Annotated in this window: 53 protein-coding genes (1 of these 53 cut by a window edge); 28 read left to right on the plus strand and 25 right to left on the minus strand. The window is 63.9% G+C overall.

The window, feature by feature from the left end; all coding sequences use genetic code 11:
- Positions 1 to 171 carry the 5' portion of a tyrosine-protein phosphatase gene (locus tag KI243_RS00275; RefSeq protein WP_177109195.1) on the minus strand. Its footprint begins 474 nt before the window's first position, so only the first 171 of its 645 coding nucleotides appear in the window; the start codon lies at positions 169 to 171; the stop codon falls past the left edge of the window.
- Positions 172 to 344: 173 nt separating this feature from the next.
- On the opposite strand from KI243_RS00275, the gene KI243_RS00280 reads away from it, so the two are divergent.
- The 3 genes from KI243_RS00280 (at position 345) to KI243_RS00290 (ending at position 4032) form a co-directional block, all read left to right on the plus strand.
- A complete protein-coding gene (locus KI243_RS00280) occupies positions 345 to 1403 on the plus strand; it encodes a PA0069 family radical SAM protein (RefSeq protein ID WP_177087402.1) in 1059 nt (352 codons plus the stop codon).
- A 263-nt stretch (positions 1404 to 1666) separates the two neighbouring features.
- Positions 1667 to 2398, plus strand: a complete 732-nt coding sequence (locus tag KI243_RS00285; protein ID WP_017129227.1) for a carbonic anhydrase — start codon at positions 1667 to 1669, stop codon at positions 2396 to 2398.
- Between the two features lie 95 nt (positions 2399 to 2493).
- Positions 2494 to 4032, plus strand: coding sequence for a SulP family inorganic anion transporter (locus tag KI243_RS00290; protein WP_017129226.1), 1539 nt, complete (start codon positions 2494 to 2496; stop codon positions 4030 to 4032).
- Between the two features lie 15 nt (positions 4033 to 4047).
- Here the strand turns inward: KI243_RS00290 and KI243_RS00295 are convergent, their stop codons facing one another.
- Complete coding sequence (locus KI243_RS00295) at positions 4048 to 4698, minus strand: hypothetical protein (RefSeq protein ID WP_017129225.1); 651 nt, start codon at positions 4696 to 4698, stop codon at positions 4048 to 4050.
- A 359-nt stretch (positions 4699 to 5057) separates the two neighbouring features.
- On the opposite strand from KI243_RS00295, the gene coxB reads away from it, so the two are divergent.
- From coxB to KI243_RS00315, 4 genes are all read left to right on the plus strand, one after another.
- Positions 5058 to 6185, plus strand: a complete 1128-nt coding sequence (gene coxB, locus KI243_RS00300; protein WP_042936996.1) for a cytochrome c oxidase subunit II — start codon at positions 5058 to 5060, stop codon at positions 6183 to 6185.
- A gap of 79 nt (positions 6186 to 6264) precedes the next feature.
- Complete coding sequence (gene ctaD, locus KI243_RS00305; RefSeq protein WP_017129223.1) at positions 6265 to 7854, plus strand: cytochrome c oxidase subunit I; 1590 nt, start codon at positions 6265 to 6267, stop codon at positions 7852 to 7854.
- 16 nt (positions 7855 to 7870) lie between these two features.
- Entirely contained in the window at positions 7871 to 8419 is a 549-nt protein-coding gene (locus KI243_RS00310) for a cytochrome c oxidase assembly protein (RefSeq protein ID WP_017129222.1), read from the plus strand.
- 34 nt (positions 8420 to 8453) lie between these two features.
- The gene (locus tag KI243_RS00315) at positions 8454 to 9350 is read left to right on the plus strand and encodes a cytochrome c oxidase subunit 3 (protein WP_017129221.1); all 897 of its coding nucleotides are present in this window, start codon (positions 8454 to 8456) and stop codon (positions 9348 to 9350) included.
- A gap of 11 nt (positions 9351 to 9361) precedes the next feature.
- On the opposite strand, the gene KI243_RS00320 is transcribed toward KI243_RS00315, so the two are convergent.
- On the minus strand, positions 9362 to 9565 hold the full coding sequence (locus tag KI243_RS00320) for a twin transmembrane helix small protein (RefSeq protein ID WP_017129220.1): 204 nt from the start codon (positions 9563 to 9565) through the stop codon (positions 9362 to 9364).
- A 71-nt stretch (positions 9566 to 9636) separates the two neighbouring features.
- Between KI243_RS00320 and KI243_RS00325 the strand changes: the two genes are divergently transcribed.
- The 5 genes from KI243_RS00325 to KI243_RS00345 are packed head-to-tail and all read left to right on the plus strand — an operon-like array spanning position 9637 to position 13551.
- Positions 9637 to 10383: an SURF1 family protein gene (locus KI243_RS00325; RefSeq protein ID WP_042936995.1), complete on the plus strand. Its 747-nt coding sequence runs from the start codon at positions 9637 to 9639 to the stop codon at positions 10381 to 10383.
- Positions 10349 to 10942, plus strand: a complete 594-nt coding sequence (locus tag KI243_RS00330) for a hypothetical protein (RefSeq protein WP_042936994.1) — start codon at positions 10349 to 10351, stop codon at positions 10940 to 10942. Before KI243_RS00325 ends, KI243_RS00330 begins: the two co-directional genes overlap by 35 nt.
- A 10-nt stretch (positions 10943 to 10952) precedes the next feature.
- Entirely contained in the window at positions 10953 to 12032 is a 1080-nt protein-coding gene (locus KI243_RS00335) for a COX15/CtaA family protein (protein ID WP_017129217.1), read from the plus strand.
- Positions 12020 to 12919 (plus strand): heme o synthase, encoded by a 900-nt coding sequence (gene cyoE / locus KI243_RS00340; RefSeq protein WP_177062051.1) that lies wholly within the window; start codon positions 12020 to 12022, stop codon positions 12917 to 12919. The genes KI243_RS00335 and cyoE overlap by 13 nt, the downstream gene beginning before the upstream one ends.
- Entirely contained in the window at positions 12916 to 13551 is a 636-nt protein-coding gene (locus KI243_RS00345; RefSeq protein WP_177118826.1) for an SCO family protein, read from the plus strand. The genes cyoE and KI243_RS00345 overlap by 4 nt, the downstream gene beginning before the upstream one ends.
- A 123-nt stretch (positions 13552 to 13674) precedes the next feature.
- Here the strand turns inward: KI243_RS00345 and KI243_RS00350 are convergent, their stop codons facing one another.
- The gene (locus tag KI243_RS00350; RefSeq protein ID WP_017129214.1) at positions 13675 to 14100 is read right to left on the minus strand and encodes a VOC family protein; all 426 of its coding nucleotides are present in this window, start codon (positions 14098 to 14100) and stop codon (positions 13675 to 13677) included.
- Between the two features lie 108 nt (positions 14101 to 14208).
- Between KI243_RS00350 and KI243_RS00355 the strand changes: the two genes are divergently transcribed.
- Positions 14209 to 15096, plus strand: a complete 888-nt coding sequence (locus tag KI243_RS00355; protein ID WP_177087410.1) for a LysR family transcriptional regulator — start codon at positions 14209 to 14211, stop codon at positions 15094 to 15096.
- A 112-nt stretch (positions 15097 to 15208) separates the two neighbouring features.
- On the opposite strand, the gene KI243_RS00360 is transcribed toward KI243_RS00355, so the two are convergent.
- The 3 genes from KI243_RS00360 to KI243_RS00370 all read right to left on the minus strand — a co-directional run bounded on the left by KI243_RS00360 (position 15209) and on the right by KI243_RS00370 (position 17747).
- Positions 15209 to 15982, minus strand: coding sequence for a MetQ/NlpA family ABC transporter substrate-binding protein (locus KI243_RS00360; RefSeq protein WP_177087412.1), 774 nt, complete (start codon positions 15980 to 15982; stop codon positions 15209 to 15211).
- Between the two features lie 83 nt (positions 15983 to 16065).
- Entirely contained in the window at positions 16066 to 16740 is a 675-nt protein-coding gene (locus KI243_RS00365) for a methionine ABC transporter permease (RefSeq protein WP_017129211.1), read from the minus strand.
- A complete protein-coding gene (locus KI243_RS00370) occupies positions 16740 to 17747 on the minus strand; it encodes a methionine ABC transporter ATP-binding protein (RefSeq protein WP_017129210.1) in 1008 nt (335 codons plus the stop codon). The genes KI243_RS00365 and KI243_RS00370 overlap by 1 nt, the downstream gene beginning before the upstream one ends.
- 239 nt (positions 17748 to 17986) lie before the next feature.
- Between KI243_RS00370 and katE the strand changes: the two genes are divergently transcribed.
- Entirely contained in the window at positions 17987 to 20140 is a 2154-nt protein-coding gene (katE, locus tag KI243_RS00375; RefSeq protein ID WP_103032996.1) for a catalase HPII, read from the plus strand.
- A 292-nt stretch (positions 20141 to 20432) separates the two neighbouring features.
- Here katE and KI243_RS00380 read toward each other — a convergent pair whose 3' ends face one another.
- The 4 genes from KI243_RS00380 to zur are packed head-to-tail and all read right to left on the minus strand — an operon-like array spanning position 20433 to position 23238.
- Positions 20433 to 21149 (minus strand): PA5502 family lipoprotein, encoded by a 717-nt coding sequence (locus KI243_RS00380; protein ID WP_017129209.1) that lies wholly within the window; start codon positions 21147 to 21149, stop codon positions 20433 to 20435.
- A 37-nt stretch (positions 21150 to 21186) separates the two neighbouring features.
- Positions 21187 to 21975, minus strand: a complete 789-nt coding sequence (znuB, locus tag KI243_RS00385) for a zinc ABC transporter permease subunit ZnuB (protein ID WP_212810323.1) — start codon at positions 21973 to 21975, stop codon at positions 21187 to 21189.
- On the minus strand, positions 21968 to 22756 hold the full coding sequence (gene znuC, locus KI243_RS00390; RefSeq protein WP_017129207.1) for a zinc ABC transporter ATP-binding protein ZnuC: 789 nt from the start codon (positions 22754 to 22756) through the stop codon (positions 21968 to 21970). Before znuC ends, znuB begins: the two co-directional genes overlap by 8 nt.
- On the minus strand, positions 22756 to 23238 hold the full coding sequence (zur, locus tag KI243_RS00395; protein WP_042936988.1) for a zinc uptake transcriptional repressor Zur: 483 nt from the start codon (positions 23236 to 23238) through the stop codon (positions 22756 to 22758). The genes znuC and zur overlap by 1 nt, the downstream gene beginning before the upstream one ends.
- A gap of 59 nt (positions 23239 to 23297) precedes the next feature.
- On the opposite strand from zur, the gene KI243_RS00400 reads away from it, so the two are divergent.
- On the plus strand, positions 23298 to 24227 hold the full coding sequence (locus tag KI243_RS00400) for a zinc ABC transporter substrate-binding protein (RefSeq protein WP_177062076.1): 930 nt from the start codon (positions 23298 to 23300) through the stop codon (positions 24225 to 24227).
- Between the two features lie 205 nt (positions 24228 to 24432).
- Here the strand turns inward: KI243_RS00400 and KI243_RS00405 are convergent, their stop codons facing one another.
- Together KI243_RS00405 and KI243_RS00410 are read right to left on the minus strand one after the other, a co-directional pair.
- Entirely contained in the window at positions 24433 to 25383 is a 951-nt protein-coding gene (locus KI243_RS00405; RefSeq protein ID WP_177087419.1) for a homoserine kinase, read from the minus strand.
- 58 nt (positions 25384 to 25441) lie between these two features.
- Entirely contained in the window at positions 25442 to 25732 is a 291-nt protein-coding gene (locus KI243_RS00410; protein WP_212810324.1) for a DUF2782 domain-containing protein, read from the minus strand.
- Positions 25733 to 25806: 74 nt separating this feature from the next.
- Here KI243_RS00410 and polA point away from each other — a divergent pair, with 74 nt between their 5' ends.
- Entirely contained in the window at positions 25807 to 28617 is a 2811-nt protein-coding gene (gene polA, locus KI243_RS00415) for a DNA polymerase I (protein ID WP_212810325.1), read from the plus strand.
- A 497-nt stretch (positions 28618 to 29114) separates the two neighbouring features.
- Here polA and yihA read toward each other — a convergent pair whose 3' ends face one another.
- Positions 29115 to 29759 carry a ribosome biogenesis GTP-binding protein YihA/YsxC gene (yihA, locus tag KI243_RS00420; protein ID WP_177087423.1) on the minus strand — a complete coding sequence of 215 codons (645 nt, stop codon included), beginning with the start codon at positions 29757 to 29759 and terminating at the stop codon, positions 29115 to 29117.
- A 188-nt stretch (positions 29760 to 29947) separates the two neighbouring features.
- Between yihA and KI243_RS00425 the strand changes: the two genes are divergently transcribed.
- From KI243_RS00425 to KI243_RS00455, 7 genes are all read left to right on the plus strand, one after another.
- Positions 29948 to 30238 carry a cytochrome c5 family protein gene (locus tag KI243_RS00425; protein WP_042936980.1) on the plus strand — a complete coding sequence of 97 codons (291 nt, stop codon included), beginning with the start codon at positions 29948 to 29950 and terminating at the stop codon, positions 30236 to 30238.
- 45 nt (positions 30239 to 30283) lie between these two features.
- Positions 30284 to 30889 carry a c-type cytochrome gene (locus tag KI243_RS00430; protein WP_017129199.1) on the plus strand — a complete coding sequence of 202 codons (606 nt, stop codon included), beginning with the start codon at positions 30284 to 30286 and terminating at the stop codon, positions 30887 to 30889.
- Positions 30890 to 31092: 203 nt separating this feature from the next.
- Positions 31093 to 31743 (plus strand): thiol:disulfide interchange protein DsbA/DsbL, encoded by a 651-nt coding sequence (locus tag KI243_RS00435; protein WP_017129198.1) that lies wholly within the window; start codon positions 31093 to 31095, stop codon positions 31741 to 31743.
- 11 nt (positions 31744 to 31754) lie between these two features.
- Complete coding sequence (locus tag KI243_RS00440; protein ID WP_017129197.1) at positions 31755 to 32612, plus strand: endonuclease/exonuclease/phosphatase family protein; 858 nt, start codon at positions 31755 to 31757, stop codon at positions 32610 to 32612.
- 19 nt (positions 32613 to 32631) lie between these two features.
- On the plus strand, positions 32632 to 34773 hold the full coding sequence (locus KI243_RS00445) for a GGDEF domain-containing protein (RefSeq protein WP_177118821.1): 2142 nt from the start codon (positions 32632 to 32634) through the stop codon (positions 34771 to 34773).
- Positions 34774 to 34873: 100 nt separating this feature from the next.
- A complete protein-coding gene (locus KI243_RS00450) occupies positions 34874 to 35653 on the plus strand; it encodes an N-acetylmuramoyl-L-alanine amidase (protein ID WP_177107303.1) in 780 nt (259 codons plus the stop codon).
- 76 nt (positions 35654 to 35729) lie between these two features.
- Positions 35730 to 37346 carry an EAL domain-containing protein gene (locus KI243_RS00455; RefSeq protein ID WP_177087471.1) on the plus strand — a complete coding sequence of 539 codons (1617 nt, stop codon included), beginning with the start codon at positions 35730 to 35732 and terminating at the stop codon, positions 37344 to 37346.
- Between the two features lie 3 nt (positions 37347 to 37349).
- Here KI243_RS00455 and KI243_RS00460 read toward each other — a convergent pair whose 3' ends face one another.
- The gene (locus KI243_RS00460; RefSeq protein ID WP_042936974.1) at positions 37350 to 39128 is read right to left on the minus strand and encodes a KinB sensor domain-containing domain; all 1779 of its coding nucleotides are present in this window, start codon (positions 39126 to 39128) and stop codon (positions 37350 to 37352) included.
- A gap of 10 nt (positions 39129 to 39138) precedes the next feature.
- Entirely contained in the window at positions 39139 to 40485 is a 1347-nt protein-coding gene (algB, locus tag KI243_RS00465) for a sigma-54-dependent response regulator transcription factor AlgB (RefSeq protein ID WP_017129193.1), read from the minus strand.
- Between the two features lie 441 nt (positions 40486 to 40926).
- On the opposite strand from algB, the gene KI243_RS00470 reads away from it, so the two are divergent.
- The 5 genes from KI243_RS00470 (at position 40927) to KI243_RS00490 (ending at position 45386) form a co-directional block, all read left to right on the plus strand.
- Entirely contained in the window at positions 40927 to 41211 is a 285-nt protein-coding gene (locus tag KI243_RS00470) for a hypothetical protein (protein WP_017129192.1), read from the plus strand.
- Positions 41212 to 41312: 101 nt separating this feature from the next.
- Positions 41313 to 41477 (plus strand): DUF1328 domain-containing protein, encoded by a 165-nt coding sequence (locus KI243_RS00475; protein ID WP_007989444.1) that lies wholly within the window; start codon positions 41313 to 41315, stop codon positions 41475 to 41477.
- Positions 41478 to 41479: 2 nt separating this feature from the next.
- On the plus strand, positions 41480 to 41947 hold the full coding sequence (locus tag KI243_RS00480; RefSeq protein ID WP_177118820.1) for an inhibitor of vertebrate lysozyme family protein: 468 nt from the start codon (positions 41480 to 41482) through the stop codon (positions 41945 to 41947).
- A gap of 671 nt (positions 41948 to 42618) precedes the next feature.
- Positions 42619 to 43950 (plus strand): glutamate/aspartate:proton symporter GltP, encoded by a 1332-nt coding sequence (gltP, locus tag KI243_RS00485; protein WP_177062104.1) that lies wholly within the window; start codon positions 42619 to 42621, stop codon positions 43948 to 43950.
- Positions 43951 to 44156: 206 nt separating this feature from the next.
- Complete coding sequence (locus KI243_RS00490; RefSeq protein WP_017129188.1) at positions 44157 to 45386, plus strand: spore maturation protein; 1230 nt, start codon at positions 44157 to 44159, stop codon at positions 45384 to 45386.
- 275 nt (positions 45387 to 45661) lie between these two features.
- Here the strand turns inward: KI243_RS00490 and KI243_RS00495 are convergent, their stop codons facing one another.
- From KI243_RS00495 to KI243_RS00535, 9 genes are all read right to left on the minus strand, one after another.
- Positions 45662 to 46294: an ABC-type transport auxiliary lipoprotein family protein gene (locus KI243_RS00495; RefSeq protein ID WP_177087431.1), complete on the minus strand. Its 633-nt coding sequence runs from the start codon at positions 46292 to 46294 to the stop codon at positions 45662 to 45664.
- On the minus strand, positions 46291 to 47229 hold the full coding sequence (locus KI243_RS00500) for an MlaD family protein (RefSeq protein WP_177087433.1): 939 nt from the start codon (positions 47227 to 47229) through the stop codon (positions 46291 to 46293). The genes KI243_RS00495 and KI243_RS00500 overlap by 4 nt, the downstream gene beginning before the upstream one ends.
- Before the next feature lies 1 nt (position 47230).
- Complete coding sequence (locus tag KI243_RS00505) at positions 47231 to 48016, minus strand: ABC transporter ATP-binding protein (RefSeq protein WP_177087473.1); 786 nt, start codon at positions 48014 to 48016, stop codon at positions 47231 to 47233.
- A 32-nt stretch (positions 48017 to 48048) separates the two neighbouring features.
- Complete coding sequence (locus KI243_RS00510; protein ID WP_017129184.1) at positions 48049 to 49194, minus strand: ABC transporter permease; 1146 nt, start codon at positions 49192 to 49194, stop codon at positions 48049 to 48051.
- A gap of 63 nt (positions 49195 to 49257) precedes the next feature.
- Positions 49258 to 50298 (minus strand): DUF5924 family protein, encoded by a 1041-nt coding sequence (locus tag KI243_RS00515; RefSeq protein WP_017129183.1) that lies wholly within the window; start codon positions 50296 to 50298, stop codon positions 49258 to 49260.
- Positions 50299 to 50506: 208 nt separating this feature from the next.
- On the minus strand, positions 50507 to 51898 hold the full coding sequence (locus KI243_RS00520; RefSeq protein ID WP_103033002.1) for a pitrilysin family protein: 1392 nt from the start codon (positions 51896 to 51898) through the stop codon (positions 50507 to 50509).
- A 55-nt stretch (positions 51899 to 51953) separates the two neighbouring features.
- Positions 51954 to 53612, minus strand: a complete 1659-nt coding sequence (locus tag KI243_RS00525) for a Na/Pi cotransporter family protein (RefSeq protein WP_017129182.1) — start codon at positions 53610 to 53612, stop codon at positions 51954 to 51956.
- A 218-nt stretch (positions 53613 to 53830) separates the two neighbouring features.
- Complete coding sequence (locus tag KI243_RS00530; protein ID WP_017129181.1) at positions 53831 to 54601, minus strand: TerC family protein; 771 nt, start codon at positions 54599 to 54601, stop codon at positions 53831 to 53833.
- Between the two features lie 90 nt (positions 54602 to 54691).
- A complete protein-coding gene (locus KI243_RS00535) occupies positions 54692 to 55999 on the minus strand; it encodes a CitMHS family transporter (RefSeq protein WP_017129180.1) in 1308 nt (435 codons plus the stop codon).
- Between the last annotated feature and the right edge of the window lie 311 nt (positions 56000 to 56310).

A 56310-nucleotide genomic window follows, 5' to 3' on the forward strand; every position in this document is an offset into this window, starting at 1 on the left:
GGCGCTGCGGTAGAGCGTCGGGCTCATTTCGTTGAGGTTGTACTTGTCGCCGACGGGCTGGGCCCATTGAGCCGGACGTTCGGCGGGCGCGCTGTCGGCCTGGGCCAGGGGCAGCAGGAGCAGGGTGGTCAGGGCCAGGCCAAGGGCGGAGAGGGTACGGAGCAGCGACATGGGAAAGTGACCGAGAGAGGGACAATGGGCACAGCATGTCCTGGCGTCGGTCAAGAGCCTGTGAGGCGGGCGTCAAAGATTTGTGATCGGGACGGGGGCGCCTGCCCGACGGTGCTAGGCAGAATCGCCCGACTCCATTACTGTATATAGATACAGTAATGGAGCATTCTCCAATGTCCACCCCTCTCCCGCCCCGTGGCCGTGGCACGGCGACCAACCCGCACAACCGCTTCGCGCCGAACCGCTCGGTGGCCGAGGACGACGGCTGGTACCAGGAAGTCCCGCTGACCCAGGGCACCGAGGTGCGCATCGAGACAGCGAAGACCATTATCACCCGCAACACCTCCCCCGACCTGCCCTTCGACCGTTCCATCAATCCCTATCGCGGCTGCGAGCATGGCTGCATCTACTGCTATGCGCGGCCCAGCCATGCCTACTGGGACATGTCGCCGGGCCTGGATTTCGAGACGCGGCTGATCGCCAAGAGCAATGCGCCGCAGGTGCTGGAGCAGCAGTTGTCGAAGCCGGGTTATCGCTGCGCGCCGATCAACCTGGGCTCCAACACCGACCCCTACCAGCCTATCGAGCGCGAGCATCGGTTGACCCGGAGTACCCTCGAAGTCCTGCTGCGCTACCGGCACCCGGTGACGATCGTGACCAAGGGCTCGCTGATCCTGCGGGACCTCGACCTGCTGGTGGAACTGTCCCGGCAGCGGCTGGTGGCGGTGATGATCAGCCTCACGACCCTGGACGACGAGCTCAAGCGCATCCTCGAACCCCGGGCGGCGGCGCCCAAGGCGCGTTTGCGCGCCATCCGGGTGATGCGCGAGGCGGGAATCCCGGTCGGGGTGTTGTGCTCGCCGATGATTCCGATGATCAACGACAGCGAGATCGAAAGCCTGCTCACCGAGGCCCACGCCGCTGGTGCCCAGAGCGCGGCCTACATGATGCTGCGCCTGCCCCTGGAGGTGGCGCCGCTGTTCGAGGAATGGCTGGCGGCCCATTATCCGCAGCGTGCCGCCCACGTCCTGAGCCTGATTCGCCAGAGCCGTGGCGGGGAATTGTATGACAGCCGTTTCGGTGCGCGGATGCGCGGTGAAGGTCCGTTCGCCGACCTGCTGGCCCAGCGCTTCGCCAAGGCCCTCAAGCGCCTCGGGTTGAACCGCCGGGAAGGATTCAACCTCGATTGCAGTCTTTTCTGCCCGCCGGGAGCGCAGATGTCACTGCTCTGACGTAAGCTGCTGGAGCAGGAGTAGCGTGGCTTTCCGATTGTCTTTATCGGTTGTAGGGGAAATCCTTCGAGCGATGTGGAACACCCGTCCTAGAGCCTCTGATTCAGTTTGAGTTAAGTTTTTGAGGGTATGGTGATTTCGCCTGTTTCCTACAAATGACAGGCAGTGTTCAAGGAATCGGGCGTGCTGACCCGAAGAACGCTGGCTCTGAGCAAGCCAAATCAGGAAAATCCCCTTCAATCCGTCAGAAAAGAGGATGAATCATGAGTGACAAGGATAAACAGCCATTGGCTGCGTCGGCTTCAGCGCTCCCCGAGACCGAAAGCGCCGATGCAGCACTGCAGCATATCGTCGATGGCTTTCTGCATTTTCATCATGAAGTCTTTCCGCAGCAGCAAGAACTCTTCAAGAAGCTCGCCACGGCGCAGCAACCGCGGGCGATGTTCATTACCTGTGCCGACTCGCGCATCGTTCCCGAACTGATCACCCAGAGCTCCCCCGGCGACCTGTTCGTCACCCGCAATGTCGGCAACGTGGTGCCGCCCTACGGGCAGATGAACGGTGGCGTCTCGACCGCTATCGAATACGCCGTGCTGGCCCTTGGCGTGCAGCACATCATCGTCTGCGGGCATTCGGACTGCGGGGCGATGCGCGCGGTGCTGACCCCCGAAAGCCTGGAAAAGATGCCGACGGTCAAAGCCTGGTTGCGTCACGCCGAAGTGGCGAAGACCATGGTCCAGGAAAACTGCGATTGCGCCAATGAAGGCGAAAGCATGCAGGTGCTGACCGAGGAAAACGTGATCGCCCAGTTGCAGCATTTGCGCACCCATCCGTCGGTGGCCTCGCGCATGGCCAACGGGCACCTGTTCATCCACGGCTGGATCTACAACATCGAAACCAGCGAAATCAAAGCCTATGACGCGGATCGGGGCTGTTTCCTGCCTCTGGACGGCACTCGTCCAATCCCGAGCGCGACGCCCAAGGCCCGCTTCTGAAGCCTGAAGCTTTTCTCAATCGATAGGGTTCTGCCACGACTGCCATAGAGCGGTCTGGCTTTGCCATGCCTGAAGAAATCCTCAGGAGATTCATCATGCGTGCAGCACAACTGAAAGCTGTTTTACCCCGGGAGCTGCTGGCTTCCGTGGTCGTATTCCTGGTGGCCCTGCCGTTATGCATGGGCATCGCCATTGCTTCCGGCATGCCGCCGGCCAAGGGCTTGATCACCGGGATTGTCGGTGGCCTGGTGGTCGGCTGGCTGGCAGGGTCGCCGTTGCAGGTCAGCGGTCCGGCCGCCGGGCTGGCGGTGCTGGTGTTCGAACTGGTGCGCCAGCACGGTATCGCCATGCTGGGACCGATCCTGCTGCTGGCGGGCTTGTTGCAACTGATCGCCGGGCGCCTGCGCCTGGGCTGCTGGTTCCGGGTCACCGCCCCGGCGGTGGTGTACGGCATGCTCGCCGGGATCGGCGTGCTGATCGTGCTCTCGCAGATCCATGTGATGTTCGACGGCGCTCCCCTGCCCTCGGGCCTGGACAATCTGCTGGGCTTTCCCGAAGCCCTGGGCAAGGCCTTGCCGATGGTCGGCGGCGGCCTTGGCTGGCAGGCCGGTCTGCTGGGCTTGCTGACGATCCTGGTGATGTGGCTGTGGGAGAAGTTCAAGCCCCATGCCCTGCGCTTCGTGCCGGGCGCCCTGCTCGGCGTGGGCCTGGCGACACTGGTGAGCCTGGTGCTGGCCTTGCCGGTCAAGCGGGTGGAGGTGCCGGATAACCTGGCGCAGGCCATCGACTGGTTGCGCCCGGCGGACCTGCTCAACCTGGCGGATCCGGCGCTGTTGATAGCGGCCTTTGCCGTGGCCTTTATCGCCAGTGCCGAAACCCTGCTCTCGGCGGCGGCGGTAGACCGCATGCACGATGGCCAGCGCTCCGATTTCGACCGTGAACTGTCGGCCCAGGGGATTGGCAACATGCTCTGCGGCCTGCTCGGCGCGTTGCCCATGACCGGCGTGATCGTGCGCAGTTCGGCCAACGTCCAGGCCGGCGCGCGGACTCGTCTATCGACGATATTCCACGGCCTCTGGCTGCTGGCCTTCGTGCTGTTGCTGTCCAGCGTGCTGCAAAGCATTCCGGTGGCGAGCCTGGCGGGCGTGCTGGTCTACACCGGGCTGAAACTGGTGGACCTCAAGGTCTATCGGGGCTTGTCGCGCTACGGGCGGATGCCGATGCTGACCTACGCGGTCACGGCGCTGGCGATCATTTTCACCGACCTGTTGACCGGTGTGCTGATTGGCTTCGGCCTGACCCTGGCGAAACTGGCGTGGAAGGCCTCGCGACTGAAAGTCAGCCTGGTGGATTTGCCGGGCGAGGGGGAAAAGGAGCTGCGACTGACGGGGGCGGCGACCTTTCTCAAGGTCCCGGCGTTGACCCAGGTGCTGGCGACGGTGCCGCCAGGCAGCACGGTGCATGTGCCGCTGAACAACCTGACGTATATCGACCATTCCTGCCTGGAGCTGCTTGAGGAATGGGGACGTGCCAACGCGGCCAAGGGTTCGCGGCTGGTGATCGAATCCCGAGGGTTGAAACGGCGTCTGGAGGGTCGCCTGCGCACTACGACCGGTATCGGGTCGACGGCTTAGTGCGCAGCGGCAAGGTCAGGCGGCTGGCTGTTCCAGTTCCAGCTCTACGCCCAGTTGGCGGGACAGGCACGGCCAGCGCTTCCACGCGGCCTCGGTGTCCGGGTCGTTGAGGCGGTCGCGGTAGGCTTCCACCGATTCAAGGGCAAAGCTTTCTTCGTCGAGCATTTCATCGACGGCATGGTGCACCGCTTCATCCAGTTGGTTGGCGAAGTCCTCGCCGATCAGCTGGTGGGCGATCAGGTTGGCCACTGTGGTGTTCAACGGGATCAGCGACTGACCAAAATGCACGATGTACAGATCGTTGACCTCTTCCACCAGGCGATGTGCCAGGTACGCCTCGTCCAGCAGGCTGTCGAGACCGACATGGCCATCGAGGATCGTCGGCGGTTGCAGGAAAAACTGCTCGGCGATTTTCAGCACCGGCTTGATCTGCGACTCGATACCCGCTTCGCGGGCAACTTCATTGGCGGCATCCAGCAGGTCAGGGACCAGATCGATATAAGCGGTGACAAACCGTGTCATGACTCCCTGGGCATCGACTTCCGGTAGTTGAATGGCGGGATGAAGGTGCGGCAACTGTACTTCCAGTTGGCGCGTCAATTGACCGGTAGCGGCCTCGTGTTGATGTGCACGTTGTATCTGCTCGCGCAATGCGGCGGTGTTCATGAAGGCTCCAGGATGGAAAACAAAGGGAAAAGGGAGAACATAAGGTAGCTGGGTTATAAAAGTTGCTAAGACGTATTTGTCATAATTATTTCATGGTTATATGTCTGCGTTATATCGGTTTGCCATCATTTCTCGCTATCCCACGCCGTCCGTGGCCTCTGGCCCAATCACCGGTTCATTTTCCTTATCGCGTTGCGTGGTCCCGGTCGCTGTCTATACTCGGTTTTGTATGGAGTTAGCTGATGACGCCCGGCTGCATGTTCCGGCAAGACCGAATGGTCCGCTTGCGTAGTCCGACCATTCCCCTTTGCCCCAGGTGAAAGCCGGCGGGATAACAAGAACGATAAGGGGAACCCGCAATGATGCGACATCCACGGGTCTGGATGGGCCTCCTGTTGTGGTCGTTATTCAGCCAGGCACAAGCCGCCTGGACCACGAATATGACCCAAGGGGCAACCGAGGTAAGCCACGCGGTCTTCGATCTGCACATGACCATCTTCTGGATCTGTGTGGTCATTGGCGTCATCGTCTTTGGTGCCATGTTCTGGTCGATGATCCTTCACCGCCGTTCCACCGGGCAGGTCGCCGCCAAATTTCACGAAAGCACCACGGTGGAAATCCTCTGGACCATCGTGCCTTTCCTGATCCTGGTGGCCATGGCGATCCCGGCAACCGCCACGTTGATCAAGATGTACGACGCCAGTGAATCGGATGTGGACATCCAGATCACCGGATATCAGTGGAAGTGGCACTACAAGTACCTGGGCCAGGATGTCGAGTTCTTCAGCAACCTCGCCACGCCTGCCGAACAGATCCACAACCAGGCCGCCAAGGGCGAGCACTACCTGCTCGAAGTCGACCAGCCGCTGGTGCTGCCGGCGGGCGTCAAGGTGCGTTTCCTGGTGACCGCCGCCGACGTGATCCACTCCTGGTGGGTGCCGGCCTTCGCGGTCAAGCGCGATGCGATCCCCGGTTTCGTCAACGAGGCCTGGACCAAGGTCGACAAGCCGGGCATCTACCGTGGGCAGTGCGCCGAGCTGTGCGGCAAGGATCACGGCTTCATGCCGATCGTGGTCGAGGTGAAGTCCAAGGCCGACTACGACACCTGGCTCGGCGAGCGCAAGGCCGAAGCGGCCAAGCTCAAGGAGCTGACCACCAAGGAATGGACCCTCGACGAGCTGGTGGCCCGTGGCGACAAGGTCTACCACACCACCTGCGTCGCCTGTCACCAGGCCGAAGGCCAGGGCCTGCCGCCGATGTTCCCGGCCCTCAAGGGCTCGAAAATCGCCACCGGACCGAAAGAGGGTCACCTGAGCCTCGTCTATCACGGCAAGCCGGGCACCGCCATGGCGGCCTTCGGCAAACAGCTCTCCGAAGTCGATATCGCCGCGGTTGTCACCTACGAGCGTAATGCCTGGGGCAACAACAAGGGCGACATGGTCACGCCGAAAGACGTGCTGGCCCTGAAACAGGCGGAAAGCAAATGACCAGGTCAATGACGTGTGCCCTGAACTGGCCTGGGTCATGCCCCGGCCGCCCGGTTCAACCGTTTGCAGGAGACAGGACATGAGTGCTGTGATCGATGACCATGGCCATGCCGGCGACCACGCCCACGGCCCCGCCAAGGGTTTGATGCGCTGGGTGCTGACCACCAACCACAAGGATATCGGCACGCTGTACCTGTGGTTCAGCTTCGCCATGTTCCTGCTGGGCGGATCGTTCGCCATGGTGATCCGTGCCGAGCTGTTCCAGCCCGGATTGCAGATCGTGCAGCCGGCGTTCTTCAACCAGATGACCACCATGCATGGCCTGGTGATGGTCTTCGGCGCGGTGATGCCGGCCTTCGTCGGCCTTGCCAACTGGATGATCCCGCTGATGATCGGGGCGCCGGACATGGCCCTGCCACGGATGAACAACTTCAGTTTCTGGTTGTTGCCCGCGGCCTTCCTGTTGCTGGTGTCGACCCTGTTCACCGCCGGGGGCGGACCTAACTTCGGCTGGACGTTCTATGCCCCGCTGTCGACCACCTACGCGCCGGAAAGCGTGACCTACTTCATCTTTGCCATCCACCTGATGGGCATCAGTTCGATCATGGGCGCGATCAACGTGGTCTCGACCATCCTCAACCTGCGTGCCCCGGGCATGACGCTGATGAAGATGCCGCTGTTCGTCTGGACCTGGCTGATCACCGCCTTCCTGCTGATCGCGGTGATGCCGGTACTGGCCGGTTGCGTGACCATGATGCTGATGGACATCCACTTCGGCACCAGCTTCTTCAGTGCCGCCGGCGGTGGTGACCCGGTGCTGTTCCAGCACGTGTTCTGGTTCTTCGGCCATCCCGAGGTGTACATCATGATCCTGCCGGCCTTCGGTGCCGTCAGCTCGATCATCCCGACCTTCTCGCGCAAGCCGCTGTTCGGCTACACGTCGATGGTCTACGCCACGGCGAGCATCGCGTTCCTGTCGTTCATCGTCTGGGCGCACCACATGTTCGTGGTCGGCATCCCGCTGGTGGGCGAGTTGTTCTTCATGTACGCCACGCTGCTGATCGCGGTGCCGACCGGGGTCAAGGTGTTCAACTGGGTCAGTACCATGTGGCAAGGCTCGCTGACCTTCGAGACGCCGATGCTGTTCGCCGTGGCGTTCGTCATCCTGTTTTCCATCGGCGGTTTCTCCGGCCTGATGCTGGCGATCGCCCCGGCGGACTTCCAGTACCAGGACACCTACTTCGTGGTGGCGCACTTCCACTACGTGCTGGTGCCGGGGGCGATCTTCGGGATCTTCGCCTCGACCTACTACTGGCTGCCGAAATGGACCGGCCACATGTACGACGAAACCCTCGGCAAGCTGCACTTCTGGCTGTCGTTCGTCGGCATGAACCTGACCTTCTTCCCGATGCACTTCGTGGGACTGGCGGGCATGCCGCGGCGGATCCCGGACTACAACCTGCAGTTCGCCGATTTCAACATGGTTTCGTCGATCGGCGGCTTCATGTTCGGCACCACCCAGTTGCTGTTCCTGTTCATCGTGATCAAGTGCATCCGTGGCGGTCCGGTGGCTCCGGCCAAGCCATGGGACGGGGCCGAAGGGCTGGAGTGGAATATCCCGTCGCCGGCGCCGTACCACACCTTCACCACGCCACCGGAAGTGAAATGACACGGAGGGCTGTCCGATGAGCGACTCGATCGCACTCAAGCGCCTGGTCACGCGCCTGCTGCTGGTGGTGGTGGCGATGTTCGCCTTCGGCTTCGCCCTGGTGCCGATCTACGACGTGATGTGCAAGGCCTTCGGCATCAACGGCAAGACCGCCGGCCAGTACGAGGGCGAACAGGTGGTGGATGCATCGCGCAGGGTCGGGGTGCAGTTCCTCTCGACCAATGCCGTGGACATGGTCTGGGAGTTCTATCCCAAGGCCGACCAGATCAGCGTCAATCCCGGCGCGGTCAACGAAATGATCTTCATCGCCTACAACCCCACCGACCATGTGATGAAGGCCCAGGCGATCCCGAGCATTTCACCCGGCAATGCGGCGATGTACTTCCACAAGACCGAGTGCTTCTGCTTTACCCAGCAGACGCTGCAACCCGGGCAGCGGATCGAGATGCCGGTACGTTTCATCGTTGATCGTGACATGCCCAAGGACGTGAAGCACCTGACGCTGGCCTACACGCTGTTCGATATCACTGCCCGCAACCCACCCGTGGCCCACTCGGGCGGGTAGGCCATCCAGCGTGCCCGATAAGGAGAACAATAAAATGGCAACTCCAACCCACGAGCATTACTACGTTCCCGCCCAGAGCAAATGGCCGATCATTGCCACGCTGGGCATGCTGACCACTGTCTACGGCCTGGGCACCTGGTTCAACGACCTGAAGGCGGCGCGCCCGGAATCCCATGGCCCGCTGATCTTCTTTGTCGGCGGACTGCTGCTGGCCTACATGCTGTTCGGCTGGTTCGGCACGGTGATCAAGGAAAGCCGCGCCGGTCTCTACAGCGCCCAGATGGACCGTTCGTTCCGCTGGGGCATGAGCTGGTTCATCTTTTCCGAGGTGATGTTCTTCATCGCGTTCTTCGGCGCGCTGTTTTACGTGCGGCACATGTCGGTGCCATGGCTGGCCGGCGAAGGCGGTGCCAAGGGCCTGGCGCATATGCTCTGGCCGGACTTCCAGAACGTCTGGCCGCTGCTGCAGAACCCGGACTCGAAACTCTTCCCGCCGCCCAAGGCCACCATCAGCCCGTGGGGCCTGCCGCTGCTCAATACCATCCTGCTGGTCAGTTCCAGCGTGACAGTCACCATCGCCCACCATGCCTTGAAGAAAGGCCATCGCGGGGCGCTGAAGATCTGGCTGGCGCTGACGGTGCTGCTGGGGCTGGCGTTCCTCGGCTTCCAGGCCGAGGAATACCTCCACGCCTACCACGAACTGGGCCTGACCCTGGGCTCGGGCATCTATGGCGCGACGTTCTTCATGCTCACCGGGTTCCACGGCGCCCACGTGACCATCGGCACGCTGATCCTGTTCGTGATGCTGGTACGGGTCATGCGCGGGCACTTCAACGCCGAGCATCAGTTCGGCTTCGAGGCGGCGAGCTGGTACTGGCACTTCGTCGATGTGGTCTGGATCGGCCTGTTCGTTTTCGTCTACGTGCTGTAGACGCGGCGCCGTTACCAGGGGGCGTTGGACACCAGCTGACCGCTGTAGAAGCCCCAGGTGATCAACGCCAGGGTGGCGACGGCGAGACCGACCCGCACCGTCAGCGCGGTAAGCAGGCGGTGAGACGGTCCTTCGTCCTTGACCAGAAAAAACAGGCCGCTGAACAGGCTGACAACCGTGGCTATCAGCATCAGGACTATCGCCGCTTTGAGCATGGTGAGACTCCGGGGGAGATGCGCGTGTACTTGAGTATAGCGAGTCCGAATGCTGCCAATGGGGTGCCGTCGTGAGGCGCTTTCGCCCCGGCGTGGCACCGACCCTGGTGGTGCTGGTGTTGCTGCCGCTGCTGGTGCTGCTGGGTTTCTGGCAGTTGGGACGGGGCGAGCAGAAGCGCGTGCTGCTGGAAAGTTATGCCCAGCGCCGCACGGCCGAGCCGTTGAGTGGCGAGCAGTTGAAGGGCAGTGCCGACCCGGCCTTTCGCCGCGTGCAACTGCGCGGCCAGTTCGATGCCGGGCACAGCTACCTGCTGGATAACCGGGTGCGTAATGGCCAGGTCGGCGTCGAGCTGATCCAGCCGTTTCACGACCAGGCCAGCGGGCTCTGGTTGCTGGTCAACCGCGGCTGGCTGCCCTGGCCGGAACGGCGCACGCCGCCGGTCTTCGGCACGCCCGAACAGGCGCTGAATATCGACGCCTGGGTCTATGTCGCCCCGGGCGCCACCTTCCAGCTCCATGCCGACCCGCTGAACGCACCCTGGCCACGCGTGGTGACGACGATCGAGCCCGGCAAGCTGTGGACGGAACTGGGTCGTGAAGGCTTCGCCTACGAGCTGCGCCAGGAGCCCGGCCCCGGCGCCTATGAAACCGGTTGGCCGGTAGTGGCCGAAGGCATGGGCCCGGAGAAACACCTCGCCTATGCCGTGCAGTGGTTCGCCATGGCCCTGGCGCTGTTCGGCCTTTACCTCTACCTCGGATGGCATAACGCAAGGGAGAAACACCATGGGAGCGGCCATGAATCGACTCAACACAGCTGAAGCCCGGCAGCCGGGGGGACGCGCCCGCGGGCGCTGGCAGTTGATCCTGATCGTGCTGATGGTCATCGGCCCGATGATCCTTGCCACCGGCATGTACAAGTTGCAGTTCTGGGTACCGGAGAGCCGCAGTTATCACGGCGAGCTGATCGGCAATGGCCAGGGCCGTGCCGACCTCGGCGTGCAGGCCGACGAGCAACGCTGGCAGATGCTGGTGACGGCGCCCCAGGAGTGCTCGGTGGATTGCCAGCAACTGGTCTACCTGGCGCGGCAGATCCAGATCGGCCTGGGTCGTGACGCTTCCCGCGCCAGCCACGCCCTGGCGACCGCGCAGCCGCTGGACAGCGACTATGCCGCCAAGCTGCAACGCGAATACCCGCAACTGCAACGCTACCCGCTCGACCTTCCCGCTTACACCCGGGAAGCCCGTGGCAATGGCGCGCCGCAGCTGTGGATCATCGATCCCCACGGCAACCTGGTGCTGCGCTACGACGCCCGGGTCAAGGGCAAGGACTTGCTCAACGACCTGCGCCAGCTGCTGAAACTGTCGAATATCGGATAAGGGCATCGTCATGGCCAAACCTGGATTTCGCCTCGCCTTGTTCGCCACCCTGCTGGCACTGATCGTCGTGCTGCTCGGCGCCTATACCCGCCTGACCCATGCCGGCCTCGGCTGTCCGGACTGGCCGGGCTGCTACGGCTTTATCAGCGTGCCCAAGAGCGAGGCCCAGCTGGCCCATGCCGAGCTGCACTTCCCCGATACGCCGGTCGAGGCCCACAAGGGCTGGAACGAGATGATCCACCGCTATTTCGCCGGGACCCTCGGGCTGCTGATCGTCGTGCTGGCGGCTCGTTCCTGGATGGAGCGGCGGCGCGAGGGGCAGCCGCTGAAGTTGCCGCTGTTTCTCCTGGCGGTGGTGTTCGCCCAGGCCGCGTTCGGCATGTGGACGGTCACCCTCAAGCTCTGGCCGCAGGTGGTGACCGGGCATCTGCTGGGCGGCTTTGCCACCTTGAGCCTGTTGTTCCTGCTGACCTTGCGCCTGTCCGGCGTGCTGCCGGCACTGGCCGTGCCGCGACGGCTGCAACGCTGGGCGACGGCCGGGCTGTTGCTGGTGATCCTGCAGATCGCCCTGGGTGGCTGGGTCAGTTCCAACTATGCCGCCGTGGCCTGCATCGACCTGCCGACCTGCCACGGCCAATGGTGGCCGCAAGCGGACTTCGCCAACGGTTTCCACCTGACCCAGCATATCGGTCCGAACTATCTCGGCGGCCAGCTGGACAGCGATGCCCGCACGGCGATCCACCTGACCCACCGTATCGGCGCCCTGCTGGTGACGCTGGTGCTGCTGGGGCTGGCCTGGCAGTTGCGGCTGGTCGGCATGACCCGGCTGGCCGGGCTGCTGCTGATCGCCCTGGCGGCACAGATCAGCCTGGGCCTGAGCAACGTCTACTTCCATTTGCCACTGCCGGTGGCCGTGGCCCACAACGCCGGTGGCGCAGCCCTGCTACTGACCCTGGTGCTGATCAACTACCACGCACGGACCGCCCTGGTCCGGGTCCGGCAACAGGCTCCCGTGCGCTGGCGGCTCAGCCCGCGCAAACCCGCCCACGGTCCGATAACAATAAAAGGAGAAATGCCATGGCGACTGTAGTCAGTGAGCGTCACCGCCAGGCGATCTGGCGCGACTACCTGGAGCTGACCAAGCCCAAGGTGGTGGTGTTGATGCTGATCACCTCGCTGGTGGGCATGTTTCTCGCGACCCGTGCCGGTGTACCCTGGACAGTGCTGGTGTTCGGCAACCTGGGCATCGGCCTGTGCGCGGGCGGCGCGGCGGTGGTCAATCATGTGGTGGACCGGCGCATCGACGCGGTCATGGCGCGGACCCACAAACGGCCGCTTGCCGAAGGACGGGTATCGCCACTGGCGGCGCTGACCTTCGCTCTGCTCCTGGCAGTGCTCGGGCAGGCCGTGCTGCTGGCGTTCACCAACCCGCTGACGGCCTGGCTGACCCTCGCCTCGCTGCTCGGCTACGCGGTGATCTACACCGGTTTCCTCAAGCGCGCCACGCCGCAGAACATCGTGATCGGCGGCCTGGCCGGGGCGGCACCGCCGTTGCTGGGCTGGGTCGCGGCGACGGGGCATGTGAGTGCCGAGCCGCTGTTGCTGGTGCTGATCATCTTCGCCTGGACGCCACCGCACTTCTGGGCCCTGGCGATCCACCGCAAGGAGGAATATGCCAAGGCCGATATCCCGATGCTGCCGGTGACCCATGGCGAGCAGTACACCAAGGTGCATATCCTGCTGTACACCTTTGCCCTGCTGGCGGTCAGCCTGCTGCCGTTCGTGATCCACATGAGCGGCGTGCTCTACCTGCTCTGCGCGCTGGGCCTCGGCGCGCGCTTCCTGCAATGGGCGTGGGTGCTGTACCGTGGCATCCAGCCGCATGCGGCGATCAACACCTTCAAGTACTCTATCTACTACTTGTTCCTGCTGTTTATCGCGCTGCTTGTCGATCACTACCTATTGTTGAATCTATGACTCGAACCCAGAAAACCGTCTTTATTCTCGTCGCGCTGGTGGCCCTGGTCCTGGGGCTGACGGTCAACAAGGTCCTGAGTGGCAAGGGCCAGGGCGATCCCACGGCGATGATCGACGCGGGGATTATCCTGCTGCCGCAAAGCCGCTCCCTGCCGGATGTGAAGATGACCGACCAGGACGGCCAGCTGGTGCAGGTCAACCAGTTGAAGGACAAGTGGACGATGCTGTTCTTCGGCTACACCTTCTGCCCGGATATCTGCCCGACCACCCTCGCCCAGTTGCGCCAGATCAAGAGTGAGCTGCCCAAGGACATCGTCGGCAAGCTGCAGATCGTCCTGGTCAGCGTCGACCCCAATCGGGACAACCCCAAGCAGCTCAAGCAGTACCTGGGCTACTTCGACCCCGAGTTCAAGGGGCTGACGGCGTCCTCCATCGAGGACCTGCAAAAGCTGGCGAACGCGGTGAGCATTCCGTTTATCCCGGCCGATACCAGCAAGCCGAACTACACCGTCGATCACAGCGGCAACCTGGCGATCGTCGGGCCCGATGGCAGCCAGCGCGGCTTTATCCGCGCACCGTTGAACAACCAGAAACTGGTGGCGCAGTTACCGGAGCTGCTCAAGCGCCAGTAGGGGTCGCTGTTCTGACGCTTTCGCGGGCAGGCCCGCTCCCACCCGGGATCGCGTGGGGATGATTGACGCGGTCAATGGTGAGAGCGGGCTTGCCCGCGAAAAGGCCCTGGAGGCCTCTGCCGATCACTTGGCGAACATCTGCCCGATATCCCTGAAGGCCTTGAACTCCAGCGCATTGCCGCACGGGTCGAACAGGAACATGGTGGCCTGCTCGCCCACCTGCCCCTTGAAACGCACGTAGGGTTCGATCGCGAATCGCGTCTCCCTGGCCTTCAGACGCTCGGCCAGGGCCTCCCACGTCTCCCACTCCAGCACCACGCCGAAATGCGGTACCGGCACATCGTGGCCGTCCACCGGGTTGCTCAGTGCCTGTTCCTGGGCGGCGTTCCTGGCCTGGTGGTGGATCACCAACTGATGGCCGAAGAAATCGAAGTCCACCCAATGGTCGCTGCTGCGTCCTTCCGGGCAGCCGAACACGTCGCCGTAGAAATGTCGGGCCGCGGCCAGGTCATGGACGGGGATTGCCAGATGAAAGGGAGAGAGCGCCATGGCGGATACCGGAAAAGGAAATGAGCTTTCAGTCTAGAGACGATTATTTTGTTGAAAAGCGCATATTCTTGCCGTCGAGCCCAAATAATTTTGCTAGGTAAGTGTTCCATGCTGCGTGAACTCAAGACCTTTATCCGCGTGTCCCGGGAAGGCACCTTCGTCGCGGCCGGCCAGCAGCTCGGCTTGACCCAGTCGGCGGTCAGCGCGCAGATGCGCGTGCTCGAGCAGCACCTGGGCGTACGCCTGTTCGACCGCAGTGGCCGCGCGGCGGTGCTGAATGCCGCCGGACGCCATGCGCTGCCGCTGGCCGAGCAGATCCTCGCGTTGTATGGCGCGATGGCCTTGCCCACTGCCGCGGCGGAATGGCAGGGCGAGCTGCGCATCGGTGCCATCGCCACGGTCCAGACCGGCCTGCTGCCCCAGGCCCTGCCGAGGTTTCGGCAGGCGGCGCCACGGGTCGACCTGAAGCTGGTGCCGGGTGTGTCGCTGAATCTGTTGAGCCAGGTCGATGCCGGCGAGCTGGACCTGGCGCTGCTGATCAAGCCGCCCTTCGAGCTGCCCAAGGAGTTGCTGGCGATCCCGCTGGCCCGCGAGGCCTTTGTGCTGATCGCGCCGTTGCAACTGGCGGGCGACGATCCGTTGCAACTGCTCGCCGAGCAGCCGTTCGTACGCTATGACCGGGGTTCGTTCGGCGGTCGCCTGGTCAGCCAGTTTCTGCGCGAACAACGGATCCAGGTGCGCGATGTGCTGGAGCTGGACGAGATCGAGGCGATTGCGCGGATGGTGGAGTGCGGACTGGGGGTGTCGTTGGTGCCCAGGGCCGGGCTGTGGTTGCAGCGGGCGGATCAGTTGCGGGTGATCGAGTTGGGTGAGCTGACCTTCGAACGTCAGCTGATCGCGGTGTTGCGCCGCGCCCAGCGCCAGCCGGCACTGGATTGCCTGCTGGAGTGCCTGAGTGAAGCTGATCGTTCCCGCGCGGAGCGTCTGCTGTTGTGACGCAGAGCGTCGCGGGCGGCATTCCCACGCGGAGCGTGGGAACGATCGTGGCGTCCTGAAGGGCTTCATCGCCCCCCAGGGTATTTTGTCCGGCCGGGTATCAGCCTGTGGCTTAGAACGCTGGAACGATCGAGCCCTTGTACTTCTCGAGGATGAAGGCTTTCACTTCAGGGCTGTGCAGCGCCGTGACCAGCTTCTTCATGGCGTCCGAATCCTTGTCGTCCTCGCGGCCCACCAGGATGTTCACGTATGGCGAGTCGGCACCTTCGATGTACAGCGCGTCCTTGGACGGATCGAGCTTGGCTTCCAGGGCGTAGTTGGTGTTGATCAGCGCCAGGTCGACCTGGGTCAGCACGCGCGGCAGGGTCGCGGCTTCCAGCTCGCGGATCTTCAGGTCCTTGCTGTTTTCGCTGATGTCTTTCGGCGTCGACAGGATGTTGGTCGGATCCTTCAGCTTGATCAGGCCGGCCTTCTGCAGCAGCAACAGCGCACGGCCACCGTTGGTGGCGTCGTTCGGAATCACCACGGTGGCGCCGCCCGGCAGGTCTTCGAGTTTCTTGTACTTGCTGGAGTAGGCGCCCAGCGGCTCCACGTGCACCGCAGCGATGCTGATCAGGTGGGTGCCCTTGGCCTTGTTGAATTCATCGAGGTACGGCTGGTGCTGGAAGAAGTTGGCGTCCAGGCGTTTCTCGGCCACTTGCACGTTCGGCTGCACGTAGTCGGTGAAGACCTTGACCTTCAGGTCCACGCCTTCCTTGGCCAGCGTCGGCTTGATGAACTCGAGGATTTCCGCGTGGGGCACCGGCGTGGCGGCAACGCTCAGGGTCTCGGCGGCATGGGCGGAGAACGCCGCGACGGCGGCAAAGGCAGCAAGCAGTTTTTTCATCTTACGACTCCATGTGAGCAGGCACCTGCCGACGTGACGCCGGCTGATTCCAGGTTGCTAAAGCGTGTTTTTATTGACGATGGTCATTTACGGGAGAAGCGTGCCACCAGCTTGTCGCCGATGGTCTGCAGTACCTGGACCAGTACCACCAGCATGACCACGGTCACCAGCATGACATCGTTCTGGAAGCGCTGATAACCATAGCGGATCGCCAGGTCGCCGAGGCCGCCGGCGCCGACCACACCGGCCATGGCGGTGTAGCCCACCAGGGTGATGGTGGTCACGGTAATGGCCGCCAGGATGCCCGGGCGGGCTTCCGGCAACAAGGCATTGAAGACGATCTGGCGGGTGGTCGCGCCCATGGCCTGGGTCGCTTCGATAATGCCGCGATCGACTTCCCGCAGCGCGGTTTCCACCAGGCGCGCGAAGAACGGTGCGGCACCGATCACCAGCGGCGGAATGGCACCGGCCACGCCCAGCGACGTGCCGGTGAGGAATACGGTGGTGGGGATCAGCACGATCAGCAGGATGATGAACGGCAGCGAACGCACCACGTTCACCACGAAGGCCAGGGCCCCATAGGTCGCCTTGTGTTCCAGCAGCTGGCGCGGGCTGCACAGGAACAGCAGCACGCCCAGCGGCAGGCCGAGCAGCACGGTGAACAGCAGCGAGCCGCCCAGCATCAGCATCGTGTCGCCGGTGGCTTCCCAGATATCCGCCCAGTCGATATTGGCGAAAAAGCTCAGAAACAGGTCCATCAGCGCAGTACCTCCATATGGACGTCCGCCGCGGTGAAGCGGGCGAACGCTGCGTCCATGTCGCCGCCGGTGACGGCGAGCGTCAGTTGCCCATAAGGGGTGTCCTTGATGCGGTCGATGCGCCCGGCGAGGATGCTGTAGTCGACGCCGGTTTCACGGGCGACGGTGCCCAGCAGGGGCGCGTAGGTGGCGTCGCCCTGGAAGGTCAGGCGCACGATGCGGCCCGGCACATGGGCGAAGTCGTCTCGCTGCTCGCTTTCGTCGATCTGTTCGTCTTCCTGCACGAAGCGTCGGGTGGTCGGGTGCTTGGGGTGCAGGAACACCTGGGCCACCGGCCCCTGCTCGACGATCACCCCGGCGTCCATCACGCCGACCACGTCGCAGACCCGACGGATCACATCCATCTCATGGGTGATCAGCACGATGGTCAGTTTCAGTTCGCGGTTGATCTCGGCCAGCAGTTGCAGGACCGACGCGGTGGTTTGTGGGTCGAGGGCACTGGTGGCCTCGTCGCACAGCAGGATCTTCGGCTTGGTCGCCAGGGCGCGGGCAATGCCGACGCGCTGCTTCTGGCCGCCGGACAACTGGGCCGGGTACTTCTTCGCGTGGTCGGACAGGCCGACGCGTTGCAGCAGCTCGGCGACGCGCTGGTCGATTTCCCGACGGGACAGTTCACCGGCCAGGGTCAGCGGCAGCGCGACGTTGTCGGCGACGGTCTTGGAGGCCAGCAGGTTGAAGTGCTGGAAGATCATCCCGACCTGCTGGCGGAAGCGCCGCAGGCCGCCGGCGTCGAGGGCGGTGACTTCCTCACCGTCCACCGTGATCGTACCGCCGCTGGGAGCTTCCAGGCGGTTGATCAGGCGCAGCAGGGTACTTTTGCCCGCGCCGGAATGACCGATCAGGCCGAACACCTGGCCATCCTCGACACGCAGGCTCGTCGGATGCAGGGCGGGAATATCCTTACCGGCGACCCGGTAGGTTTTATGGACGTTATGAAACTCGATCACGTAGCGAACCTTGTGGGGCGCAATGGAAATGGGTCAGCGGTTAGCCGGGCGCGCATTTTAGCCTGTCCGTATAGAGGCGATTAGCATTTATTTCGCATTCAACCTGTCATTTGGCAATAACGCGATCAATGGTCAGAAAAAAGGAACGGCGCAAATCGGCGGCAGTCACTCCTAAGGCAACTCGAATCTCGCCCCATTGTCCGGTATGGCCGGGCGACTGCAAACGAGGAGTCTGTCTGATGAGTACCAAGAAAACCCCTGCTACCCAGCGCGCGGCCACCAAGAGCCAGCTGGCGGGAACCGCTACCCTGGATCGCGGCAACAGCAATGACAAGCTCGAAAGCCTCGAGCCCTTCCGCTCGGATGCCACCGGGCAGGCCTTGCGCACGAACCAGGGGGTCAAGGTCGCCGATAACCAGAACACCCTGAAGGCCGGCGCCCGTGGGCCTTCCCTGCTGGAAGACTTCATCATGCGTGAAAAGATCACGCATTTCGACCATGAGCGGATTCCCGAGCGCATCGTTCACGCCCGGGGTACGGCGGCCCATGGTTATTTCCAGAGCTACGGCAACCATGGGGCGCTGACCAAGGCCGGCTTCCTCCAGGACCCGGCGCTCAAGACGCCGGTCTTCGTGCGTTTCTCCACGGTCCAGGGCCCGCGCGGCTCCGGCGATACGGTGCGCGACGTGCGCGGTTTCGCGGTGAAGTTCTTCACCGAAGAGGGCAACTTCGACCTGGTCGGCAACAACATGCCGGTGTTCTTCATCCAAGATGCGATCAAGTTCCCCGACTTCGTCCATGCCGTCAAACCCGAACCCCACAACGAAATACCCACGGGGGGCTCGGCCCACGACACCTTCTGGGACTTCGTCTCGCTGGTGCCGGAGTCGGCGCACATGGTGATCTGGGCCATGTCCGACCGGGCGATCCCGAAAAGCCTGCGGGCCATGCAGGGTTTTGGCGTGCACACTTTCCGCCTGATCAATGCCGAGGGCCGCTCTAGTTTCGTCAAGTTCCACTGGCGCCCCACGGTCGGCACCTGTTCGCTGGTGTGGGACGAAGCACAGAAGCTGGCGGGCAAGGACACCGATTTCCATCGCCGCGACCTCTGGGAGTCGATTGAAAGCGGCGACTACCCCGAGTGGGAGTTCGGCGTGCAGATCATTGCCGAGGAGGACGAGCACGCGTTCGACTTCGATATCCTCGACCCGACCAAGCTGGTCCCCGAGGAACTGGTGCCCATCACGCCGCTGGGCAAGATGGTGCTCAACCGCAACCCGGACAATTTCTTCGCCGAGACCGAGCAGGTGGCGTTCTGTCCGGGGCATATCGTGCCGGGGATCGACTTTTCCAACGACCCGCTGCTGCAGGGCCGGCTGTTTTCCTATACCGATACGCAGATCAGCCGATTGGGTGGCCCGAACTTCCACGAGATCCCGATCAACCGGCCCGTGGCGCCCTTCCACAGCAGCCAGCGCGATGCCCAGCACCGCACGGTGATCGACAGGGGCCGGGCCGCCTACGAGCCCAACTCGATCGACGGCGGCTGGCCGAAGGAAACCCCGCCTGCTGCCCGTGACGGCGGCTTCGAGAGTTATCCGGAGCGGATCGACGCGGCCAAGATCCGCCAGCGCAGCGAGTCCTTTGGCGATCACTTCTCCCAGGCGCGGCTGTTCTTCAACAGCATGAGCCGCCATGAGAAGGAACACATCATTGCCGCCTACAGCTTTGAGCTGGGCAAGGTCGAGCGGGAAGCCATCCGCGCCCGCCAGGTCAACGAGATCCTGGCCAATATCGACCTGGAACTGGCCGGGCGTGTCGCTGCCAACCTCGGCCTGCCTGCGCCGAAAAGCGGCACCGTGACGCCGCGCAAGACCGACCTGGCGCGGTCGCCGGCGTTGAGCCAGGCGAACCTGCTGCCGGGGAATATCAAGACGCGCAAGGTGGCGATCCTGGCGGCCAACGGTGTCGATGGTGCGGCGATCGCGGCGCTGAAGAAGCTGCTGGCGGCAGAGGGCGCCCATGCCCGGCTGCTCGGGCCGACGTCGGCGCCGGTGACCACGGCCGATGGCAAGAGCCTGGCGGTGGATGGTTCGATGGAAGGCTTGCCGTCAGTCGCCTTCGACGGGGTCTACGTGCCCGGTGGCGCGGCGTCGGTCAAGGCCCTCGCCGGTAACGGCGTGGCCCTGCACTACGTGCTGGAGGCCTACAAGCACCTGAAGGCGATTGTCCTGCACGGAGAGGCGAAGCAGTTGCTGGAGGTCCTGCATCTGCAGGCGGACGCGGGGTTGATCGTCGGCAGCGATGCCAAGACGCTCAAGGCGTTCGTCGCGGCGCTGGCCCAGCACCGGGTCTGGGAGCGCGAGGAACGGGCCAAGGCCGTGCCGGCTTGAGAGCGGGGTGAGGCCTCGGTCCTGTGGCAGCCGGCTTGCCGGCGATGGCGGCCGATCAGGCGATGCAAGGCTTCAGGGCCTCATCGCTGGCAAGCCAGCTCCCACAGGGAGTTGTGGCGAACACCGGCTTGCCGGCGATGGCGGTCGATCAGGCGACGCGAGGCTCCAAGGCCTCATCGCTGGCAAGCCAGCTCCTACAGGGCGTTGTGGCGAACACCGGTTTGGCGGACGACACAAACCTCCTGTAGGAGCCGGCTTGCTGGCGATGGCGTCCGGATGGGCGGGGCAGGGCTCAGGGCTTGCGCGGGCTCAAGACCACCTGGGCCTGAACCTGCCGGTCGATCTGCTTGTCCATCTGCAAGGCGAAGCCAGGGTCGAGCTTCTTCACCCGTTTCTCCAGCAGGGTCGCCAGCCACGGGTAATCCAGGGTGCGCGGGACCTGGAAGGTGACCGCGCACTGGTAATTGACCACGTCCGCCGCCAGCGCATCCATCTGTTTGCGCAGTTGCGCGATGTCCTGGATATTCAGGGCGATGGTGCTGCTTTCGGCGCTGGGATCGATCAGCCGGGCAGCCGGCCTGGCTTCGGCGGCCTTGAGGGCGGCTTCGGCTTTCTCCAGCTCGGCCTTGCGCGCCTGGGCAATGGCGCCGTTGACCCCGCCGGTCAGGGCCGGGGCCTTGGGCATCAGGGCCCGGGCGCGGCTCAGGGCGGTGGCGGCAGCATTGACGTCACCCTTCTGCAGCACGATCTGGCTGCGTTGCAGATAGGCTTCGGCCAGTTGCCGCTGGTAGGGCACCAGCTGCGGGTCGTCCGCAGACTGCGCCTGCAAGGCGGCCAGTTGATCTTCGGCGGTGGCCAGCTCGTTGCTGTTGATGTTCTGCTCCAGCGCGGCAATCGCCGTGGCCCGGGCATCGGGCACTGCGGTAGCGGCCGGCGGGGTGCTTTGGCACGCACCCAACAGCAGGGAAAATGCGACAAGGAGCAGATAACGGGAGGCGGACAGCTTCATTCCTGCGACTCTCTAATTGCGCAAAAAACGAGCAAGTCTACACCCCTCTGCGTGACAGGACAAAACTCAGCAGAAACAGCCCGGCGGCGGTGACCACGATCGACGGGCCGGCGGGGGTGTCCTTGAACCAGGAAAGCGCCAGCCCGCCGCATACCGCGAGCATCCCCAGGACGCTGGCGCCGAGGGCCATCTGTTCCGGCGAGCGGGCATGACGCTGGGCCGCCGCCGCCGGAATGATCAGCAGCGAGGTGATCAACAGCACGCCGACGATCTTCATCGCCACCGCGATCACCACGGCGATCAGCAGCATCAGGGCCATGCGCAGGGTCGCGACCGGCAGGCCTTCGACCGTCGCCAGTTCCTCGTGCACGGTGATCGCCAGCAGCGGCCGCCAGAGGCTGACCAGCAGCACCAGCACCGCCGCGCTGCCGCCGAGGATCCAGGCCAGGTCGGTGCTGCTGATCGCCAGCAGGTCGCCGAACAGGTAGGCCATCAGGTCGATGCGCACTTCGTGCATGAAGCTCAGGACCACCAGGCCAAGGGACAGGGTGCTGGGGGCGAGAATCCCCAGCAGCGTGTCGGAAGCCAGTGGCTGGCGCTGTTGCAGGGTCACCAGCAGCACCGCCAGCAGCAGGCAGCCGACGGTCACGGCCAGGGTCGGGCTGACATCCAGCAGAAAGCCCAGGGCCACGCCGAGCAAGGCGGCGTGGGACAGGGTGTCGCCGAAATAGGCCATGCGCCGCCAGACCACGAACGAGCCCAGCGGGCCCGCCACCAGCGCCAGGGCCAGGCCTGCGAGCAGGGCGTAGAGCAGAAAATCAGCCATGCTTGCAGCTATCTCCGTGAACGTGGACGTGGGCCGCCGGGGCCTCTTCGCTGACCACCGCGCCATGCAGGTCGTGGGCGTGGTCGTGATGGTGGTGATAGATCGCCAGGCTCTGCGCGTTCTTGCCGAACAGCTCGACGAAGGCCGGGTCGCCGCTGACCTGCTCGGGATGGCCGGAGCAGCAGACATGACGGTTGAGGCAGACCACCTGGTCGGTGGTGCTCATCACCAGGTGCAGGTCGTGGGAGACCATCAGCACGCCGCAGCCATGGCGGTCGCGCAACCGGGTGATCAGGCTGTAGAGCTCGGCTTGCCCCGCGACGTCGACGCCCTGCACCGGTTCGTCGAGCACCAGCAGCTCGGGTTCGCGCAACAGCGCCCGGGCCAGCAGCACGCGCTGCATTTCGCCGCCGGAGATGCTTTGCACCGGACTGTCGATCACCTGTTCGGCACCGACTTCGCCCAGGGCGGCCAGCGCCCGGGCACGGTCGACCCCCGGCACCAGCCGCAGGAACCGCAGCACCGACAGCGGCAGGGTCGGATCGACGTGCAGCTTCTGCGGCATGTAGCCGACCCGCAGCTTCGGCTTGCGCCAGACACTGCCGCGGTCGGGCTTGAGCAGGCCGAGCACGGCGCGTACCAGAGTGGTCTTGCCGGCACCGTTGGGGCCGATCAGAGTGACGATCTGCCGGGGTTCGACGCTCAGGTGAATGTTGTCGAGCACGTTCTGCCCGGCAAAGGTCACGCCCACCTGCTCAAGGCGAATCAGCGCAGTGCTCATCAGGCCCCCTGGCAGCCCGAGCAGAGCCCGACCACTTCGACGGTCTGGGCCTCGACGATGAAGCCGACATCCCTGGCGCCCTGGATGATCGCGTCGCTGATGGCCTTCTGTTCGAGCTCGATGGCCGCGTGGCAACTGCGACAGATCAGGAACTGGCCCTGGTGGGCGTGCTCCGGATTGTTGCAGCCGACAAAGGCGTTGAGCGAGGCGATGCGATGGACCAGGCCGTTGTCCAGCAGGAAGTCCAGCGCCCGGTAGACCGTCGGTGGCGCGGCGCGGCGTCCGTCCTGCTCGCTGAGCACGGCGAGGATGTCGTAGGCGCCCAGTGGCTTGTGGCTCTGCCACACCAGTTCCAGCACCCGCCGCCGCAGGGCGGTCAGGCGCAGGCCTTGCCGTGCGCACAGGGCATCGGCCTCGGACAGCGCGCTGTGCACGCAGTGAGAGTGATCGTGGGGACGACTGGCAAGGGGTGTTTTAGGCATGAGAGCGGCGACGATTGTTGTGAGAGACGTTATTATGTTACCTGTTCCTGCCGCCTTGAGTGCCCATCGTGTCCCGTCTTTTTACCTTTTTTGTCGCTTTAAGCGCCGGTTTGTTCGTGATCGGCCCTGTCCAGGCCCAGGTCAACGTCCTGACCAGCATCAAGCCCCTGCAACTGATCGCCGCCGCGGTGCAGGACGGCGTGGACACGCCCGAGGTGCTGTTGCCGCCGGGGGCTTCGCCGCACAACTACGCGCTGCGGCCTTCCGACGTGCGCAAGGTGCAGTCGGTGGACCTGCTCTACTGGATCGGGCCGGACATGGAAAGCTTTCTGCCACGGGTGCTCAAGGGCCGCAGCCTGCCGACCGTGGCGGTGCAGGACCTGCCGGGCATGAAGCTGCGCCGTTTCGCCGAAGACAGCCATTCCCATGCCGAAGACGCCGATGAGCACGACCACGACCACCGCCCGGGTTCGCTGGATGCACACTTGTGGCTGTCGACGGTGAATGCGCGGGTGATCGCCGCGCGCATGGCCGCCGACCTGAGCAAGGCCGATCCGGCCAACGCCCAGCGCTATCAGCACAATGTCGAGGCGTTCGACGGGCGCCTGGATGCGCTGGATGCGCGTCTGAAAGCGCGCCTGGCCGGCGTTGCCAACAAGCCCTACTTCGTTTTCCACGAGGCATTCGATTATTTCGAAGACGCCTACGGGCTCAAGCACACCGGCGTGTTCAGCGTGGCCGCCGAAGTGCAGCCCGGTGCCCAGCATGTCGCGGCGATGCGTACGCGCCTGCAGGAGGTCGGCAAGACCTGTGTGTTCAGCGAGCCGCCGTTGCGCCCGCGCCTGGCCGAGACCCTGGTCTCCGGCCTGCCGGTGAAACTGGCGGAGCTGGATGCCCTGGGCGGTTATACGCCGGCGGCTGCCCATGGTTACGAGCAGGTGCTGGAGAAACTCGGCAACGACCTGGCGGGTTGCCTGGAATCCCTGTAGGAGCTGGCTTGCCAGCGATGAGGCCCTGGAGCCTTGCACCGCCTGATCGGCCGCCATTGCCGGCAAGCCGGCTCCTACAGGAGGCCTGTGTCGTCCGCCAATCCGGTGTTCGCCACAACGCCCTGTGGGAGCTGGCTTGCCAGCGATGAGGTCCTGGAGCCTTGCATCGCCTGATCGAGCACCATCGCCGGCAAGGGGAACGGTTTTACAGGGCAAACGGCAGCGGTGTGCTGATCTTCTGCCGCTGCGCCAGGCGCAGCTGGAACTCCATCGGATCGTGAATCAGCACGTCCTGTCCGGCAAAGGACTCGGCGGCGATCAGCCGTGACAGCCAGAAACGCACGCACGCCACCCGCAGCAGCGTCGGCCACAACTCGGCCTCGGCCGCGGTAAAGGGCCGCAGGCCGGCGTAGGCCCCCAGCAGCGCCCGGGCGCGTTGGCCGTCGATCTGGCCGGCGTCGTCCGAGCACCAGTCATTCAAGGCAATCGCCACGTCATACAGCATCGGCCCGGAGCAGGCGTTGTAGAAGTCGATCAGGCCGGTCAGGTGCGTGCCTTCGAACATCGTGTTGTCACGGAACAGGTCGGCGTGGATGTTCGCCCGTGGCAGGGCGAGGATCTGCGCCTTGAGCCGGGTGATCTCATCCAGTGCCGCCTGCAGCAGGGCCTGGGGCTCGGCGCTCAGGTGCGACATGAACTGGGCGCCCTCTTCGAGCATCCAGTCCAGGCCGCGATCGGTGCGACGTTCGAGGATTCTGTCGCGGGTCGCCAGGTGCAGGTGGCCGAGCAGTTCGCCCACCTGCGCGCAATGCTGGGCATTGGCCTGCTTGATGTGCTTGCCGGCCAGGCGCGGTTGCAGCAGCGCCGGCTTGCCGGCCAGCTCGCGCAGGGCCTCGCCATCGGTGGTGCGCAGGGCGTAGGGCACCGGCAGGTCGGCGCCATGGAGCACGTCCAGCAGGTCGATGAAGAACGGCATTTCCTGGACCGGCCCGCGCTCCACCAGGGTCAGGACGTATTCGCCCTTCTCCAGGCTGATAAAGAAATTGGTGTTTTCGCTACCGGCGGCAATTCCCTGGAAATCGAGCAAGCGACCGAGCCCGTAAGGGGCGAGAAAGGTTTCCAGCTCAGGCCGAGCCAGGGGGGTGAACACAGACATGGTTAGAACTGCCAGTACGGGCGCCGCGATTGAGCCGGCGCCGATCAAGGTTAAAGGGCTATTTCCATTCGAAGATCTTCCATGACGGAATCAGCATATCCGGCTGGTCCGAACGGATAAAGTTTGCATCACTTCCGTCGGCGCGTACCAGGAAGTAAGGCGGGGCACCCTTGGGGGTGACCTTGATGGCGTACAGAAAGCCATTTTGCCGGTACTCCTGGATGACTTTATCGCCTTCCGTGCGGATGGTGACTTCCGGATCGGCCGAGGGTGCGTCATCCGCGGCGATGGCCGCCAGCGGAGTGATCGTAAACAGGCCGGCCAACAACAGGCGATTGAGCGTGCGCATGATAACCTTGTCCCTTTGTCGTCAACGGTCCCGCTATTCTAGCGCCGGACCCGCCGAAAAGGTTGATCGTGCTCATGAGCAAAGCCCCTCTCGTCCTGGTGGACGGTTCTTCGTACCTCTACCGCGCGTTTCACGCGATGCCGCCGCTCACCACTTCCAAAGGTCTGCCGACCGGCGCGGTGAAGGGCGTCCTGAACATGCTCCGCAGCCTGCGCAAGCAGTACCCGGACAGCCCGTTTGCCGTGGTGTTCGACGCCAAGGGCGGGACCTTTCGCGACGAGATGTACGCCGACTACAAGGCCAACCGTCCGAGCATGCCCGATGACATGCGCGTGCAGATCGAACCGCTGCATGCCAGCGTCCGTGCCATGGGCTTCCCGCTGCTGTGCGTGGAAGGCGTGGAGGCCGACGATGTGATCGGCACCCTCGCCCGCAGCAGCGCGGCGGCGGACCGCCCGGTGGTGATTTCCACCGGCGACAAGGACATGGCGCAGTTGGTCGACGGGCACATTACCCTGGTCAACACCATGAACGAAACGTCCATGGACGTGGCTGGCGTGAAGGCGAAGTTTGGCGTCGCTCCCGAGCAGATCATCGACCTGCTGGCGCTGATGGGCGACTCTTCCGACAACATCCCCGGGGTCAAGGGCGTGGGCGAGAAGACCGCCGTCGCCCTGCTGGTGGGGGTCAACGGTGGCCTCAAGGAGCTCTACGCCAACCTCGACCTGGTGCCGACCCTGCCGATCCGTGGGGCGAAAACCCTGCCGGCCAAATTGCTCGAACATGAAGAAATGGCCTTCCTGTCCTACCGGCTGGCGACGATCAAGGTCGATGTGCCGCTGGATATCGGCCTGGAGGACCTGCACCTGGGCGAGCCGGACCGGGAAAAGCTCGCCGAGCTGTATGCCACGCTGGAGTTCAAGAGCTGGATCGACGAGTTGCAGCGCGAAGCCAAGCGCGCCGAACTGCAGGCCGTTGCCGAGTCCGCCCCGACAGCCTCCGAGCCGGCCGCCGCGGGCGCGGTCGCAGCGGTGGAGCCGGTGTCCGGCGAGCCGCGGTACGAAACCATCCTCGACCAGGCCCGCTTCGATGTCTGGTTGCAGAAGCTCAAGGACGCCAGGCTGTTCGCCTTCGATACCGAAACCACCGGGATCGACGCCCAGCAGGCGCAGCTGGTCGGGCTTTCCTTTGCCGTGCAGGCCAATGAAGCGGCCTATATCCCGTTGACCCACTCCTATATCGGCGTGCCGGAGCAACTGGACCGTGACAGCGTGCTGCTGGCGCTGAAACCGCTGCTGGAAGACCCGGACAAGCTCAAGGTCGGCCAGCACGCCAAGTTCGACATGAATATCCTGGCCAATTGCGCCATCGGCGGCGACCCGTCGCAGGGCATCACCGTGCGCGGCATTGCCTTCGACACCATGCTCGAATCCTACGTGCTGAATTCCACCGCGACCCGTCACGACATGGACAGCCTGGCGAAGAAGTACCTCGACCACGACACCGTCAGCTTCCAGGACATCGCCGGCAAGGGCGCCAAGCAACTGACCTTCGACCAGATTCCCCTGGAACAGGCCGGCCACTATGCGGCGGAAGACGCCGACGTGACCCTGCGCCTGCACCAGGCGCTGCATGAGCAACTGGCCGCCATTCCGAGCCTGGCCAGCGTGCTCAGCGATATCGAGATCCCGCTGGTGCCGGTACTGGCCCGGATCGAGCGCCAGGGTGCCCTGGTGGACAAGGACCTGCTGGGCGTCCAGAGCATCGAGCTGGGCAACAAGATGGTCGAGCTGGAGCGCCAGGCGTTCGAGATCGCCGGTGAAGAGTTCAATCTCGGCTCGCCCAAGCAGTTGGGGGTCATTCTCTACGAGAAACTCGGCTTGCCGGTGCTGAAGAAGACCGGCAAGGGCCAGGCCTCCACCGCCGAGGAAGTCCTCGCCAAGCTGGCCGAAGACGACTATCCGCTGCCCAAGGTGCTGATGCAGTACCGCTCCATGAGCAAGCTCAAGAGCACCTACACCGATCGCCTGCCGGAGCAGATCAACCCGCGCACCGGGCGTATCCACACCTCCTATCACCAGGCCGTGGCCGCCACCGGGCGTCTGTCCTCCAGCGATCCGAACCTGCAGAACATCCCCGTGCGCACCGCCGAGGGGCGGCGCATCCGCCAGGCGTTTGTCGCCCCTGAGGGCTACAAGCTGCTGGCGGCGGACTATTCGCAGATCGAGCTGCGGATCATGGCCCACCTGTCGAAGGACGAAGGCCTGCTCAATGCCTTCCGCGACAACCTCGACGTGCACACGGCGACGGCGGCCGAGGTATTCAAGGCCGAGCTGGGCGAGGTCACTTCCGACCAGCGGCGCAGCGCCAAGGCGATCAACTTCGGCCTGATCTACGGCATGGGCGCGCAGAAACTGGGCAAGGACATCGGCGTCGACACCAAGACCGCCAAGGCCTATATCGATGTCTACTTCGCCCGTTACCCAGGCGTTCGCGAGTACATGGAGCGCACCCGCGGCCAGGCATCGGAGCAGGGCTACGTCGAGACCCTGTTCGGCCGCCGGCTGTACCTGCCGGATATCCACTCCAACCGGCCCCAGGAGCGCGCGGCGGCCGAGCGCACGGCGATCAACGCGCCGATGCAGGGCACCGCGGCGGACATCATCAAGAAGGCGATGGTCAAGGTGGACGACTGGCTGACCAGTTCCGGCCTGGACGCCAAGGTCATTCTCCAGGTGCACGACGAACTGGTGCTTGAGGTGCGTGAGGACCTGGTGGCCGAGGTCAGCGAGAAGATCCGCGAGCACATGAGCGGCGCGGTGCAGCTGGACGTGCCGTTGCTGGTCGAAGTCGGGGTGGGCAACAACTGGGACGAGGCGCACTGAGCCCGGATACGCCGCGCTCACCTGTAGGAGCCGGCTTGCCGGCGATGAGGCCCTTGAGCCTTGCGGCGCCCATCCGGACGCCATCGCCAGCAAGCTGGCTCCTACGGAAACAGCATCGAAATGCCATTAGTTCTGAAATGTTCAGGGGCTATGCCAAATAGTTTTTGAAACAGTTCGGAACTAAACCGGTGAAACCGGACTCAGAGTTACTGAATGGCTGGTGAAGCCCTTCGATGCTCCTATGTTGTGTTAAGTGTTGGCAGATATCTGGACCCCGCCCTAGCGGTCCGGAACTTGGACCCCGAACTTCCCCTCCCCATACGAAGTCCGGGGTTTTTTTTGTCCCGAACGACCTGTGGTGCGCCCAGGCTGCGTTGAAAACGGACGAAAAACGCTCATTCAGGGCCCTGAACGCCGCTTTTTCGTCCGCGCTGGTCATTGATCGTTCCCACGCTCCGCGTGGGAATGCCGCCCTGGACGCTCCGCGTCCGCTCTGGTTATTCGGCCTGCGCTTCGCTGCCCTTGTCCGCCAGTTCCATCCAGTCCGCCAATACAGTGTAGGCCTCTTCCAGGCCCATGCGCTTGGGCGCCGAGAACAGCTGGATGGTCACCGCGTCGCCCCAGCCCTTGCGGATTTCCGCCTGGACCTTGAGCAGGGTGTTCTTCGCCGCGCCGTAGGTCAGCTTGTCCGCCTTGGTCAGCAGGATGTGCATCGGCATGCCGCTGGCGATCGCCCAGTCGAGCATCAGCAGGTCGAAGTCGGTCATTGGATGACGGATGTCCATCATCAGGATCAGGCCCTTCAGACTCTCGCGGCTGCCCAGGTAGGCTTCCAGGTGACGCTGCCAGTGTTGCTTGAGCGGGATCGGTACTTTTGCATAACCGTAGCCCGGAAGGTCGACCAGACGGCGTTCATCGTCTAGCTTGAAGAAGTTCAACAGCTGTGTGCGTCCCGGGGTTTTCGAGGTACGCGCCAGGCTGGCGTGGGTCAGGGTGTTCAGCGCACTGGACTTGCCGGCATTGGAACGGCCGGCAAAGGCCACTTCAAAGCCTTCGTCGTCCGGACACTGGTCGACTTTGGCCGCGCTGAGCATGAAGGTGGACTGTTGGCACAGGCCGAGAATGGGATTCTTGAGTTGCATGGGATTTCCGATGTGGGCGGTGCCGGGGGGCGCGACAAGCTGTGTCGTTTCCGTTTCAGTAGCGCCAGTATATAATGCCGCAGATTTTGTGTGCGCTTTGTCCCAACGTAGGATGAAGAACACGGGGACGATTGACCCAGGCTGCGCAATAGAACGCGGCACGTTCCCAACCCTGAAAAGGTCGTTTCATGACTAGATGGCTGCTCGTTGTCGGTGTCCTGATACCGCTTTGCGGCGCTCAGGCTACACAGGATCCGGAAGCCGTGTACAACCGTGTTTGCAGTGCCTGTCATGCCGGACAGTTGCCGATGGCCCCGAAGAAGGGCGATCAGGTCGCCTGGAAGCCAAGAATGGCCCAAGGCATGGACGTGCTGGTGCAACACGTGACTCAGGGTTTCAAGGCGATGCCGCCGCGTGGTTTGTGCATGGACTGCAGTGCCGAGGATTACCGAAGCATCATCCAGTGGATGAGCGAGTAAGCCCGGTCCATAACTCTTAACCCTTAGCCGTAGTTGGATTAGCTGATGAACAAATTGATCGTGAGTCTGCTGTTGACCCTGGGGATCACCGGCCTCGCCCATGCCGCAGGCGACGCCGCTGCCGGTCAGGCAAAAGCCGCTGTGTGTGGTGCCTGCCATGGTCCTGATGGCAACAGCATGGCGCCCAACTTTCCGAAACTGGCGGGCCAGGGCGAGCGTTACCTGGACAAGCAACTGCACGACATCAAGTCGGGCAAGCGTACCGTCCTGGAGATGACCGGCCTGCTGACCAACCTCAGCGACCAGGACATTGCCGACGTCGCCGCCTATTTCGCCAGCCAGAAGGGCAGTGTCGGCGCCGCCGATCCGAAGGTCGTGGCTCGCGGTGAAGAGTTGTTCCGTGGCGGCAAGCTGGACCAGGGCATGCCGTCCTGCACCGGTTGTCACTCGCCCAACGGCGCGGGCAACGCCGCCGCCGGCTTCCCGCACCTGGGCGGCCAGCACGCGCAGTACGTCGCCAAGCAGCTGACCGACTTCCGCGAAGGGACCCGCACCAACGACGGCGACAGCAAGATCATGCAGAGCATCGCCGCGAAGCTGAGCAACAAGGATATCGAGGCGGTTTCCAGCTACGTGCAGGGCCTGCACTGAGTTGGAGTCGGACGGCGGGATGAAAGAGGCGTATCTTTCCCCGCGTTAATGATCGATTAATCCTTCGCTGCAACGATAAAAGGGTGGCCTTGGCCGCCCTTTTTTGTGGCCGCTGCCGTTACACTAACGAACTAAGAGCCCGCTCGGTCTGTCTGAAATACAGGTCGCGACGGAAGCGACGTCTTAATGTCCAGGAGTAAAGCATGCGTAATCTGATCCTCAGCGCCGCACTCGTCACCGCCAGCCTGTTCGGCATGACGGCCCAGGCAGCCGACGTACCGTTGAAACCCGGTGAGACCTATGTGGAACTGAAGAACCCGGTGCCGATCTCGGAGCCAGGCAAGATCGAAGTGGTCGAGCTGTTCTGGTACGGCTGCCCGCATTGCTACGCTTTTGAACCGACCATCAATCCATGGGTCGAGAAGCTGCCGGCGGACGTGCACTTCGTGCGTATCCCCGCCATGTTCGGCGGCCCGTGGAATGCCCACGGCCAGCTGTTCCTGACCCTGGAAGCCATGGGTGTCGAGCACAAGGTGCATGCCGCGGTCTTCAACGCCATCCAGAAAGAGCACAAGAAGCTGCTCGACCCTGCGGAAATGGCCGACTTCGTCGCGACTCAGGGCGTGGACAAGGACAAGTTCCTGGCCACCTTCAACTCCTTCGCCATCAAGGGCAAGATCGTCCAGGTCACCGAACTGGCCAAGAAGTATGAAGTCAGTGGCGTACCGACCATGATCGTCAACGGCAAGTACCGCTTCGACCTCGGCACCGCCGGCGGTCCGGAAGCGGCGCTGAACGTGGCCGATCAGCTGATCGCCAAAGAGCGGGCGGCCGGCGCGACAGCCGCCAAGTAAGGCGCCCGGCCATGGCTCGCTGGGGTTCGGAACGCATCGTTGGCCTTCATGAGCCGAAGGTCAACGAACACCATCTGGAAGCCAGCGGCCTGCCGGCGGACAACCGCCTGAGGCTGCTCAGCTTCAATATCCAGGTCGGTATCAGCACCCAGCGTTACCGGCATTACCTGACCCGTGGCTGGCAGCACCTGCTGCCGCACACCGGGCGGGCCGACAACCTGCAGAAGATCGGCGGCCTGCTCGGCGATTTCGACCTGGTGGCCCTGCAGGAAGCCGATGGCGGCAGCCTGCGCTCCGGCTACATCAATCAGGTCGAGCACCTGGCCCAGCTCGGGGCCTTTCCCTACTGGTACCAGCAACTCAATCGCAACCTCGGTCGCCTGGCCCAGCACAGCAATGGCGTGCTCAGCCGCCTGCGTCCCTGGGCGATCGAGGATCACCCGCTGCCCGGCCCCGCCGGTCGCGGCGCCATTCTGGTGCGGTTCGGCGAAGGCCCGGAGGCGCTGGTGGTGGTCATGATGCACCTGGCACTGGGCGCCCGTACGCGGACCCGGCAACTGGCGTATATCCGTGAGCTGATCGGCGGCTTCAAGCACCAGGTGCTGATGGGCGACATGAACACCCATGCCAGCGACCTGCTGCAACACTCGCCCCTGCGTGACCTGGGGCTGGTTGCACCGCAGGTCGAGGCGACCTTTCCCAGCTGGCGTCCGCAACGCTGCCTTGATCATATCCTGCTCAGCCCGACCCTGACCCTGGAGCGGGTACAGGTGCTGGCCCAGCCGATTTCCGATCATTTACCGGTTGCCGTGGAAATTCGCCTGCCAGGTTCCATCGGTTCTGATACGTTGCCGGCCTTGAGTAGCTAAATCTCGCGGACGCCGTGCAATGAGCAGCGAAGAAGCCCAGCGCTGGAAAGAGAAGTACCTTAAAAGCATCGAACAACAGGAAAAGCTCGAGCGCCGCTGGGATGCTCGCCTGGACCTGCTTCGCCGTGGGCTGGTGCGCAGCACCCTGGCGGCGGAAGGTACCGATCGCGCGGTCGACCAGTGCATGAAGGAAATGCGCGAGGTGGTGCGCACCGACGATATGGACGGCCCCCTGGCGGCCCTGTTGCCACGCCTGGAAAAAGCCGTGCTCGACTCCGAGCAGCGGCGCGAGACCCGTGTCGAGCAGATCAGCACCGCCTTGACGGCCCTGGTGACCCAGTTGCAGTCCCTGCCGCTGCCGCGAGAAGTCAGCCGGCCACTGAAGAACTTCGCCAAGCAGCTCGATGGCCGGGTCGGCCAGGCCCGCGAGATTCCCCTGCTGCTCAGCGAACTGAGCGGCTTGCAGGGCAAGGCCCTGACCCAGCTTGAACAGCCTGCCGGGCCGGAGCGTCCGGGACTGTTGCAGCGTTTGTTCGGCTCGAAAGAACCGGTGGAACCGGCGACTGACGCCGCCCCGCCCCAGGCGCCCGTCGCCGCCCCTCCAGCCGCGGTGCCGGTTGCTTCGCCGCTGTCGGTGGAGCCTGCGGCGAAGATGGATAGCGCACCACCCGCGCCCGAGCATGTCACTCCAGTGGTGGCGGTTGCGTCCGTTGCCGACGCGCCCGCTCCCGCAGTCGCGGCCAGTGAGCCGGAGCCGCAGGTCGAGCCGGTGTTGCCGGCGGTCCCCGCCGAAGTGGTTGCCTACGCGCCGCCCGTGGTGCTTTCCGGGCCGGTCCCGGCGCCTGCCAGCGCACCGGCACCGGACGCGCCGGCAGCCAGCGATGTCGTGGTCGCGCCAGGGGTCGAGGTGGCACCCGCGGTGCCGGCGGAACCCGCGCCTGCCATCGTTGAACCCCCCGACCAGCCCGAGGCTGTCACCCCCGTGCCGCCTCCTGCTCCGGCATTCCTCGACAGCCTGCCGTTGCCCCCGGTGATGGCCGAAGCCCTGGCGGCAGTCGATCCCGAAGCTGCCGAGCCGGATGTGCTGTATGCGCTGCCGGAATCGCCGGAACCGTCCTACAGCTCCGTGGCCGAGCATATCGAGTCCACCCTGCTCGGCCTGCTGGACGACCTGACGCTGCCCGAGCGTCATCGCCCCCATGCCGAAGCCATGCGTCATCGACTCGAACATGGGCTCAACTGGTACGAGTTGCTGCCGATCCTCGACGATCTGGCGGTGCTGATGCTGGCGATCAACGACAGCGGCCAGCATGAGTTCGAGGTGTATCTCAAGCAGCTCAACGAACGGCTGGAGTCGTTCCAGAGCCATCTCCAGGCGGCCAGCGAGGGCCATGCCGAAGGTCGCTCGGCGGCGAATGAATTGCACAGCCAGTTGCGTAAGCATGTCGGTGGTCTGCAGAGCAGCGTGCAGGACGCCGCCGATCTCGACAGCCTCAAGCATGTGCTGGAAAACCGCCTCGAAGGTCTGCTGGGCACCATGGACCAGCATCAGCAGCAACGCGACCTGCGCGAACAGGAAGTCGCCGCCCGCCTGCAAAGCCTGGCCGAGCGCGTCGCGCACATGGAGCAGGAAGCCCAGGGCTATCGCGATCACCTCGAAGAACAGCGGCAAAAGGCCCTGATCGATCCGCTCACCGGCCTGCCCAACCGCGCCGCCTGGAGCGAGCGCCTGGACCATGAGGTCGCGCAATGGCAGCAGCATGGCAATACCCTGCTGATCGCCATGCTCGATCTCGACCATTTCAAGCGCATCAATGACAACTACGGCCACCTGGCCGGTGACAAGGTGCTGAAGATCATCGCCAGCGTATTGCGCAAGCGTCTTCGCCCCAGCGACTTCATCGCCCGTTTCGGCGGCGAGGAATTCGTCCTCCTGGTGCCGGGGACGCCGGTGGCGGCGGGACTCAAGCTGGCCGAGAACCTGCGGGCTGCCATTGAAGCCTGCCCTTTCCACTTCAAGGGCGAGCGCGTCACCATCACCGTGTCGATCGGGGTCTCGGCGTTCAAGGCCGGCGAGCGTAGCGATCATGTACTCAAAAGAGCCGATGAGGCGCTCTACCGGGCCAAGGATGCCGGGCGCAACCGGGTGGAGCTGGGCTGAACGGGACCTGTCGTTTTGTGACAGAGTCTTGCTTTGGCCGGTGCCGGCGCCTTCCGTACGTTATGCTAGTGCGCTACTGCCCTGGCTTGTCGTCTCTCTCATGAAATTGCTCCCTCTTCTTTTCGCGGCCCTGGTGCTGGCGGGTTGCTCCAGCGGCCCGCGCATCGATAGCAGCCATCCTTCGGTCAATCACGATAACCGCGTGCAATTCGTCGTCGTCCACTACACCTCGGCGAACATGGAAAATTCGTTGCGCCTGCTGACCCATGGCCAGGTCAGCAGCCATTACCTGATCGGCGACGACAATCCCGCGACCATCTACAAGCTGGTGGATGAAAGCCAGCGCGCCTGGCATGCCGGGGAAAGCGAGTGGCAGGGGCGCACCTGGCTCAACTCCAGCTCGATCGGCATCGAAATCGTCAATCCGGGTTTTCGCGATACACCGACCGGGCGCGTCTGGTATCCCTACAGCGAAGCCCAGGTCCAGGCCCTGGTCGTCCTGCTCAAGGACATCGTCAAGCGCAACCATATCGAGCCACGCCATGTGATCGGCCACAGCGATATCGCGCCATTGCGCAAACAGGATCCCGGGCCACTGTTCCCCTGGAAGCGCCTGGCCGCCGAAGGCCTGGGGGTCTGGCCGGACGAGCAGGCCGTGGCGCGCCAGCAGGAGGCCTACGCCTATCAGTTGCCGAGCGCGACCTGGTTCCAGCAGCAGCTCCAGTACCTGGGCTACAGCACGCCGCAGACCGGCGAATGGGACGTGGCCACGCGGCATGTGCTGGCGGCGTTCCAGATGCACTTCCGTCCGGGGCGTTTCGATGGCGTCGCCGATGCACAGAGTGCGGCGATCCTGCAGGTGCTTAACCGGTCAAAATAATGTCACCGCCGGACGGTTAGCGCTATTTTGCCAATCAGTTGCTATAACTCATTGGTAATTCTTCGGATATTCCATGATGCCGGCCGCTCGCGAGACGTTGCGCTCCTGGTTCCATCGTCCCTGGTCGCTGGCGTTGCTCGCGGCCACGATCAGTACTGCCTTGCTGCTCAGCGGCAGCCTGGGTGTGGTGGTGCGTCAGGTGCGGCAGCATGAAAGCGAGCAGATGAATGCCCAGGGCCAGCGTTTCCTCGAGCGCCTGGAGCAGCTTTTCGGCCAGTTGCGTGAAGGCCTCGATCTGCTCGAGGCCCAGCCCCTGCGCGATTGCGATGCGCAGATGATCGATACCCTGCAGCAACTGAGCTTCAGCTACCGGTTTATCTACGAAGCGTTCTATATCGATGCCGTGCAGTCCTGTTCCAACCGGCCCCGACAGGATTCACAGGTTTCCTCCCGGGCGCCGGATATCCGTGGCCCGACCTACAGCTACTGGCTCAACACCTCGACCCAGCCCAACGATAACCTCGCGGCCCTGATGCTCGGGCGCGGCAACTTCCGGGTCTCCACCTCCCGCGGCCATCTGACCGATGTCGTCGAACTGCCGCCCGGCGCCAGCCTGCTGGTGGTGGTCAATCACGGCAAGCGGGCGATTCCGGTCCTGGGGCCGGTGCAGGATTGGCCGCCGCGGGGCTGGACGACCCAGGGCAAGGACCCGTTGCTGATCACTGATCAGGAATTGATCTATCGCATGCCGACCCGTACCCCCGAGTACCAGTTGGTGATGGTGGCCCCGCGCAGTGCCATGCAGTTGCAGTTCAACCCCCTCTGGTGGTGGCTGCTGCCCGCCAGCCTGTTGATCGCGGCCTGTATCGGCGGCCTGACCCTGCAGTTCGCCCGGCAGCGGCAATCGCTCAATGGCGAGTTGCAGGGGGCGTTGCGTCGGGGCGAGTTGCAGGTGCTCTACCAGCCGATCTTCGAGCTGAGCAGTCGCCATTGTGTCGGTGCCGAGGCGCTGATCCGCTGGCGTCGCCCGGACGGCACGCTGACCAGCCCGGACCTGTTCATTCCCCTGGCGGAAGACACCGGACAGATCCGCCAGATCACCGACTTTGTCCTGCAGCGCCTGCTGGAACAGCTCGGGCCGGTGCTGCGGGCCAATCCGCAGCTGTATATCTCGGTCAACCTGGCGGCCTGCGATGTGATGGTCCCGCGTATCGGCGAAGTCATCGGCCGCCTGCTGCGGGCGCACCGGGTGGCGGCCAGCCAGATTGCCTTCGAGGTGACGGAGCGCGGCCTGATCGATGTCGTGGTGGCGCGGGACAACCTGCAGGCCCTGCGCGATGTCGGGCACCAGGTGCTGATCGACGACTTCGGCACCGGCTATTGCAGCCTCGCCTACCTGCAGACGCTGCCGGTGGACTGCCTGAAGATCGACAAGGCGTTTATCGATGCACTGGGGCACGACGCGGCCAGCAGCGGTGTCGCGCCGCACATCATCCGCATGGCCCATGCCCTGCAGTTGCGGGTGATTGCCGAAGGTATCGAGTACGAGGCCCAGGCCATGCTGCTCAGCAGCGAAGGCGTCAACTACGGGCAGGGCTGGTTGTTCGCCCAGGCACTGACGGCGGTGCAATTCATCGAGATGATCACCCGTGGCCGGCGCCTGACTGCGAGGCGTATCGACGACGAGGCTTAGGCCCTAGAGTGGCAGCGCCATATAGAACTGGGTGCCCTGCCCCGGTCTTGAGTAGACGCCCATGCGTCCGCCATGCAACTGGACGATTTCCTTGCACAGGGCCAGGCCCAGGCCGGCCCCGCCTTTCTTGCGTCCGACCTGGACGAAGGGTTCGAAGATCCGCCCCTGCTGGCCGTAGGCGATGCCCTCGCCGTTGTCTTCGACACTGATGATCACCCGCTCGCCATGCCGCCGCGCCTGCAGGCGGATCTGTCCGCCGTCGGCGGTGTGGCGCAGGGCGTTGTCCAGCAGGTTGTCGATCACCCGTTCCAGTTGCGGATGGTCGGCGTGCAGGCGCGGCAGCGGCGGCTGGACCTCGATCTGCAGGTCGATACCCTGGCGCAGGGCCTGGTCGGCAAAACGGTCGCGGGCTTTTTCCAGCAGTTCTTCAATGTCGCAGGGCGCCAGCGTGAGCTTTTGCAGGCCGTTCTGGTAGCGCGAGAAATTCAGCAGGTCGTTGATCAGCTGCATCAGGCGCTGCATTTCTTCGTTGACCGTGTTCAGCAGGTCCGCTTCCCGCGATTCGCTGTCGAAGTGCACGCGCTCCTGCAACAGGCCGAAGGCCATGTGCATGCCGGTCACGGGGGTGCGCAGCTCGTGGGAGGCGCGCAGGACGAACTCGCTGCGCACACGCTCGAAGGCCCGCTGCTCGGTGACGTCGTGCAGCACCATGACCGCACCGAGGATATGTCCCTGGGGATGGCTGACCGGCGTCAGGCTGTAGGTCAGCAGGCGGGATTCGCCTTCGACCTCCACCTCGAGGTCCTCCGGTGCCCGTTCCAGGCTGCCGCCGCGCAGGATCAGGCTCAGTTGCTCGTCCAGCTCCGGCCGCCCGAGGGCGTCGCCCAGGCCCTGGCCGAGACGCTCGGCATCCCAACCCAACTGGCGTTGGGCCACCGGGTTGAGGTGTTCCAGGTGACCCTGGCGATCGATCATCAGCAGCCCGTCGTCGATGCTGTCGAGCACCGATTGCAAGCGCTGCTGGCCGGTCAGCAGCTCATCGATATTGGTTGCCTGGTGCTGGCGCAGGGCCTCGGCCATGATGCCGAAGCGGCGGGTCAGCTGGTTCAGTTCATCGGCGGAGGAAATCGGCAGGGTGACTTCGAAGTTGCCCTGGCCGATATGGTCCGCCGCCTTGGCCAGCGCCTCGATGGGCGCGCCGAAACGCTGGGCGATACCGTGGGCGGTGATAAAGCCGACGATCAGTACCGCCAGCCCGACCACGCCCAGCAGGCCGGCGATCAGCAGGGCGCGGTCACGGGCTTCGCTTTCCGTGGCGCTGATGTTTTCCAGGGCCTGCCTGTGTTCGACGATCAGGCCGTTGCGCAGGGTGTTGAAGCTCTCGGTGAGCTCGTCGTTGCCGGCCATACCGTTGCGGGAGCGGTCGAAGACCTGCAGGAAGTGCTCGTAGTCGATGCGGGCCTGGGCGAAGCCGCCGCGCAGGTCGCTGTTCTGTTCGTGGTCGATGCCTTCGCGCAGCAGTTCCTGATAGTGCGCGCGCGCGGCCTGGAGGGCTGCCTGGTCGGGCTTTTCGCTGAGCATGATGATCAACTGGTCGCCCAGGCTCTGGCGCAGCTTGAGGCCCAGGTCGAGGGTGGTGAAGTTGTCGCCGATCAATGACTCCTGGCTCTTGGCCATTTGCATCACGCCCACCAGGCCCAGCAGCAAGCCCAGCAGGGCCACGGTGATCAGTGCCGAAATGCTCAGGAACAGCCGGGTGCGCAACTTCATCGCAAGCTTCATGGGCGCTGGCTCACAGGTTGTACTGTTTGCGTTTGCGGTACAGCGTCGAGGCGTCGATACCCAGGGTCCTGGCGGCCTGGTCGAGGGTGTCGCTGGTGGCCAGGACCGCGCCGATATGGGCTTTCTCCAGCTCGTCCAGGCTCATCGAGGCACCGATGCGCGGGGCGTTGTTGGTCGGTTGCTCGGCCATGCCGAGGTGGCTGATCTCCACGCGTTCCTGCGGGCAGATGATACTGGCGCGTTCGACCACGTTGCGCAGTTCACGGATATTGCCCGGCCAGCGGTAGTTGATCAGCGCCTCGCGGGCCTCGTCGCTGAAGCCACGGGCGGGCCGGGCGTACTCCTTGACGAAGCGCGCGAGGAAACGGTCGGCCAGGGTCAGGATGTCCTCGCTGCGTTCGCGCAGGGGTGGCAGGTGCAGGGTGATGACGTTCAGCCGGTAGAGCAGGTCTTCGCGGAAGCGTCCGTCGCGCACCATGTCTTCCAGGTTCAGGTTGGTGGCGGCGAGGATGCGCACGTCGGCCCGGCGGGTCACGGGATCGCCGACCCGTTCGTATTCCTTGTCCTGGATAAACCGCAGCAGCTTGGGTTGCAGGGTCAGCGGGAAATCGCCGATCTCGTCGAGGAACAGGGTGCCGCCGTCGGCCTGGTTGACCCGGCCCAGGGTGCTTTCGCTGGCACCGGTAAAGGCTCCGCGGCTATGGCCGAACAACTCGCTTTCCATCAGTTCGGCGGTCAGCGACGGGCAGTTGATGGTGACGCAGGATTTCTTCGCGCGTTTGCTCCAGCCGTGGATGGCCCGGGCCAGTTCGCCCTTGCCGGTCCCGGATTCGCCGAGAATGAGAATGTTGGCGTCGGTACCCGCGACCTGGCGGGCGGTTTCCAGCACCGCCATCATCGACGGGCTGTGAGAGTCGAGGCCGTCCTTGGGCTTGCGCACTTCGCCTTCGAGGGCCTCCAGGCGTGCCGACAACTGCCGGACTTCCAGCTGCTTGGCCGTGGCCAGGCGCAGTTGATCGGGGCTGCAAGGCTTGACCAGGTAGTCGGCGGCGCCGGCCTGGATCGCGTCGACCGCGGTGTCGACGGCAGAGTGGGCCGTGACGATCACCACCCGCATCCACGGCGCCTGGATGCGCATCTGGGCGAGCACGTCGAGGCCGTTGTCTTCGCCCAGGCGCAGGTCGAGGAAGCACAGGTCGAATACCTGGCGCTGCAGCAGGGTGTCGGCCTGGGCGGCGCTGTTGGCCGTGGCGACGCTATAGCCTTCGTCTTCCAGGCAGTAGCGAAAGGTGCGAAGGATGGCGGACTCATCATCCACCAGCAGAATACGGCCTTGGTGTTCCGTGGCGGATTCCATGTCCCACGCTCCTTAATTATGAATGTTCCTGATGGATCCCGGACGGGTCGGGCAGGTTGCATGATCCCTTCTGATCGAGGCCATGACCTGCAGGGTAACGGTCTCTACCCCCGATTGCTAACCCGCTGATTTCGGGAATTTTTTGATCTCTTTGCTTCCGACAGCCGACGCCTCAGCTAATTCCGGCTGATTTGTGGCTGATTTGTTCCAGCATTCTAGGCGCTCTTGCATGAACCTATCGTGCATTTCGCACGACCACAATCCGGGCATCGTGCAGGATGCTGCTCCGCGTTGTTTTTGTTTGTTTATAACTCACTGATTTCATTGGTATTTATCTGACAAAAAAGCTGGCATGCAGGCTGCAATAGTCTTCTTGCCCGAGGTTGAACCGGCCCTCGCCGCGTCAACCCAGAATAAATACTGTGTCGGAGGAGCTTCAGGATGAATCGCCAACGTGCCGCGCAATTGCGTATCTCGCCACTGCACTTGCAGCAAGGGCTGTTTGCCCTCCTGGCGTTGCTCGTGACGCTGATCGCGGGCCAGGCGTTTCAACGCTGGAGCCAGCCGGTGGTCGAAGCGCGCCCCATGTTTTTCCATGCCCCGACCCAGACTCATTTCAGCGCTGCCGGACCGGCTTCGGTCGACCGCGGCGCCTACACCCTGATGCCGGTCGAGCAAGCCGAATCGCCGGCCGATCTGCCACGGCAGGAACGCTGGGTGTTCTAGGCAACAGGCGGAAAGCCGCAGGGCGTTTCGCAGCAGCAAGCAGTAACAGGCAGTAAAAGGCAGCAGCCAAAAAAATGCAGGTCTAGGTAAGGAGAATCATCATGTTGAGCTGGGCAATCACATTCCTGATCATTGCCATAGTCGCCGCAGTGCTGGGCTTCGGTGGTATCGCGGGCACCGCCACGGGTATCGCCAAGATTCTCTTTGTCGTGTTCCTGGTGATGTTTGTCGCGTCGTTCTTCTTCGGTCGGCGCGGACGGGGCTGAACATGTTCTTGCCAACCCTCAGGGTCCTCGTCGCCGGCGTGATGCTGGGCGGCGGCGGCTTGGCGCTGGCGGCCAACGACGGCCAGACTCGGGCCAACGAGCTCTTGAGCTCTTCCCCCGAGTACCGCCAGGCCTGGCAGGACGTGGTGAAGAAGGAGGAGCGCCTGCCGGAATGGGTGATGAACCTGTCGGGCAGCGCCGAGCAGATGAACGCGGTGCAGGAGGATGGCGACAAATACCTCGTCGGCCCCTTGTGCGAAACCGCGGACACTTGCCTCAACAAGCGCCTGATCGTCGCCTTCGGCCTCGACAAGAAAGACGCCTATGGGATGTTGGTGGAAGTGCCGGCCGGACTGCCCGCCGACAAGTCGCCAACCCGTCATGCCGACTATCGTTTCCTCGGCAAGCCGGATGCGGGCATGCAGGCACTGTTGAAGGAGCAACTGAAGAAAGACCCGAACTGGTACTGAGTTCGATGCATTGAAAGAGCAGAAGCCCGACATGGGTTTCTACCCCTGCACCGCCCGAGGACGGCGGGTGCATGACCAGGGGGCCGGGATGTTCTGATTGTTTCAGGATCGGAGCGACCTACGGGTACAGGGAGTGCCTGCGCAAGGGCCGGGTCAGGCGAAGGCAACAGGCGGCAATCTGCAGGGCGGTCCCTGTGGCTTGCCGCTGTTTCGTCGCTATGTCGTTCTGACATTAAGTGCTGATTAGTATCGGATCCAATCCGCGTCGCGACCGTATATCTAGAAAAATCCCTCGCTGGTGTTCTGCCAACCCTTGAATTTGTAAGACTTTTACGCAAATCCTGTAGTCTTTTATTCGTCCCTTGAGATAAGAGTAATTGCTCTGGAATGGCCGGTTTACGGTAGTTTCAGCGGCAGAAACGTCTTGTTCTTGGTGCTGTGGAAGCCTGTTTCAGCCGACGTAGTCCATGCCGATTCGGCATAGGGTAGGCGTTTACGGCATTAGACGTGCCACCCTTGCATCGGAATAGTTGCGCCTTTTTTCGCCTGCCAAAGAGCCTTCAGGCTCGCTCGCGGTGACCTTCCATGAGGCAGATGCCCATCCTTTGCGCGCGCCAAGACGTGCGGGCAAGAGGCTTCTGCCCGAGTCAACTTGAAGTAAGGGTAATGACATGAAGAAGGCAAAGCTCAGCCTCGCCTGGCAGATCCTCATCGGTCTGGTACTGGGGATTGCAATCGGCGCGCTGCTCAACCATTTCAGTGCCGAAAAGGCCTGGTGGGTCGGTAATGTCCTGCAACCGGCGGGCGACATCTTTATCCGCCTGATCAAGATGATCGTGATCCCGATTGTCATTTCCTCGCTGGTGGTCGGCATCGCCGGTGTCGGCGATGCGAAGAAGCTGGGACGCATCGGCCTCAAGACCATCATCTACTTCGAGATCGTCACCACCATCGCCATTGTCGTCGGCCTGCTGCTGGCCAACGTGTTCCATCCGGGCACGGGCATCGACATGAGCACCCTCGGTACCGTGGATATCTCCAAGTACCAGGCGACCGCCGCCGAAGTGCAGCATGAGCATGCGTTCATCGAAACCATCCTCAACCTGATTCCCTCGAACATCTTTGCCGCCATGGCGCGTGGCGAGATGCTGCCGATCATCTTCTTCTCGGTGCTGTTCGGCCTCGGGCTGTCGAGCCTGCAGGCGGAACTGCGCGACCCGCTGGTGAAGATGTTCCAGGGCGTCTCGGAAAGCATGTTCAAGGTCACCCACATGATCATGAACTACGCGCCGATCGGTGTGTTCGCCCTGATCGCGGTGACCGTGGCCAACTTCGGTTTCGCCTCGCTGCTGCCCCTGGCCAAGCTGGTGGTGCTGGTCTACGTGGCGATCATCTTCTTCGCCTTTGTCGTGCTCGGCCTGATTGCCCGCCTGTTCGGCTTCTCGGTGCTCAAGCTGATGCGCATCTTCAAGGACGAGCTGGTCCTGGCCTACTCCACCGCCAGTTCGGAAACCGTGTTGCCACGGGTGATCGAGAAGATGGAAGCCTACGGTGCGCCGAAGGCCATCTGCAGCTTCGTGGTCCCGACCGGCTACTCGTTCAACCTCGACGGTTCGACCCTGTACCAGAGCATCGCGGCGATCTTCATTGCCCAGTTGTACGGCATCGACCTGTCCATCAGCCAGCAATTGCTGCTGGTGCTGACCCTGATGGTTACTTCCAAGGGCATTGCCGGCGTACCGGGCGTGTCCTTCGTGGTGCTGCTGGCGACCCTGGGCAGCGTGGGCATTCCGCTGGAAGGCCTGGCCTTCATCGCCGGTGTCGACCGCGTGATGGACATGGCGCGTACCGCCCTGAACGTGATCGGCAATGCCCTGGCGGTGCTGGTGATCGCCCGTTGGGAAGGCATGTACGACGATGCCAAGGGCCAGCGCTACTGGAATTCCCTGCCGCACTGGCGCAGCAAGGAGCCGCTGCCGGCCGGCGAGACCGCCAAGGGCTGATGACCGAGCATTCCCATGCTCCGCGTGGGAATGCCTCACCGGATGCTCCGCGTCCGGCTTTTTGGCGGCGACGCAGATCGTCGAGGGCTGCATTCCCACGCGGAGCGTGGGAACGATCAGCGGCACAGACAAACCCCGGACTTTCCGGGGTTTGTTGTTTTCGGCCCGACCGCTATCATTCGCCGCATCTTCAAGGAGTTCTTTCGATGCTCAATGGCCTCTGGCTCGGCTTCTTCCTGGTGGCAATGGTCTCGGCCCTGGCGCAATGGCTGGTGGGCGGCAACAGCGGGATCTTCGCCGTCATGGTGGAAAGCATCTTCGCCATGGCCAAGCTGTCGGTCGAGGTGATGGTCCTGCTGTTCGGCACCCTGACCCTCTGGCTCGGTTTCCTGCGGATCGCCGAAAAGGCCGGGATCGTCGACTGGCTGGCCAGGGCCCTCGGCCCGCTGTTCAGCCGCCTGATGCCGGAAGTGCCGCGCGGCCACCCGGCCATCGGCCTGATCACCCTCAATTTCGCCGCCAACGGCCTGGGCCTGGACAACGCCGCCACGCCCATCGGCCTCAAGGCCATGCGCGCCCTGCAGGAGCTCAATCCGAGCCAGACCGTGGCGAGCAATGCGCAGATCCTGTTCCTGGTGCTCAACGCCTCGTCGCTGACCCTGCTGCCGGTGACTATCTTCATGTACCGCGCTCAGCAGGGGGCGCCCGACCCGACCCTGGTGTTCCTGCCGATCCTCCTCGCCACCAGCGCCTCGACCCTGGTCGGCCTGCTCTCGGTGGCGGTGATGCAGCGCCTACGCCTGTGGGACCCGGTGGTGCTGGCCTATCTGGTTCCCGGCGCGCTGATCCTCGGTGGCTTCATGGCGGTGCTGGCCGGCTTGTCGGCGACAGCCCTGGCGGCCCTGTCGTCGATCCTCGGCAACCTGACCCTGTTCGGCCTGATCATGCTGTTCCTGGTGATCGGCGCGCTGCGCAAGGTGAAGGTCTACGAGGCGTTCATCGAAGGCGCCAAGGAGGGCTTCGACGTTGCCAGGAACTTGTTGCCGTACCTGGTGGCGATGCTCTGTGCGATTGGTGTGCTGCGCGCTTCCGGGGCGCTGGACTTCGGTCTCGACGGCATTCGCCACCTGGTGCAGTGGGCCGGCTGGGACACGCGTTTTGTCGATGCGCTGCCGACGGCGATGGTCAAGCCGTTCTCCGGCAGCGCCGCCCGGGCGATGCTGATCGAGACCATGAAGACCCAGGGCGTGGACAGTTTCCCGGCCCTTGTGGCGGCGACCATCCAGGGCAGTACCGAAACCACCTTCTATGTGCTGGCGGTGTACTTCGGCGCGGTGAATATCCAGCGCGCCCGCCATGCGGTGGGCTGCGCCCTGCTGGCGGAGCTGGCCGGGGTGCTGGCGGCCATTGGGGTGTGTTACTGGTTCTTCGGCTAAAACCAGTGCTCGTCTGTGAGGGCGATGCAAGATTCAGCGGCCATCGCCGGCAAGCCAGCTCCTACAGTACGGAGTTCACCACGAAATAGCGTTGAGCCGAGAACCTTGTAGGAGCTGGCAAGCCAGTTCCCATGGTTCGGTGCCTCACCGCGAAATATGGTTGGGCCGGGAACCCTGTGGGAACTGGCAAGCCAGCTCTCATGGTTCGGTGTCTCACCGCGAAATATCGTTGAGTCGGGAACCCTGTGGGAGCTGGCTTGCCAGCGATAGGGCCCTCAGCGTTTAGCCGAGCTCTCGCCCTGCTGCACCGCCCAGCCGATCACCTGCCCGGTCAGTTTGTCGCCGGCCTGGCCGAAGCCCGCGACCACGCCGGGCACTTGCTTGTCACCGATCGGCTGGCGCACTTCAAAGCGCCGGCTGGCGAGAATCCGCTGGTCACTGCCGCGCACCAGCCGCGCATCGAAACGGATCACCACCTCGGCGTCCTGTCCGCGGTATTCGGTCTGGAACGCCTGCAACTCTCCGCCCAGCTCGAAATCCGCCTGCAGGTTGCTGTCGTCGGTGCTCAGCAGGCGCACCCGACCGTCGCGCTGGAAGGCGTCGAGAATACGGTTGCGCAGCAGCACCGGCGCCGGATCGCTCCAGCGCGAAGCCTTGTAGTGGCTGATCAGGTCGCCCTGGGGCACCACGGCGATGTTCGGGTTGTTCAGCGCATCGCTGGCAATGGGCTTGGCAATCCGCAACGACCAGTCGACCGGCAGGCTGTTGGCGGCCGGGAGGCTGTTCTGTGCCGTCGGCAGTCGATAGACATCCGCCGGTTCCGCCTGGGGCAGGATCGAGCAGGCGCTGCCCAGGGCCAGGCCGGTGATCAGGGTCAGTTGGCTCAGGGCGCGACGGGCAGGCCTCATGGGGTGAATTCCTTGTTCTTGTCACGGCCGAGCAGATAGCCGCTGGGGTTGGCGTTCAAGCGTTGCGAAATGGTCCGCAGGGTACTCAGGGTGTCACGCAGCTCGCGGATCGCCGGGGCCAGCTCATTGAGGCCTTGCAAGCCGCTGTTGACCGAATCCTGATTGTTGGCCAGCAGCTTGTTGATGGTAGCGCTGCTCTGTTCCAGCGATTGCATGGCGCGTTCGGCGCTGCCCAGGGCCTGGGTGCCCTGCTTGTCGAGCAGGTTGTTGGCGTTGCGCATCAGCAGCGAGGTCTGTTCCAGGGTGGCACTCACCTGCTTGCTGACCTGGGTCATCTGCTGCAGGGTCTGGCGGATATCGTCGCGCTGGCCGGCGATGGCGCCGGTGGTCTGCTGGAGGTTGTCGAGGGTCTGGCTGACATGCTCGACGTTCTCCCGGGAGAACATGGCGTTGGCGTTGTGCAGCAGCAGGTTGATGCCGCTCATCAGGTCGTTGCTGTCGTTCAGCAGGCGTGAAATGGGCGATGGCGTGGCGATGATCTCCGGCAGGTTGCCGTCCTTGCCCTTCAGCTCCGGGCTTTGCGGGGTGCCGCCGCTGAGCTGGATCAGCGAGGTGCCGGTGATGCCGGTCAGGGCCAGCTTGGCCCGGGTGTCTTCCTTGATCGGGGTGTCGCCGAGCAGGCGGATGCGCGCGAGGACCCGGCGCGGATCCTTCGGATCGAGGCTCAGTTGCAGCACGTCACCGACCTTGATCCCGCTGTACTGCACCGGGCTGCCCTTGGACAGGCCGCTGACCGCCTCGTTGAAGACCACCTCGTAGTCCTTGAAGGCCGTGTCGACGCTGGACTTGGCCAGCCACAGGCCGAAGAACAGGGCGCCGAGCACCACCAGTACGCTGAACAGGCCGATCATCACATGATGGGCACGGGTTTCCATCTCATCCCTCCTTGAGCGGTGTCGCCGCTTCGAATGCGGCGCGGCCACGGGGGCCATGGAAGTATTCGTGAATCCACGGGTCGTCGGTTTCGGCGACCCGTTCGATGGCGTCCGCCACCAGTACGCGTTTCTGTGCCAGCACCGCCACCCGATCGGTGATGGTGTAGAGGGTGTCGAGGTCATGGGTGACCAGGAACACGCTCAGGCCCAGGGCATCGCGCAGTGTCAGGATCAACTGGTCGAAGGCGGCGGCGCCGATGGGATCGAGGCCGGCGGTGGGTTCGTCGAGAAACAGGATATCCGGGTCCAGCGCCAGGGCCCGGGCCAGGGCGGCCCGCTTGATCATGCCGCCGGACAGCGAAGCCGGGTATTTGTTGGCGGCGGACAGCGGCAATCCGGCCAGGGCCAGTTTCACACAGGCCAGGTGCTCGGCGTCGACGCGGCTGAGGCCGGCGTGTTCGATCAGCGGCAGGGCGACGTTCTCGGTGACGGTCAGCGAGGAAAACAGCGCGCCCTTCTGGAACAGCACGCCAAAGCGCCGCTCGACCTGCGAGCGGGCCTGTTCCGAGAGGCTCGGCAGGTCCTGGCCGAACACCCGCACCTCGCCCTCGCTGGGCCGGCGCAGGCCGATGATGCTGCGCATCAGCACCGACTTGCCGCTGCCGGAGCCGCCGACGACGGCGAGGATCTCGCCCTTGTACAGGTCCAGGTCGAGGTTCTCGTGCACGCTCTGGCTGCCGAAACGATTGCACAGGCCGCGGACCTGGATCACCGCTTCGCTCCTGATCGCCGCTTCGCTGGGCGGCCGCGCCACCCGGCTCACCAGCCCATCTCCATGAAGAACAGGGCGGCGACGGCGTCCAGCACGATCACGATAAAGATCGACTGGACCACGCTGGAGGTGGTGTGGGCGCCGACCGACTCGGCGCTGCCGCTGACCTTGAAGCCCTCCAGGCAGCCGACGGCGGCGATCAGGAAGGCAAAGAACGGTGCCTTCACCAGGCCGACCAGGAAGTGCTGGGCGCCGATATCGGCCTGCAGCAGGGAAAGGAACATTGCCGGCGAGATGCCCAGCGACAGCGCGCAGACCACGCCGCCGCCGACAATCCCGCAGAGCATGGCGAGGAAGGTCAGCATCGGCAGCGCGATCAGCAGCGCCAGGACCCGTGGCAGCACCAGCAACTCCATGGGATCGAGGCCGAGGGTGCGAATGGCGTCGATTTCCTCGTTGGCCTTCATCGAGCCGATCTGCGCGGTAAAGGCGCTGGCGGTGCGACCGGCCATCAGGATCGCGGTCAGCAGCACGCCGAATTCACGCAGGAAGGAGAACGCCACCAGGTCCACGGTGAAGATACTGGCGCCGAAGCTTGCCAGTACGGTCGCGCCGAGAAACGCCACCACGGCTCCCACCAGGAAGGTCAGCAGCGCAACGATGGGCGCGGCGTCGAGGCCGGTCTGTTCGATGTGGGCGACCATGGGCGTGATCCGCCAGCGCGAGGGGCGCAACAGGCTGCGGGCGAAGGTCTCGAGGATCAGGCCGATGAAGCCCAGCAGTTGCAGGGTGTCTTTCCACACCTGGTCGACGGCGCGGCCGATCCTTTCGAGCAACTGCATGCCGGCGGCCTGCTCCGGTTCCTTGACCGGTTCGCAGAAGTCCGCCAGCGAGCAGTACACGGTTTGCAGCAATGCGCGGTCGGCGGCGGACAGGTGCTCGGCATGGTCGGCCAGCTGGCCGAGGCGTTCGGCACCCAGCAGTTCCACCAGCAACGAGGCGCCGGCGGTGTCGAGGGCGCCCAGTTGGTCGAGGTCGACGGCCGCGGCGGCGTCATAGTTGCCGATCAGCCCGGCGGTGCGCTTTTTCAGCGCGGTGTAGTGGGCCAGCGTCCAGTCGCCGCTGATCCGCAGGCGTACGGGCGTGCTCGAGGTATCCAATTGGGCATTGCCGGCCATCGCGCTGATGATCATGAGCTCCGTGCTGGATAGGCGTTTGCGCAAAGCACTTTAATAGCACGACCGGTCGGCGAATCACTAGGACCCTTGTGCGGTGTTTGCGGGTTGTTCCTGGTCGGTGATCTCGAAACGCAATACGCCGAGCATCTGCCCGTCCTCGGTGAGCACCCGCACCAGCCAGTGTCCGCTCGGGTCGGCCGGGAAGTTCTGCTTGTGGGTCCAGGCACGATAGCCCTCCTTGCGCCCACCGTGGATATCCAGGGCGATCCGGTCGACCTCCTGCCCGTTGAATTCCCAGACATGGTAGATCCGCTCGTCCAGTCCGCGCGGTGCGTTGATCGAAGTGTAGGCATAGAGCCCGGCGTTGCGCACCTGGCTGGCGCTGACCTGTTTCAGGCTGTCACCGGGGGTGCGGTCCTGCAATTGCGTGGTCACCGCGACTTCGGTCATCCACAGGGTCGCGGGCGGGACCCAGGAGCGCAGCAGCCAGCCCGAGCCGCCGATGGCCAGGGTCACGCTGACCAGCATCAGCCAGCCGCGCACGCTGCGCAGCGGCAGGCTCACCGCCAGGCTGGGGATCGACAGCAGCATGGCGGTACCCAGGGCCAGCTTGTAGCTCTCGGCGGTGGTCAGGTGCAGGATGATCGGCAGCGCGGTGAGCAACGCGGCGAACAGCGTCAGGGTATGCAGGCCGAGCAGCAGCCAGCGTTTCGGCGCCAGCCACTTGTAGTACAGCGGGTCGGTGATCGACACCAGCGCCGCCGCGCCGAGCAGGCTGGTGAACACCAGTTGGCCGCTGTTCCAGGTGGTGGTGATGAAAAAGAATGGCAGGACGAAGAACAGGCTTTCCTGGTGGATCAATTGCGTCGCATAACGCAACAGCGGTTCCGGGATCTCGCGCTTGAACAGCCGGCTGAACAGTTGGGTCAGGGCGTTTTCCAGCATCAGCCAGAGCCAGCTCAGCAACAGCACGATGGCGATCAGGCTGGCCTTGCTCTGCTGGCGGTCGACCAGGATGAAACTGGCGATCCCCGAGCAGAAGCCAAAGGCCGCGATAACCCCCGGATAACGCTTCATCAGTTCGAGGAGGCGCTGGATCAAGAGGGTCAGTTTCGGCATTCGGCGATTCACAGGGCTGGCGGGAGAAATACCCTGACACAATACCGTTTTAACGCCGGGGATGGGAGCAAGCGTATTTGATGGTTCCTGGTGCCAGTGGTGATCGTTGCCACGCGCGGCAAAGCATGCAGCCCGTGACGCTCGGCGTCACAAAGCGGACGCAGAGCGTCCAGGGAGGCATTCCCACGCGGAGCGTGGGAACGATCCTTCACGGACGGGGGATCTGGTGGCGGCGCCAGGCGCGCCAGCCCAGCAGGCCGAGCACGATCAGCCCGAGCAGGCCCGCGCCCAGCCACAGCAACTGGTCATAGCTGAACAGCGGTTTCTCGATCCGCAGGTAGCCCGGCTGTTCGAACAGTTTCTGCAGGGCCTGGTTGGCATCCTTGAGCGTCACGGCCTGCAAGGCCTTGGCCGGGTTGCTGAAATGGCCGTCTTCGTAATCCCCCAGGGCGCCCCAGTAATAGTCGGCCAGGGCACTGTTACCCTGCACTGCCCAGGCCTGACGGGCAACGGCGGCCTGTTGCAGGCGGGCGAAGGTCGCCGGGTCGAGGCCGTCCTTGAGCAGTTGTGCCTTCAGCTCGGCCAGCACCTGCTTCGCCTCGCCGAGGTTGTCCCGTTCGACATCGGCATTCAGGCTGAAGAAGCCGACGCCGCCGAGCACCTCGCGTTCGCTCCATGGGCCATAGGACAGGCTGTGGGCCAGCCGCAACTGACGGTAGAGCGCCCAGTCGAGGTAGTCCTTGAGCAGGTCGAGGGCTTCGTCGGGTTGATCCTCCAGCACCGGCTCGGGAAACAGCCAGTGGATCTTCGCGCCGTTGCCGACCCAGCCACGGGTCAGGTCGCGCTGCGCGGCGCCGTGGTGGAGGATCTGCGGCAGTGGCAGGTGGTCGTTGGGCTCGACCGGCTGCAGTGCGCCAAAGGCCCGGTCCAGATAGGCCGGCAGCAGGCGATCGAGCTCGCCGACCATGATCAGGGTCATGTTGTTCGGCGCGTACCAGTTCTTGCGTACCGCCTCCAGCTGTTCGCGGGTCAGGTGCTCGACCCCTGCCCGTCCGGGACATTTGAGGCCCAGTTCCACGGCCAGCTGATCGCTGCTGCGGTGCCCGCTCTCCTGAATATCCAGCCAGCGCTGCAAGTGCGAGTAGTGACCGCCGTCCTCGCGCTCGACCACCTGCTTGGCGGCGGCGATATCGGCGTCGCTGAAGCGGGTCCGGGTCAGGACGGCCAGCAGCAGGTCGAGGATCTTGCGCTGGTTGTTGGCCGGTGCCTCGATCACGAAGGTGGTATCGGCGTCGCTGGTGTAGGCGTTCCACTCGCCACCGAGGGCCTGCATGCGTTCCTCCAGGCCGCCCTCGCCGCTGCCGTCGATGCCGCTGAACAGCAGGTGTTCGAGCAGGTGCGGCAGTTCCTTGTCGGCGCAGGCGAAATCGTCGAAGCCGACGCCCACCACCAGGCGGATCGCCACATGCCCGCGTTCGCTGCCGGGCTTGAGCAGCAGTTGCAGGCCGTTGGGCAACTGATAACCCTCGACCTGGAAGCGATCAAGGGCATGGGCGGGGGCAAGGCTGAGCAGCAGGCACACGAACAGCAGGCAACGCATAACCATTTTCCGAGGACAGGTTCCTACGCACAGACAACGGTGAAACCGTGGACGTTCAAGGCGAGTGGGTGATATCGGCTGTTTCTTCCGAGGCCAGCGCGCCGGTCTCGGAGGTTTCCAGGACCACATAGGCGCTGCTGCAGAATAACGAATTCAGACGCTTCATGTCGGCAATCAGCTCCAGATGCAGGGAGCTGGTCTCGATGCTCTGGACGATCTTGCGTTGCAGGCGACTGACATGGGCGTGGGCCAGGCGCCGTTCCTGGGCGCGGAAGCGGCGTTTTTCCCGCAGCAACTGGCGGGCGCTTTCCCGGTCGGCGCTGAGAAACACCGACAGGCCCAGGCGCAGGTTGTCGATCAACTGGCTGTGCAGGCCGGCCAGTTCTTCCAGGCCGACATCCGAGAACGAGCGGCGTTGCGCGGTTTTCTGTTGCTGGACCTTGCGCAGCATGCGCTCGATCAGGTCGGATGCCAGTTTCAGGTTGATCGCCAGCTCGATGATTTCCGCCCAGCGCCGGCTGTCCTGCTCGCCGAGGTCTTCCCGGGGCATCTGCGCCAGGTAGAGCTTGACCGCGCTGTAGAGCACTTCGACGTCGTCGCTCAGGCGGCGCATCTCGATGGCGACAGCGGTCTGCTTGCCCCGCAGCACGTCCAGCATGGCGGCGAGCATGTTGTCGATCAGGTCACCGATGCGCAGGGTTTCGCGCACGGCGCTGGACAGCGCCAGGCTCGGTGTGTCGAGGGCAGCGGGGTCGAGGTGGCGTGGCTTGACCTTGCCGTTGGCCTCCGGCCGTTCCGGCAGCAGCCAGGCGCACAGCCGCGCCATGGGCCCGACGCTGGGCAGCAGCACCAGGCAGCGTACGGTGTTGTAGAGCAGGTGGAAGCCGATGACCATTTCCTGCGGGCTGAAGTCCAGGCTGTCGATCCAGTGCACCAGCGGGGTCAGCACCGGGATGATCAGCAGCAGGCCGATCAGCTTGTACAGCAGGCTGCCGAGCGCGACCTGGCGGCCCGCGGCGTTCTGCATGCTGGTACCGAGGAAAGCCAGCACACCGCTGCCGATATTCGCGCCGATCACCAGGCCGATGGCCACCGGCAGGCTGATCACCCCGGCGCCCGCCAGGGTCGCGGTGAGCAGTACGGCGGCGAGGCTGGAGTAGGAGATCATGGCGAACAGCGCGCCGACCAGGGCGTCCAGCAGGATATCGCCGGTCAGCGAGGCGAAGACCACCTTCACGCCCTGGGCGTGGGTGATCGGCGCGGCGGCTTCGACGATCAGTTGCAGGGCGAGGATGATCAGCCCGAGGCCGATGCCCACGCGGCCCAGTTGCCCGGCGCGGGTCTGTTTGCGCGAGAGGAAGAAGATCACCCCGAGGAAGATCAGCAGCGGCGACAGCCAGGACAGATCGAAGGTCAGCACCCGGGCCATCAGCGCGGTGCCGACGTCGGCGCCGAGCATGGTTGCCAGGGCCGGGGTCAGCGCCATCAGGCCCTGGCCGACAAAGGAGGTCACCAGCATCGCCGTGGCGTTGCTGCTCTGGACCATGGCCGTGACCAGGATACCGGCGACAAAGGCCAGCGGGCGCCGGGCCATGTTCTGGCCGATGACATGGCGCAGGTTGGAGCCGTAGACCCGCAGGATACCGGTCCGGACGATGTGCGTGCCCCAGATCAGCAGGGTCACGGCGGAAAGCAGATTGAGCAGGGTGAGCATGAAGGGGCCCCCTGGAGTTCCAGTGCCCTGAACGGGCCAATGTATATACCGCGCGCCTTTCTACGACTTGTCCTTAAGCTTTAGTCGGCTATCGGGCCAAGCGCCAGCATCGCATAGTCAAAGCCTGCCTTGAAACAAAACTGTCACAAATTCAGCTTCCTGCGGACGCAAAAAAGGGGCAGCGAAGCCCCTTTCCTGTGGTTGCCGACGCTTCGGGTTTATTGACCCGGAACATCCTTGCGCAGTTTCACCGGATCCTGCTGCTGTTTCTTTTTCTGCATCGCGGTGCGCATCTTGATGTTGATCGCTTCCACGGCCAGGGAGAACGCCATGGCGAAGTAGACGTAGCCTTTTGGCACATGCACTTCGAAGGCTTCGGCGATCAGCACGGTGCCGACCACGATCAGGAACGACAGGGCGAGCATCTTCAGCGACGGGTGCTTGTCGATGAAGTCGCCGATGGACTTCGAAGCCAGCATCATCACCAGTACCGCCACGACGATGGCCGCGACCATCACCGGCACATGGGAAACCATGCCGACCGCGGTGATCACCGAATCCAGCGAGAACACGATGTCGATGATCGCGATCTGGATGATGGTGTAGAGGAAGTTGCCGCCCTTGCCCTTGGGTTCGTCGCCGACTTCCTCGTCTTCGCCTTCCAGGCCGTGGTAGATCTCCTGGGAGCTTTTCCACAGCAGGAACAGGCCACCGAAGAACAGGATCAGGTCGCGTCCGGAAATGCCCTGGCCGAAGACCACGAACAGGTCGGCGGTCAGGCGCATGACCCAGGTGATCGACAGCAGCAGGAGGATCCGCGTGACCATCGCCAGGGCGAGGCCGAAGATCCGGGTGCGCTGCTGCATGTGCTTGGGCATGCGGCTGACCAGGATCGAGATCATGATGATGTTGTCGATGCCCAGGACAATCTCCAGGGCGGTCAGGGTGAAGAAGGCAACCCAGATTTCCGGGTTGGTCAGCCAGTCCATGTGTATTCCTTTGCGCGAGTGTTGGGCCACCCCGGCGCCGACCTGTGCGTTACCAGGTCCGGTCGCCGGGGTGGCGGTGAATCGTTGTCTTTACAGACTGCCGAAAAACGGGAAGGTCCCCAGCAGTAGTGCTCCCACTAGTATGCACAAGCACACCAGCACTGCCCATTTCAGGGTAAACCGTTGGTGATCGCCAAACTCGATACCGGCCAGGGCGACCAGCAGGTAGGTCGATGGTACCAGCGGGCTCAACAGGTGGACGGGTTGGCCGACGATCGAGGCACGTGCCATTTCCACGGCGGTGATGCCGTAGTGGCTGGCGGCTTCGGCCAGCACCGGCAGCACGCCGTAGTAGAACGCATCGTTGGACATGAAGAAGGTGAACGGCATGCTGGCCAGCGCGGTGATCACCGCCAGGTAAGGGCCCAGCGCCGGTGGAATCACCGCCAGCAGGCTCTTGGACATGGCGTCGACCATGCCGGTGCCGGACAGGATACCGGTGAAGATGCCCGCGGCGAAGATCAGCCCGACCACTGCCAGCACGCTGCCGGCGTGGGCCGCGATACGGTCCTTCTGCTGTTGCAGGCACGGGTAGTTGACGATCATGGCGATACTGAACGCGACCATGAACAGGACCGGCAGGGGCAACAGCCCGGCGATCAGCGCGCACATCAGGCCCAGGGTCAGGGCACCGTTGAACCAGAGCAGTTTCGGCCGACGGGCATCGGGGAATTGCGAGACGCTGATTTCACTGTGGTCGATATCGTCGCCGAGCACATGCAGTTCACCGAGGCGGGCACGCTCGCGCTTGCCGTAGAAGTAGGCGATCAGCAGGATCGCGACCACCCCGGCGCACATGGCCGGGATCATCGGCACGAAGATATCCGACGGGTCGACGTGCAGCGCGCTGGCGGCACGGGCGGTCGGGCCGCCCCAGGGGGTCATGTTCATCACGCCGCCGGCGAGAATGATCAGCCCGGCCATGATCCGCGGGCTCATGCCGATGCGGCTGTACAGCGGCAGCATGGCGGCGACGCAGATCATGTAGGTGGTGGCGCCGTCACCGTCGAGGGACACCACCAGGGCCAGCACGGCGGTGCCGACCGAGACTTTCAGCGGGTCACCCTTGACCAGCTTGAGGATCTTGCGCACGGCCGGGTCGAACAGGCCGGAGTCGATCATCAGGGCGAAATAGAGAATGGCGAACATCAGCATCACGCCGGTCGGCGCGAGCTTGGTGATGCCTTCGATCATCATCTTGCCGATGCTGGGGGCGAAGCCGCCGAACAGGGCGAAGATGATCGGCACGATGATCAGCGCGATCAGCGCGGACAGGCGCTTGGTCATGATCAGGTACATGAAGGTAATGACCATGGCGAAGCCAAGGAAAGTCAGCATGGGGATACTCCGGGCGTAACGCGGCTAGGGAAAGGCGAAGCGACTGGGGTCAGCGCAGGGCGGTCAGCGCGGGAGGCACGGGCGGAGTTGCAGCGAACAGGCGGGTCGTAGCGGACATCGGTATCACCAATTGTTGTTGTTGATTGGGCCGTTGAGCGTCTGCGAGACGCGCCACGGCCGACCGGTCTGGTGCCGGCGGTGAGGCGATGCTAATGGGGCAAGCTTTCAGCCAGCTTTCGTTGCTGAAAGTCGGACGGAAGGTCATGGGCGTTGTCTGGGCACCGCGCGCTGGTCGGAGTGGGCTTGCCCAC

The sequence above is a fragment of the Pseudomonas sp. Ost2 genome (genome assembly GCF_018326065.1).
In the GTDB taxonomy this organism is placed as follows: Bacteria; Pseudomonadota; Gammaproteobacteria; order Pseudomonadales; family Pseudomonadaceae; genus Aquipseudomonas; species Aquipseudomonas gingeri.

Bases quoted from the DNA above. Each gene is read 5' to 3' on its own strand.
- KI243_RS00280 (WP_177087402.1), top strand. From the start codon at position 345: ATGTCCACCCCTCTCCCGCCCCGTGGCCGTGGCACGGCGACCAACCCG.
- KI243_RS00285 (WP_017129227.1), top strand. From the start codon at position 1,667: ATGAGTGACAAGGATAAACAGCCATTGGCTGCGTCGGCTTCAGCGCTC.
- KI243_RS00290 (WP_017129226.1), top strand. From the start codon at position 2,494: ATGCGTGCAGCACAACTGAAAGCTGTTTTACCCCGGGAGCTGCTGGCT.
- KI243_RS00295 (WP_017129225.1), bottom strand. From the start codon at position 4,698: ATGAACACCGCCGCATTGCGCGAGCAGATACAACGTGCACATCAACAC.
- coxB (WP_042936996.1), top strand. From the start codon at position 5,058: ATGATGCGACATCCACGGGTCTGGATGGGCCTCCTGTTGTGGTCGTTA.
- ctaD (WP_017129223.1), top strand. From the start codon at position 6,265: ATGAGTGCTGTGATCGATGACCATGGCCATGCCGGCGACCACGCCCAC.
- KI243_RS00310 (WP_017129222.1), top strand. From the start codon at position 7,871: ATGAGCGACTCGATCGCACTCAAGCGCCTGGTCACGCGCCTGCTGCTG.
- KI243_RS00315 (WP_017129221.1), top strand. From the start codon at position 8,454: ATGGCAACTCCAACCCACGAGCATTACTACGTTCCCGCCCAGAGCAAA.
- KI243_RS00320 (WP_017129220.1), bottom strand. From the start codon at position 9,565: ATGCTCAAAGCGGCGATAGTCCTGATGCTGATAGCCACGGTTGTCAGC.
- KI243_RS00330 (WP_042936994.1), top strand. From the start codon at position 10,349: ATGGGAGCGGCCATGAATCGACTCAACACAGCTGAAGCCCGGCAGCCG.
- KI243_RS00335 (WP_017129217.1), top strand. From the start codon at position 10,953: ATGGCCAAACCTGGATTTCGCCTCGCCTTGTTCGCCACCCTGCTGGCA.
- cyoE (WP_177062051.1), top strand. From the start codon at position 12,020: ATGGCGACTGTAGTCAGTGAGCGTCACCGCCAGGCGATCTGGCGCGAC.
- KI243_RS00345 (WP_177118826.1), top strand. From the start codon at position 12,916: ATGACTCGAACCCAGAAAACCGTCTTTATTCTCGTCGCGCTGGTGGCC.
- KI243_RS00350 (WP_017129214.1), bottom strand. From the start codon at position 14,100: ATGGCGCTCTCTCCCTTTCATCTGGCAATCCCCGTCCATGACCTGGCC.
- KI243_RS00355 (WP_177087410.1), top strand. From the start codon at position 14,209: ATGCTGCGTGAACTCAAGACCTTTATCCGCGTGTCCCGGGAAGGCACC.
- KI243_RS00360 (WP_177087412.1), bottom strand. From the start codon at position 15,982: ATGAAAAAACTGCTTGCTGCCTTTGCCGCCGTCGCGGCGTTCTCCGCC.
- KI243_RS00365 (WP_017129211.1), bottom strand. From the start codon at position 16,740: ATGGACCTGTTTCTGAGCTTTTTCGCCAATATCGACTGGGCGGATATC.
- katE (WP_103032996.1), top strand. From the start codon at position 17,987: ATGAGTACCAAGAAAACCCCTGCTACCCAGCGCGCGGCCACCAAGAGC.
- KI243_RS00380 (WP_017129209.1), bottom strand. From the start codon at position 21,149: ATGAAGCTGTCCGCCTCCCGTTATCTGCTCCTTGTCGCATTTTCCCTG.
- znuB (WP_212810323.1), bottom strand. From the start codon at position 21,975: ATGGCTGATTTTCTGCTCTACGCCCTGCTCGCAGGCCTGGCCCTGGCG.
- znuC (WP_017129207.1), bottom strand. From the start codon at position 22,756: ATGAGCACTGCGCTGATTCGCCTTGAGCAGGTGGGCGTGACCTTTGCC.
- zur (WP_042936988.1), bottom strand. From the start codon at position 23,238: ATGCCTAAAACACCCCTTGCCAGTCGTCCCCACGATCACTCTCACTGC.
- KI243_RS00405 (WP_177087419.1), bottom strand. From the start codon at position 25,383: ATGTCTGTGTTCACCCCCCTGGCTCGGCCTGAGCTGGAAACCTTTCTC.
- KI243_RS00410 (WP_212810324.1), bottom strand. From the start codon at position 25,732: ATGCGCACGCTCAATCGCCTGTTGTTGGCCGGCCTGTTTACGATCACT.
- polA (WP_212810325.1), top strand. From the start codon at position 25,807: ATGAGCAAAGCCCCTCTCGTCCTGGTGGACGGTTCTTCGTACCTCTAC.
- yihA (WP_177087423.1), bottom strand. From the start codon at position 29,759: ATGCAACTCAAGAATCCCATTCTCGGCCTGTGCCAACAGTCCACCTTC.
- KI243_RS00425 (WP_042936980.1), top strand. From the start codon at position 29,948: ATGACTAGATGGCTGCTCGTTGTCGGTGTCCTGATACCGCTTTGCGGC.
- KI243_RS00430 (WP_017129199.1), top strand. From the start codon at position 30,284: ATGAACAAATTGATCGTGAGTCTGCTGTTGACCCTGGGGATCACCGGC.
- KI243_RS00435 (WP_017129198.1), top strand. From the start codon at position 31,093: ATGCGTAATCTGATCCTCAGCGCCGCACTCGTCACCGCCAGCCTGTTC.
- KI243_RS00440 (WP_017129197.1), top strand. From the start codon at position 31,755: ATGGCTCGCTGGGGTTCGGAACGCATCGTTGGCCTTCATGAGCCGAAG.
- KI243_RS00445 (WP_177118821.1), top strand. From the start codon at position 32,632: ATGAGCAGCGAAGAAGCCCAGCGCTGGAAAGAGAAGTACCTTAAAAGC.
- KI243_RS00450 (WP_177107303.1), top strand. From the start codon at position 34,874: ATGAAATTGCTCCCTCTTCTTTTCGCGGCCCTGGTGCTGGCGGGTTGC.
- KI243_RS00455 (WP_177087471.1), top strand. From the start codon at position 35,730: ATGCCGGCCGCTCGCGAGACGTTGCGCTCCTGGTTCCATCGTCCCTGG.
- KI243_RS00460 (WP_042936974.1), bottom strand. From the start codon at position 39,128: ATGAAGCTTGCGATGAAGTTGCGCACCCGGCTGTTCCTGAGCATTTCG.
- algB (WP_017129193.1), bottom strand. From the start codon at position 40,485: ATGGAATCCGCCACGGAACACCAAGGCCGTATTCTGCTGGTGGATGAT.
- KI243_RS00470 (WP_017129192.1), top strand. From the start codon at position 40,927: ATGAATCGCCAACGTGCCGCGCAATTGCGTATCTCGCCACTGCACTTG.
- KI243_RS00475 (WP_007989444.1), top strand. From the start codon at position 41,313: ATGTTGAGCTGGGCAATCACATTCCTGATCATTGCCATAGTCGCCGCA.
- KI243_RS00480 (WP_177118820.1), top strand. From the start codon at position 41,480: ATGTTCTTGCCAACCCTCAGGGTCCTCGTCGCCGGCGTGATGCTGGGC.
- gltP (WP_177062104.1), top strand. From the start codon at position 42,619: ATGAAGAAGGCAAAGCTCAGCCTCGCCTGGCAGATCCTCATCGGTCTG.
- KI243_RS00490 (WP_017129188.1), top strand. From the start codon at position 44,157: ATGCTCAATGGCCTCTGGCTCGGCTTCTTCCTGGTGGCAATGGTCTCG.
- KI243_RS00495 (WP_177087431.1), bottom strand. From the start codon at position 46,294: ATGAGGCCTGCCCGTCGCGCCCTGAGCCAACTGACCCTGATCACCGGC.
- KI243_RS00500 (WP_177087433.1), bottom strand. From the start codon at position 47,229: ATGGAAACCCGTGCCCATCATGTGATGATCGGCCTGTTCAGCGTACTG.
- KI243_RS00510 (WP_017129184.1), bottom strand. From the start codon at position 49,194: ATGATCATCAGCGCGATGGCCGGCAATGCCCAATTGGATACCTCGAGC.
- KI243_RS00515 (WP_017129183.1), bottom strand. From the start codon at position 50,298: ATGCCGAAACTGACCCTCTTGATCCAGCGCCTCCTCGAACTGATGAAG.
- KI243_RS00520 (WP_103033002.1), bottom strand. From the start codon at position 51,898: ATGCGTTGCCTGCTGTTCGTGTGCCTGCTGCTCAGCCTTGCCCCCGCC.
- KI243_RS00525 (WP_017129182.1), bottom strand. From the start codon at position 53,612: ATGCTCACCCTGCTCAATCTGCTTTCCGCCGTGACCCTGCTGATCTGG.
- KI243_RS00530 (WP_017129181.1), bottom strand. From the start codon at position 54,601: ATGGACTGGCTGACCAACCCGGAAATCTGGGTTGCCTTCTTCACCCTG.
- KI243_RS00535 (WP_017129180.1), bottom strand. From the start codon at position 55,999: ATGCTGACTTTCCTTGGCTTCGCCATGGTCATTACCTTCATGTACCTG.